This window comes from Anabaena sp. UHCC 0187 (assembly GCF_009712035.1).
In the GTDB taxonomy this organism is placed as follows: Bacteria; Cyanobacteriota; Cyanobacteriia; order Cyanobacteriales; family Nostocaceae; genus Dolichospermum.
In genome coordinates this window covers 1-42,832 of sequence record NZ_VILB01000024.1, presented here as the reverse complement: position 1 = coordinate 42,832, position 42,832 = coordinate 1, and the positions used below count along the sequence as shown (strand labels likewise).

Here is a 42,832-nt window from a genome sequence, read left to right as displayed (position 1 = left end):
CCTGCCTCCTGACTCCTGACTCCTGACTCCTGACTCCTGCCTCCTGACTCCTGACCCCCTAGATTCCTGAACTAATGCTAATGTCTGCCAGTTCTGATTTTCTTGCTCTATGTCGAGAGCAAATAGCCCTGCTAACCCAAGGGATGGGAGCGTGTTTTACGGTGGTTTATTTAACACAGGAATTGGTGGAAAAACCTACAGGTGAGGCGCGACTGATTCCGGTAATGGTGTATCCAGAAACAACAGCATTAACTGATGGCAATGAATATAGTGAACCAGAGGATAGCTATCCAGTCAGGCTTGCTAATGTTTTAACGTTACCAAATCAACAAATGAGGTTGTTAAAACCGACTTCAGTATCTTCTCATCAATCGGCGGAATCAGCAGCAAAAGGAAAACAAAATTTACACAATGGACAAGATGAATATTTACTTAGTCATAACCAAATTGTTTTACCCCTAATTTATGAGGGTGTAATGATGGGGTTATTGGTAACTGCAAGGGAAGACAGAGAATGGAATGAACGAGAGGAAAGGGAAATTGAACGCATTGCCAAAACTTTAGCGATCGCTTGCATTTTAGACCAACGCCAGGCTTGGTTGCAACACCAACTCCAGCAAGAACAAATTTTGCAAGAGAGACAACGGGATTTATTAGATAATCTTTTGCATCAATTTCGTAACCCCTTAACTGCTATCCGCACTTTTGGGAAACTACTATTTAAGAGAATGCAGCCGGTTGATCCTAATCGTGAAGTAGCAACCAGTATAGTCCGGGAGAGCGATCGCTTACAAGAATTATTACAACAATTTGATCAGGTGATTGATTTAAATACAGCAGATTTAGAACCTTTGCCCCTGCCAGAGTCCAAGGTAATTATTAACCAAAATGTGCAAAAAGCAGCTAAACCTGCGTTATTATTGCCGGGAATAGGAGAACAGTTAATTGATTGTTCCCTAGCAGATTTATTAGCACCTTTATTAATATCGGCTCAAGCAATTGCCCAAGAAAGAAATTTACAATTAATCACGGAAATTCCTCATAATTTACCTTTAGTTAGAGTAAATGAAAAAGCATTGCGAGAAGTGTTGAGTAATATTATAGATAATGCTTTGAAATATACTCCCGCAGGTGGAAAAATTTTAGTCCAATGTGGGCAACAAAAAGGAAATTTCCAAGGTATTGCTATTAGTGATACAGGTCCTGGTATTCCCTCAGAAGACTTAGAACATCTAGGAGAAAGACATTATCGGGGTGTCCAGGCAAAAACAGAAATTCCTGGAACTGGTTTAGGAATTACTATTGCTAAACAGTTAATAGCAGAAATGCAAGGAAATATAGAGGTTTTCAGTCCGGCAATTCACTCAATTATCACCTTACCGCATATTTCAGGAACTACTTTTATCATTTGGTTGCCGCTTGTTGATTAGGTGAATTTATCAGCAATCAAAATTATTTCAAAAGGTAAGCATTCAGCTATCAGTGGTCAGCAGTCAGCTAAAACAAGATTTTAGGGGTTTTGAAGTGGGGAGACTGATATCAGTAATTAAAATTAATAATCAGAATGCTTATCAATTCAATTCTTGCTGATAGCTGATAGCTGACGGCTGAATGCTTACTTCAAAAGAACTGGCAAATCTTGATTTATTGTTAATTGTAAATCGGTATTAGGTTCAATAACGATTAAATCAACGCTCTTTTTCCCCAAGAATAAACCAATTAAACCCCCAATACCTGCACCTCCTAAAACTTCTTCTGTGGCAATAGCTTTATCTCCCGTCACCGCAGCTATAGCTGCTGCTGCTGCTGCACCAAGAACAGTATCTTTGATAATTGCAGTTGTGCTAATTCCTTTTTTAATGGTTTCAGTTTTGGTAATCACATTAGAGGTAGCACTTATTTGATATTCCTGACCTGATGTTAAAACAAATTTTTGAGCTATAAACTGAGAACCACCTTGAGCCGGTTTGAGTTGACCCACAACTTGAGTACCAGCGGGAATGATAACTGTACCATTTTGGGTAATGATACTTTGTGATGTAATTAATGTTAAAGGAGCTATTTCATCTTTTGTTACCAGAATTTTCTCAGCTTTTTCATACTTAACAGGAACTATAGTTCCTTGAGGTATGGTCGCAGATGTTGATTGTGTAGGAGTAGTTTGCAAACCAACAATGTAAGATGAATTAATTGCTGTCGCTTGGTTAGAACTAACTAATGCTTGATAAATAAAAGCCGCTACTTGCGCTCTGGTCGCGTTAGTTGTGGGGTTGAGAAATTTAACATTAGGATAATTAACAACTAGGCGTTTTTCGACAGCAGCAGCTATGGGACTACGGGCATAGTCAGCAATATTAGCAGCGTCATTAAAATATTGGAGCGTGGTGCTGATATTTGCACTAGGAGAATAGTTTAAACCATTAGCCAGGGAAACTAAAACTTGTTGCCGGGGAATTGCTTGATTCGGTTCAAAACGATTCCCAGGATATCCAGATAAGAAACCAGTCACATAAGATTGTTGAATAGCATTATATGCCCAATAGTTAGTAGCTACATCATTAAACCTAATTGATTGTCGTTGTGCTGATTTACTGAAAGCTTTATTCAGCATAGCCGCAAATTGAGCGCGGGTTACGGCTTCTTCGGGACGGAAACTACCATCAGGAAACCCAGCAATAATATTGCGTTTTGATAATTCTTGAATAAATTGTGATGCCCAATAGTTAGATTGAACATCAGTAAAAGAGGTTTGAGCAAAGGCTGGATTAGCGATAATTAAAGGTGCAACAGCAGTAGATGTGATACTCACAGCCATGAATAATGCTGTTTTTGCCTGCCAATTCTTCAAGGTAAACATTTATTTTATCCCTCTAAATTTATTTCTTGTTGTTAATAATACAGACATTGATAAAAATAGATAGTTCCCATAATTTTCGATGTCACAATAAATAAATCAATTAACAATTTAAATAGGATTGCTATATAAGCTAACTTAGCATTTTCTGTTTAATTGCATATACCTCTAAAGATTGAGAATAGTTATTACATAAAAATAAAGCGATAGCTCACCATAATTTCGGGAACAATCGCTTTATTCAGATCATTAAATTCACAACTTCATTAAGTTAAATTTATTGACGAGTTATAACTAAATTTGAAGTGAGGGTAATAGCTAAATCCTGTGCTGGTCTAAGGACAAAAACATCTGATTTTTGTTTCCGCAATAATACACTAGCTAAAGCCCCGGCTGCTGCACCACCCACAGGTTCTAAAACTTCAATTTTCTTGTTACCTGTGATCAAAGAAATCACACTAGCTGCACCCGCACCAATCGCCGCATCAGTTAATATTTGTCCAGTGCCTGCTCCCTTGGTAATTGTTTCTGTTTGGGTGATGGTTTGGGAGTTAGCATAAATCTGTTGTCGTTGTCCAGAAGGATATACTAATTCTCTGGCTACAAAACGGACACCTTGATTAGTTTGAGTATTACTGTTGGTGGAATAACTGTTATTGAGGTTGACCGGTTGTAATTCACCGATAACTTGAGTGTTAGCCGGAATCAAAATATTTCTGTTGCTATCAGTAATATTATCAGATATTCTCAGGGTCAGGGGTAATGTTTCTCCAGGTTTGACAATAACTTTCTCCTTTTCGTAGGTGACAGGTAAAGTTACATTAGCGGGAATACTAATTGTCCGAGATTGATTAAGATTGTAGCCTTGGGCTAGAACAGGACTAAAGGATAGTAAGGGGGTAGCTGCACCAGTTGTAATGGCTATGGCCATGAGTGCAGCGGTGCTAGATTGCCAACGGATAGAACGACTCATCATGGGATTGCCAATAATATGTGATATGTGAGATGACGTGGATTAACTGGGATAGTTTCTTGGGAAATGTTGACTATTTTCTCAACAAAAATATCCCTGACTTCTTAAAGAAGTCGGGGATCTAATCTTCCTTTTTGTTCCCTGATATATGAAAAAAACGTCTTTGTATTGTAAATTTTTGTAAAGTTGATGTCTTTAAGACTAGAAACTTGCTAATTAGATAGCTAAACTAAAAACTAAGTGCATCTGTACTGTTAACTTTCAAAATTGTAAATGTGGCGCTATAGCCTGAATGATTCCAGTCCAACTTATCATCAAAAACTTTCTTAGTTACCGTGATGCAGCTTTAGATTTTAGCGGCTTGCATACGGCGTGTATTTGTGGTTCTAATGGTGCGGGAAAATCTTCCCTTTTAGAAGCTATCACTTGGGCAATTTGGGGTGAAAGCCGTGCAACTGTTGAAGATGATGTCATTCATTCTGGAGCTAAAGAAGTCCGAATTGATTTCACTTTCCAAAGTGGTCAGCAAACTTATCGAGTAATTCGCAACCGGGTCAGGGGTGGAACTAGCATTTTAGAATTTCAAATTGAAACTCCGGCTGGGTTTCGAGCTTTGACTGGTAAGGGGTTAAAAGCCACTCAGGATGTAATTCTAGAACATATTAAGCTAGATTATGATACTTTTATTAATTCGGCTTACTTGCGTCAAGGGAAAGCCGATGAATTTATGCTCAAACGTCCCGCTGAACGCAAGGAAATTTTAGCGGAGTTATTAAAACTAAATCAGTATGATGAGTTGGAAGAACGAGCCAAGGATAATTCTAAACTTTATAAAGGACGAGGAGAAGAGTTAGAACGTTCTTTGGAAAATATCAAAGTTCAACTTCAACAACGGGAAACAACGGAAAGCCAACGCGCTGAGTTAGAAGCACAACTGAATAATTTACAACAGGTACAAGCTTGTGAGAATATTCAATTACAAAGTTTACAAGTTATCCAACATCAACGGCAAAGTTGGGAACAACAATTAAATTTTGTGCGGCAACGATATGATAATCTTAGCCAAGATAGCGATCGCTTACAACAAGAACAATTATCTGTAAAATCCCAATTAACAGATTTAGAAAAGATTATCAATCAACAAACTGATATTCAAGCTGGTTATGCTCAATATCAAAATCTGCAATCCCAAGAAGAAATCTTTGCCGCTAAATTTGAACAACATACCCGCGCTACTAATTTAAAACAACAAAAACAACAACAGTTATATAAACAAACTCAAGATTTAGAACGTCAATTCCAACAAGCAGAAGCTCAATTAGCAGCTTTAGAACAGCAAGAACAAGAAATTGCCCAAACTCTGAGTAAATCTGGGGATATAGAAACAGCTTTATTACAATTAAATAACGCCCGTCAGCATTTGGCTAATTTAGATCAATTGCAAATGCAGGTAACACCATTATTACAACAAAGGGCAAGTTTGCAAACTCAATTAGATCGCGCTCATGCTAGTTTAGTAGCGCGATTGGAGCAAATGCAAGCTACAGAAAAACAACTGCAAAATCAACATCATCGCCAACCCCAATTACAACAAGCAGTAATAGAGATAGGGACGCAAATTGAAGAATTAGAAAAGAAGAAAGTTTATCTGCAAAGAGTCCAGGAAAAAGGACAGGAAAGACGACATTTTATTGAACGTTTGCAAGCTCATCAACGAGATTATGAAAGGTTGTTGGCAGAACTAGAACAAAAATTGCAAATGTTACAAAATCCCGATGCTAGTTGTCCTTTATGTGAACGTCCTTTAGATGAACATCATTGGAGTAAAGTTATCGAAAAAACCCAATTAGAATACGAAGATACCCAAGGACAATTTTGGGTAGTGCGCGAACAAATGGCGGTTTCAGATCGGGAAATTCAGGTACTTAGACAGGAATATCGGGAAATATCCCAAAAGTTATCAGGTTATGATTTATTGCGAGAAAAACGGGGACAATTAGCAGCACAGTTAGAAGCTACAAGTGATGTCCAACAACAGTTACTACAAATTATTTCTGAGAAAGAACATTTAGAACGTTCTTTAGAAACTGGTGATTATGCACCAGAAAAACAAATAGAAATTCAGCAATTAGATCAATATCTCCAACAACTTAATTATAGTGAACAAGACCACGTTCTTGCCCGTAGCGATGTGGATAAATTACGTTGGGCAGAAATTAAACAAGGACAAATTAAGGATGCCTTAAAACGCCAAGGACAATTAATAGCTAGAAAACCAGAATTGTCAGCTAATATTGCTCAATTGCAATTGCAAATACAACAGGGACAAACTGAATCTGATTGTGCGAAAGAAATTGCTAATTTAGAACAGCAAATTGCCGAAATTGCCTATAGTTCAGAACAGCATAATTATCTGCGTCAAGGTGTGCGACAAGGGCAAGGTTGGCAATTACGTCATCAACAATTATTGTCGGCACAAGAACAATATCCTCAATTAAACAATAAATGGCAAGATTTAGCAGATTCATTCCAAACAATATGCAAAGAAAGAGAAATATTAACTCAACAAATTGATAACATTGTTAAACAATTAGCTGATAGTGCCAACCCCACAGCCCAAATTAATACCTTAGAACAGCAATTAGCAAACCGCAGACGGGAACTAGATAATAAAATATCTCAGTTGGGGCAATTAAAACAAATGTCGCTGCAATTGGAAATCTTACAAAATCAGTATGAACAAGAAATCCAACAGTTACAAACTTGTAAACAACAACAGCGTGTTTATCAAGAATTAGCCCAAGCTTTTGGGAAAAATGGGATTCAAGCTTTAATGATTGAAAATATTTTACCTCAATTGGAAGCAGAAGCTAATCAATTACTTTCTCGATTGAGTGCGAATCAATTTCACGTCCAATTTATCACCCAAAAGGCAGGACGTAGCGGCAAATCCAGTAAGAAAAATGCTAAATTAATAGATACGTTAGATATTTTAATTGCTGATGCTAGGGGAACACGTTCCTATGAAACTTATTCAGGAGGAGAAGCTTTTAGAATTAACTTTGCTATTCGTTTAGCTTTAGCGAAATTATTAGCCCAAAGGGCAGGAGCATCATTACAATTATTAGTAGTAGATGAAGGTTTTGGGACTCAAGATGGGGAAGGATGCGATCGCTTAATTGCCGCAATTAATGCCATATCTTCTGATTTTGCCTGTATCCTCACTGTCACTCATATGCCCCACCTTAAAGAAGCTTTTCAAGCCCGAATTGAAGTTAGCAAAAATCAACAAGGTTCACAGTTACAGTTGTTAATGTAATTAATGGAGAATAGGAGACTCGAACCCCTGACCTCTGCGGTGCGATCGCAGCACTCTACCAACTGAGCTAATTCCCCTTATTCGTGCTTAAGTAAAAAACTTTAACACACACCATATCTTAACACTCAGGGACAACAGATTGCACATCTTTTTCTAAAAAAACTTCCTGTACTCGCTGCAAATCCAAATCAATTAGATAATCAATCGTCCAGTTAGCTTGACGATGTATTATCTGGAAAGGGTAAGTATTCGCTACTCCCACTACCTGCATTTGAGCGCGTTTGGCTGCTTGGATACCTACTGGAGTATTTTCAATCACTAAACACTCATGAGGTTGTAGATTCAATTCTGGATATACCTGATTTAAGCGATCAACCGCCAGCAAATAACCTTCCGGGTTAGGTTTATTGCTGCTGATATCATCCCCCGACACAATCACAGAGAAGTATTCAGCTAACTTAGCAGATGTCAATACCATTTCTATTTCTGGAGATAAAGCATCACTGACTAACGCCATTTTGAGATGACGGGAACGAATCTGAAAAATCACATCTTCAATTCCCGAATACAACGGCAATTTTTCCAGGTTCTCCAATTCCAGCACATAAGCTTGAGCTTTACGGGTGAGTAACTGAGTCATATAAGCTTCCGTCACCACCCTACCACGATTTTTCAGCAGGTTTTGCAGATAAGCGCGATGACTTATCCCTAAAAAGTCTTCACGTTCTTTTACCCGTTGAGGTTGAAGATTTTCCTGTACAAGAATCTCATCTATCAATTGGATATGGATTGATCCATCTTTAATAATGACACCATTAAAATCAAATAAAACTGCCTTTAAACTCATAGTCCAAACTGGAAACAATCCTCCAGATTATTATTATTGATTTCGGTATCTGGGGAAAGATCACCAGCGTAAATTACCGGAATACATTTAAGATTAACCCATTTTTGAAGATATCGGTTGACAAAGTGATAATTTATGTAGTATAAATGTAGTATACAAGAATTGTATCTAAAAATTTCGTGTAGAAACTCCCCATGAGTGGTGTTTCCACTAAAATCTCAAATCCCCAATTAAAATTATGCCCTACGAACAATTAGGAATTACCACACCCCACCCTGTTTTATCTTGGGCAAATCATTCATTAGGCTCAGATGAAACTAAAATGGCTAAGAATGTAGCCTCATTGCCATTTGTATTTAAGCACGTGGCTTTAATGCCCGATGTTCACTTAGGAAAAGGTGCATTAGTTGGTTCAGTTATTGCTACTAAAGATGCCATTATTCCTGCGGCTGTCGGGGTGGATCTTGGTTGCTTTGTCGGAGAAACATTGATTCCTTTAGTTGATGGAAAATCCTATCAAATAAAAGAATTAGCTGATAAAAAAGAAGAATTTATAGTTTATGCCTGTACACCAACAGGAAAAATTGTAGCTGCTAAAGCTACTGCAAAATTAACAAGAAAAAATGCGTCTCTTGTCAAAGTAATTTTAGATAACAATGAAGAGATTATCTGTACTCCAGATCATCAATTTATGCTTCGAGATGGCAATTATCAAGAAGCACAATTACTGCAAACTGGTACTTCCTTAATGCCTTTTTATTCCCAAGTTGATAAAGATGGTTATACCCTCATATCTCAACCATATTCTGGAAGATGGCAAAAGGCACATTGGATGATTGCTCGTTCTGGTTTATTAGGTGAAATTAATGAGTTGGATAACCGACCAGAAAATATTGAATTGATAGACCATCTCATTCATTATAATCACAAAGTTGTCGCAGTAATTCCCCTAAATTACACGGAAAATGTGTATTGCTTGACAGTACCGGAGTATCATAACTTTGCTCTCAAAGCTGGGGTATTTGTTCACAACTGCGGTATGAGTGCCATCAAAACGCAATTTACAGGTGAACAATTAGAAGGCAAATTAAAGAAAATTCGCCTCGATATTGAAGCCGCAATTCCCACAGGATTTAATGAAAATAAAGATGTAGAAAAAGCAGTAACCAACTGGCAAAAATGGCGCGATTTTTCTAACTTGCATCGTGGTGTGCAAGATTTAGAAGGTAAAGCGATGAAACAAATGGGTTCTCTCGGATCAGGGAATCATTTTATTGAGATATGTTTAGACACAGAAAATCAAGTTTGGTTAATGCTCCATTCTGGTTCACGAAATATTGGGAATAAACTCGCCCAATGCCATATTAATACTGCTAAAGAATTAGCGAAAATGGCCAATAACAAATTACCAGATCCAGATTTAGCTCACTTTGTCGTGGGGACACCAGAATTTAAAGCTTACTGGGAAGACTTACAATGGGCGCAAAATTATGCACTTTTTAACCGTGATGTGATGATGTCACGATTTAAAAAGATTGTCGAAAAACATCTCAATGGAGGGAAAGTTACCAAACCTTTATTAGAGGTAAATTGTCATCACAATTACGCCGAAAAAGAAGTTCATTTTGGCGAAAATGTGTATGTGACTCGAAAAGGTGCAGTTCGCGCTCAAACCGAAGATTATGGGATTATTCCTGGTTCAATGGGAGCAAAATCTTTCATTGTGAAAGGTAAAGGAAATGCCCATAGTTTTTGTTCTTGTTCCCACGGTGCAGGGCGTTTAATGTCAAGAAGTAAGGCGAAAAATGTTTATACTCTTGATGATTTAATCGAGCAAACCCAGGGTGTAGAATGTCGTAAAGATACGGGAGTTTTAGATGAAATTCCGGCGGCTTATAAACCCATTGAACAGGTAATGGCAAACCAATCTGATTTGGTGGAAATAGTCGCAACTCTGAAACAAGTTCTGTGTGTTAAAGGCTAAGGGAATGGGGAGATAAGGAACAATAATTCTAACTCCTTACCCCTTATTCTTTCTCAGGTCTCACACTTAAATATCTATCTTTGCGAATAGTATTGATCACAGTTTGGATGTAACTTTCTGCTGCACCCAAAGTTTTTAGTAAATGATTTCCTAACTCTAATGCTGCTTCAAATTCAGGTTGTACTACTTCTTTAGCACCCATTTGAGTTAAAAGATCAATTTCTTTATTACTATGTGAACGAGCAATTACATCTAAATTAGGGGCAATAGTCAAAGCATTTTTCAAAAGTAAGCGGGTACTGGCAGGATCTGGAAGAGCAATAGCTAAAGCTTTGGCAGTTTCTAAATGTGCTTTTTCTAATACTAATTCCGAATCTGCATCACCGAAAATGTAAGGAATTTGGCGCATTCTTAATCTTTGTACAGATGCTTCGCTATTTTCAATTACTAAAACTGGATATCCTTCCGTTTGTAAGATTTTGACAATTACTTGCCCAACTCTACCATAACCTGCTACCACTACATGACCAGTAATTATTTCTGGCATAGATATTGTTTTTGGTGCAGAAAAGCGTTGTAAGAACTTTGTGAGGAAGGGATTTTGATTCAGATAATCGGCAATTAAAGGTGCAATTTTGAGTGAGAAAGGTGTGAGGATGAGTGTAATTGCTGTTGTTCCTAATAATAAAGAATAGGTTTGTTGAGATAGCAGTTCTAATTTTAAACCAGCTAAGGCTAATACAAAAGAAAATTCACCAATTTGGTTAATTCCCAGACTGACTATAATAGCATTTTTGAGAGAATAGCCAAATTTTAAAACAATGCCTAAAATAATTGCTGCTTTACCCAACAAAACCAAAGCCACAAGTTCTAAAATTATGCCAAAATTGTTGATCAGAATAGCTGGATCAATTAGCATTCCAATTGATGCAAAAAACAGACTTGCAAATGTATCTCGCAAGGGTAAAATTTTGGCTAATGCTTGGTCAGAATAATCAATTTCAGATATCATTAAACCTGCGACAAATGCCCCCATAGCAATGGAAAGACCCAAATATGCAGTTATTAATGCTACTCCTAAACATAAGGCAATTACAGCTAATAGAAATAACTCATTACTTTCTGTGGCTGCAATATTACTTAAAACCCTGGGAACTATCCACAAACTTAATATAATTGCGACTACTACAAACAATGCAATTTTGGCTAAAGCAAAACCTAGTGCTACAACAATATTTTCTGGTTGTTGCAAAGCTGGAAGTATTGCTAACATCACACCCAAGGCTAAATCTTGAGTAATTAATATTGCCAGCATAATTTGCCCATGCACTGTATTAGTTTCACCCTTCTCTGTCAGTGTTTTTAATACTATTGCTGTGGAAGAAAGAGATAAAACTGCTCCTAAGAATATGCCTTGTGTAATTCCCGAAGCCCAACCAGTAATGACCGTAACTAAGGCTACGAGGATAATTGTTAATCCAATTTGTAGTAAACTGCCTTTGATGGCAATGTCCTTAACTCGTTTTAGTTCTGCTAAGGAAAATTCTACACCTAGCGCAAATAGCAAAAAGGCAACACCAATTTCTGCTAAAGACTTAATTTCAGCAACGTTGCCTAATAATTTGAAACCAAAAGGTCCAATAGCAAAGCCACTAACTAAATATCCAAGGATGACAGGTTGATGCAAACGGTGGGACAAAAATCCTCCTAGTGCTGTAGCGACTAAGACGATTGTTAAATCCAGAATTAAACTATGTTCTGTTGCCATGTTTTATTTTTGTTGATTTTGTGATCAATTTATGTCAATCACTTTTCAGAGTAACTTGAGTTGATCACAGTCAACATCTACACTACGATAGCTGAGTTAAAACAGCAGGTAATAGTTAAGCGACAGCGTAACCCAAGGCATTTGTTGGGTTTCCTTCGGTCAACCCAACCTACGCATAATCAACTCTAAAGCTAAAGTAGGGTAGACAATGCCACCTGATCCTAATTTTGTTATTTGATTGGTTGCACAGTATATTTTGAGGGGAAATCTGGTACTTCCCCAGCACTCACCATTGCCCGATACAATAAAGCACATACATCTGCTCTAGTGGCAACTTTTTTCGTATTGAGCAATTTTATATTGGGATAATTAGCAATTACACCATTTTCTGTGAGAGCAGCGATAAAATCACGATGTTCACTTCTAATACTAGCAGCATCGTTGTAAACTGAGAGGATTTTTGTTGCAGAACCAGTAAATTTATAGTTCAATCCTTTAGCTAAAGTTATTAAAACATCGAGACGATTCAGCTTTTGGGTAGGATTGAAGTTTTTACTGCCCAGGGTGGTGAAAAAGCCCATTTCATAAGTTTCCCGAATAGCATCATAAGCCCAATATTTACGAGGGACATCTTTAAAATTGATCGCTTCTCGAACTTTACTTTTGATAAAGACTTTTTGCAATAGGGCGGCCAATTCTGCACGAGTTACCGGTGCATTTGGACGAAAAGAACCATCGGGAAATCCGCCAATTACTTCCATTGCTGCCAATTCAGAAATATATTCTCTAGCCCAATAGTTTTTGGAGATATCAGAAAATGATACTTGGATATCCTTGGCTACGCCGATTGTCCGATATTCACTTAATAATTTGCCCAGTTCAAAACTGGAGTTTTGGCTAATTTGAGTTGATTTTACCAAACTACCAGGATTGGCTGTTAAGGCTTTTGCTAGATTAGAATTGGAGACGTTAACAGATTTACCAACTAAAGCAAAATCACCTTCACTAAAGGTAATAGGATAAGCACCTGTGGTGGCAACTTGGGAAAATCCTGCGGCTTGGTATTGGGTAATATTGATATTTTCAGAACTTTTGAGGAAAGTAACTTTTTGGTTATTGAGTTGGGTGAAGTAATCGTAATTAGTAGTATTATTATCAATAATGCTATCCTCGTTGACATCAACACCATAAAAGGTGCGAACTACTTGAGATTCTGTGGGATTAGCTGATAAAATCAGATTTACGGCAGTATTATCAGGTAAACAAGCAAATTCAGTGTAACCAATCAGACGATTTGTAGTATCATATAAACGCACAACAATGCGATCGCCTAATTTAAATCCTTTCACAAACTTAGCTTTTTGCTTAATCTGATATTTATAATCACCTAAAAACCTTTCTTGGCGATATTTATTCCCATATTTACTCTTAATAGAAATACGGGCGGTAACTGCTGAAATTGTCCCACCGGGTTGCCATATAGAAAGGGTGAATCCTGAGGTTTTTTCTGGTGAAAAATTACTAATAACGGGAATTTTAATGGCTTCACCGTCAATTTGCTGGGCAAAAAGTTGCGTTTGTGGGGTATTACTAAGTTTTGATTCAACTTGAGAAGATAGTCTTGATTCTGCTAATGCAGAAGGTATTGGCGATAATGCGACAACAGAGATAGTTGCAACAATTAGTTTACTCCAATAAGTTGAGTTAATCGGATTCATTGTATTTTATCTTACACTTAGCCAATGTACTAATGTTTACTATTATCAAAAATTTCTGATCATAGTTAAACTTACTGGTAACACAGGGCATTTTATATTACTTTTGTCAAAGAGGGAATAGGGGACAGGCCATAGGTGTTTACCCGTCACTTGATTTAGAATATTTATATAAATAAACGATAATTTAGGAATCTTCACAAATGACAACTACAACCCAGGATTTACAGCCATTAGAAAAACAGGATTGGATCTGGCGAGATTACAAAATCCAATATACGGTTATGGGTACAGGCCAACCATTGGTACTAATTCACGGCTTTGGTGCTTCCATTGGTCATTGGCGGAAAAATATCCCGGTTTTAGCTGCTGCTGGTTATCAGGTATTTGCTTTAGATTTGTTGGGGTTTGGTGGTTCTGATAAAGCAGCCATAAATTATAGCATGGAAGTGTGGGCAGAATTATTAAAAGATTTTCACAATGCACATATTCAAGCGCCAGCGATATTTATTGGTAATTCTATTGGCGCACTTTTAAGTTTAATTGTCTTAACAGAATATCCAGAAATTGCGGCTGGAGGTGTGTTAATTAACTCTGCTGGTGGTTTGAGTCACCGTCCCCATGAATTAAATCCAGTTTTGCGAGTTGTAATGGCAACTTTTAACAAGTTGGTTGCTAACCCCATTACAGGTAAATTCGTGTTTAACCGCATTCGCCAAAAATCGCAAATTCGCCGCACCTTGTATCAAGTATATAGCGATCGCAACGCTGTAACCGATGAACTTGTTGATTTACTTTATAACCCATCTTGTGATTCAGGAGCGCAACAAGTTTTTGCTTCTATTCTCACTGCACCGCCAGGCCCTAGTCCAGAGGAATTATTACCTAAGTTAGAATTCCCTTTATTAGTAATTTGGGGTGCGGAAGATCCCTGGACACCAATCACGGGAGCGAATATCTATGAAGCAGCGCGAGAAAATGGCCAAGATATTAAAGTTGTCCCTATTCCCCGTGCTGGCCATTGTCCCCATGATGAAGTTCCAGATATTGTGAATCATGAAATTATTGATTGGTTAGCCCACATTTCTCACAATAATTGAAAAAACAGCGATCAAAAATTGTGAACTTGCAGTTTGCGTTCAACAACTTATTCTGAAAAAGATAAGGACGAAGGGGAATTTGAAAATTAAACTCCATTATAAAAGACTAGGCTAAAAACCCTTGAGGTTAAGTTTTTCCGCCACGCTCCAAAACTTAACTGTCCTTTAGGCAAGGGATGAAAGGCAGCCAGAGGCTTTAGCCTCCACTGAAAGTTTTTTTGTTGACAAGATTATGCTTTGTAAACTAGCATAGCTTTGTGGTGTTTAGGTCGAAACCATGATAATTTACGAGTTCAAAGTCAAAGGAAAGGATAGGCAGTATCGAGCAATAGATGAGGCTATTCGTGCATCTCAATTCATTCAAAATAAATGTTTAAGATATTGGATGGATAATAAAGGTGCAACGAAATATGATCTCAATAAATATTGCGCTATTTTGGCATCTGAATTTTCTTTTGCGGATGAACTTAATTCAATGGCTAGACAATCTGCTGCGGAACGTTCTTGGAGTGCAATAGCTCGATTTTACGACAATTGCAAAAAGAAAATTAAAGGCAAAAAGGGATTTCCAAAATTCAAAAAGAATTGCCGCTCAGTTGAATACAAAGTTAGCGGCTGGAAATTATCCAAAACCAGAAAATCAATCATTTTCTCTGATAAGAAAGGTATAGGTACTCTAAAATTAAAAGGTACTTATGATCTTAATTTTTATGACATTAAACAAATTAAGCGAGTTCGTCTAGTCCGCCGGGCTGATGGATATTATGCTCAATTTGCAATTGATGTCAAAATTAGAATTGAATCTCAACCAACAAATCAAATAGTTGGATTAGATGTAGGTTTAAAGTATTTCATTGCTGACTCAAAAGGCAATGTAGAACCTGCTCCACAATTCTATAGAAAGTCAGAGAAGCAGTTAAGTCGAGCTAATCGTAAAAAATCCAAGAAGTTCAACAGAGACAAGAAAAAAGCTAAACAACCACAATCAAAGAACTATTTAAAAGCTAAAAATAGGTATGCCCGTAAACATTTAAGAGTAAGTAGGCAGCGAAAAGAATACTGCAAGAGATTAGCATATTCCGTGATCCAATCTAACGATTTGGTGGCTTATGAAGACTTAAATATTAAAGGCATGGTAAGAAACCGACATTTAGCCAAATCAATTTCTGATGCTGGCTGGGCAACTTTTCGGCAATGGCTAGAATATTTTGGACATAAATATGGGAAGATAACGGTTGCCGTCCCTCCCCATAATACTTCTCAAAATTGTTCTAATTGCGGCCAAAAAGTGAAAAAATCCCTATCAACCAGAACCCATAATTGTCATCATTGTGGGTTCGTAGAAGATAGAGATGTTAATGCCAGCATCAATATCCTAAAATTAGGATTAACTACGGTAGGGCATACCGGAAGCTACGCTACAGGAGATTTGCCCTCTTGGGCGATTGGTGCAAACCTGTCGTCTAACGGCGAGTCTGTGAATGTAGAATCCCCGCGTCTTTAGACCGGGGAGTGTCAATAACAAAATAGACTCACTTTTTGAATAAGTTGCATTAATAACATATAATTAGCTAACATACTGATATTCTTGATGAATTAACCCTAGGAATAGTTATAGCAACTGCCCAGGTGGTGAAGACATCAAGATTATTGATGAAACTCTTACTAAAACAGGGTTTTACTCCTAACTTCTGACTGCTGAATTTTACTACAATTCCAAATCTTTGCCTTTTGTACATTTTTCCATTATTCTTGGGCATAATCTCATAAATAACTATATTCTGCTCCTTGTTATTCCTACTCTAATTACTGTATTTTGATACTAAAATATCCATGAAAATATCTACAGGATCTAACTATAGCCAACCACCTACCAGCTACCCACCCTCAGTTCCTATTTGTATTTACCGAGAGTTAACAGCAGAGTTACAAGCAGTACAATCCAAGCTGGATGTAGTCACAAGTCATAATCAGAAATTAGCCCAAGAAAATCAACAACTGCGTCAAGAAATTACTAAGGTTATTCAGTCTTGCTTAGAACTACAAAAGTTAGTTGATACTTCATTACCTAGTTCAACTGCGCCACCTGCTGCTAACAATGAAGTAAAATATCAACCGCATCCGCCATCTCAACTCCGTAACAATAACGAGGTTACATATCCAAATAAGCCCACCGTTACCGCCGCACCTCCACAGCAACCGACTACTGCCCCCCGTCGAAAAGCAGTAATCAAAAATACACCTCCTCAAAAACACCGTCAGGAATCTACTGCACCGAGGATGGATGTGAATTTGCCAAAATCAGAAGCAGTATTTAAAGAAGAAGAGAAAGTACGTTATTATCCTCATCCGCAATCTGAGACAAAGGGATTAAATGGTTGGTGGTTGGTAATTACTATTGTGTTAATTATGGTAACTGGTTTTGCGGCTGGGTATTTAATTGTCCGTCCTTTATTGCAAAATCAGAGTCAACCAATGCGGGAAATTAAGAATTGAATCAGAAATTAGCCGATTTGTTTGCACTTCAGTCACACCATCGGTTTACAAATACAAAAAACTCTTAGCTACTACCTAATTGACGCTGCAATCGTTTGAAGAATTGATATATTTCCGGCAAACGGCTGTAAATCGCCGATACTTTAAGATATAGTTTGTGACCTACGGCTGGAGTCCCTGAGACAATCTCTCCAGGTGCGACACTACTGATAATACCAGCTTGGGCTGTGGCGATCGCCCCGTCACCCACTTTTGCCTGATTAGCAATTCCCACTTGTCCAGCTAAAATTACCCGATTTCCCACTGTTACACCCCCAGCCATGCCTACTTGACCTGCTATGGCACAACCAGTACCAATTTTACAGCCATGTCCTATCTGTACTAAATTGTCAATTTTGGTATTTTTGCCAATTCTAGTTTCTCCGACTGCGGGACGATCAATAGCACTGTTGCAGCCAATTTCTACCCCATCTTCTAAAACTGTGTAGCCTGATTGTTCCATTTTGAACCAAGCCGTGCGGGTAGGTACAAAACCAAAGCCTTCTGCACCGATGACAGCACCGCTATGAATGACGCAATCTGCACCGATTTGGCTACGTTCGTGAATGGTACAATTGGCGTGTAAGGTGATGCGATCGCCTATTTTCACTTCTGGATAAATGACAACATTGGGATGGATAATAGCATGATTGCCAATTTCCACGCCAGAGGAAATGACGACATGAGGACCAATATAAGCATCACTACCAATTTTAGCTGTGGGGTGAATAACTGCGGTAGGGTGAATTTCTGGAGTAGGACGGTATGGTTGGTAAAAAAGTGCGATCGCTTGGGCAAATAATAAGCGTGGTTCTGGGGTTGCTAACCAAGGAATACCCTTTTCTGTGGCTTGGATTTGTAATTTTTCATCCTGGGGTAAAATTAAAGCACTAGCACCGGTAGACTTAATTAAAGAAGCAAATTTAGAGCCTTCAATATAGCTGAGATTCCCTGTGGTAGCTTCATCTACGGCTGCAACTCCGGTAATTTCTGGGTTTTGTTCTGGGTTAGCAGTCAGACTATGAGCTTTAATAGTGTCGTTTAATTTACTAACAATTTCGCTGAATTGCATAATTTAATCTTCAGAATTTATCAAAAATGCTATGTCCAAAGTATCAGAATTTTGGCTTTTGTAAGCTGTCGCACTTGCAAATTGCATGATGATAATTGTGCTTCTTCAGTAATCATTTAGGATTCCTAAATATGGCTTACATCACGCTATCAGCAAGTCCTAATGACAATAGCTTAAGTCGCCATCATGAACTGCGTACACCAGGAGGAATGAAAATAACCAAAATGTGTAAGGAAAAGTAAAATTGCCCACAACCTTTTGCCTCTTGCCTGGTGATAACGATAATTTTTAACGCCAACCTACTTACAGCGTATCTTCACTTTAATCTCTGTTTAACGTCTAGGAGCGCTATCAAAAGCTCGTGCGATCGCATTCCAGGCTAATTTTCGGTTGCCGTTCACATCTAAAGGCAGAGGTCTTAATGAAAATGGTAACGGGAGAAGTTTACCAGAGGAGTTGTCTTCAGCTAACCAAGTATAGCGATCGCTTAGTCCCCAAGTCAAAACACCAATTACCGCTTTTTCCTGTAATACAGCCGAGAGATAGTCTTCATAAACTGCCGCTACGATCTGATCACGCTTGGTGGTATCTTCAGGTAAGTTCTTATCTAAGACATCTAGTTCTGTAATTAATATTTTCAGACCAAGTGATGCGACATTGCCCAGAAAAGATCTGAATTTTTGGGAATTAAATAAGGTAGAAGCTCCATTTAAGTGAGCTTGTATACCTAGAGCGTGTATAGGCGTACCTCTCCACTTTAAATCTTTTAGTAGTTTCAAAACAGCAACTCTCTTAGCTTCGTCATCTCTTGAATCGTAATCTAAACCATACTCGTTGTAGACCAACAAAGCGTGAGGATCAGCCTGTGCTGCCGTCCGAAAAGCAAACTCGATGTAATCTGGACCCATAAGTTGCAGCCAAGGCGTGTTACGCAAATTGTCAGCGCGTCCACTTTTGATATCAATTGCTTCGTTGACAACATCCCAGGAATGTACTTGCCTAGCATAACGCCCAACCACTGTTTTGATATGTTGCTGCAAAATTTTTGCAACATTGGCGCTATTTACTTCTTTCTGAAACCATGTCGGTAAGGATTCATGCCAAACTAAAGTATGCCCTCGCAACAACATACCGTTAGATTGGGTAAACTTAGCTAAACGATCTGCATAGGTAAAATTAAAACTAGATATATCGGGACGCAAACTTGTCCATTTCAGATCCCATTCTGGAACTAATGCACCGCATTCTTGAATAAAATTTGCTCTAAACTTTTTATCCTGGAATAGAGGATTAATTCTCACTGCTGCTCCATAAAATAACCCTTTAGCTGCTGCACGTTGTTTTAATGAAGCCTGACCAATTACTGTAAACTTTCTATTTGGATTGTCGAGTTTTTCGAGTTGTTTACTCAAACATTTAGCTTGACCTAATGCTAAAGTTCCTATTCCAGTTAAACCCCCTAGCCCTAATTGTAGAATTTGTCGTCGGTTGAGTAGTATTTTTCTTGTCATATTGAATCTTCTCCAGTTCAATTGGTAAAAAATTTCAGCCACAAAGCGTGCTGAGAGTGTCAACTTGTCGTATGATTTAAAATGCTGTAATAACTTATTTCTCTATAGGGTGGGAATAGTCAATTCAGCAAACTTCCATTCTCATTTTACCTGATTGTTGAATATATCATTCACTTTATCAGCCATTGACTGCCAAGAATACTGATTTTGAATTAATGAATATGCTGTATCTGCTAGAGGCTGATATTTTGGCAAGTTTGCAACGGCTTCTTTGACTGTGTTAGCGAATTCTTCAACAGCATAACCCGTAACCAAAAGATGTTCCTGGTGGCGAAATTCCTCTAAACCTCTAAGTCCTTCAGGTGTGGAGATAACTAATTTTTTTACGGCTAAAAAATCTAGTGATTTATTCCGCGCACCACCAGCAACCGCAGTTTCAGGAAATGGCAATAAGCAAATATCAGCGTGAGCTAAATGAGCAATAAAATCACTGCGACTTGGCAAAAAGCCAATAAAGGTAATATTGGCAGGTAAAGATGATTTTAAATCCTCTGCATTTCTGCCAATGACAACAAAATGAATATCTTCCACCTCATTTTGCAGATGTCTAGCGACTTCTATTGTCATATCAACTGACATATCATTACTAGGAAATTGATATGTTTTTGGAGCAATTACAACGGCAATTTTTGCAGGACGCAAATGCTGATAGGGATCTGGGGTAGAAACAAATGGAGCTTGCAATAAATCATCAGAAACTCCATTTCCCACACTATAAATTTTCTTAGGTTTAATGGGATACCATTTTGGAATCATCTGCACAGTTCCAGCACTAGCCGCAATGATAGAACAATTTGCAAATAACAGTGTTCCTTGAGCAATATAGGTTTTAATAAATTGCTTAAATTCCTGAAATTTATTAGTAGCAGTAGAAAGGCGTGTCCAGTATTCAAAAGCAGAAAGGGTATGAAAATCAAACACCAAATGACATTTTTTGTATCGGCTTAGGGTGACAGCAATTAAAGCTGCTAATCCTGGTAATGTCTCTTGAGCGTAGATAATATCTGGACTAAATTCAGTGATGTATTTTTGTACTGCCCGTACATAGGCCAACAAACTTCTAGAACCGACAGACGCAGATTTTGCGTAATCAACACTGGCACAATTTAATCCCAATTGACATAAATCAAAGTGTTTACCTAGATACTGTCCGAGATAAAAAGGTCTAGTGAATGCTCCGAAGGGTTGGTCAGAATCAAGAGTAGAGACAATTAGTAACCGCATAGTCAATAAATAATTGTTTGTTCAGTGAATTGTTTGTTCGGTGTGCAGTTAATTGGTTTTAAACTGCTTAATCAACATTTCTTGTAAGAATAGTTTGAGGATAAACCAAGGTTCAAGTAGATAGCGTTTCCAGAGCCTTCTCGGTTCACTCAATAAGCGGTATAGCCATTCAACTCCCAACCGCCCCATCCAACGGGGAGGAGTAGGTATTGCACCCGCTACATAGTCTATGCAAGCACCGCAAGGAAGAATCACGTTAGCAGAAATCTGTTCTAGGTTATCTAGAATCCAGTTTTCTTGTCGGGGCATACCCATACCTACCATCAATATGTGTGGTTGGTAAGCCTTGATTTTTGCCAAAACTTCCTGGTTTTCTTGGCTATCTGGACTAGGATCTATGTAGCCATGAGTGGTCATTATTTCTAACCCTGGAAACTTATTTCGGAGGATTGTAGCTCCTGTTTCGGCTACTCCTGGTTTCGAGCCTAAATAAAAAATGCGCCACCCTTGTTGACTGGCATCTGTGATAAGAGGCCATATCCAGTCTGCGTAGGTAATTCTGTGTTCACGTTGTAAAGGCAGTCCAAGACGTTGCCCTAATAGTACCAATGCCATACCATCTATATGTATGTAATCTGCTTTGGCATAAAAGTCCTGCATTTTGGGCTGGTGATGATATAGATATAGACTATGCAGATTATGATGGGCAATAATCCATTTTTGCTTCTGTTCGACAGTTGCCCCGATGAGCAAATTAAGTTTGGTAATAGTCAAAGCCTGGAAGTGAATACCTAAAAAATTGTAGAAAGATGGATTCATAAGGTGACTTAGTAAGTGGAAAACTCAGCAGATTGGCAAGATTAATCATCGCTAAAGGTAGCAGAAGCTTGTAAGTTTTTGTAGCCAATGATTGCTCTGATATAGGGTAGAAACCAATAAAGATACCAGAAAGGACCTGAATGTCTGCGGGTAAATATAGTCCATGCACGCACTGGAAAACTTTTGATTTGAGTTACTTTTTGCAGGCGTTTATGGATGGGAAGTTTGGTATCTGCCCAACTATCGCGGACTGAATTCTTGGAACAAGTACCTATATATCCTGGAGAAGTCCAGACAGTGCAGCCCAACTTTTTCGCTCTGAGTCCGTAGTCAAGATCACCGAAAGTATGAATGAAGGCAGGATCTAAATTGCCGACCTTTTGAGCGACTGAATTGGGAATAAGTACACAATTACCATACATTGTGTCGCACTGCTGTGGTTCTTCACCTGGGGGAACAAACTCGAATTTGTTTGAATACCAATGCTTTGAGCGCACTGCACCACCATAGGTTGCTGATCCTGTCATTGGATCTTGTGTCGAGCCGACAATGATAGTATCCTTATGACCCTGCTGTGCTAGGTTATTGTGAATTTGCAGTAATTTATTGATGGCATCAGGAGCGAGCATTGTATCGTCATTCAACCAGACATAGTATTCGTAATCCTGTTTAAGTGCCTCCCCAAATGCTAATCGCATTCCTCCTCCCCAAAAAAGGTTGCCATTTCCTAAGAGGATATTAACTTCAGGATATGCAGATTCGACACTATTTGATGTGCCATCAGAACTACCATCATCTACTAAATAAACGTCAATTTTTACATTGTGTTGGTAAAGTAATCGCAGACAAGCAAGTGTTGTTTCTTTTCTGTTATGGCAAGTCATAATTGCTGCTAACTTGGCGTTGTTCATTTACTTGATATCCTTCTTTGAATTTGAATAATTTTTGCTTATTTATTTTAGATATCTATGTTATTTGCCGATTGTTGCATAGCCTTCTATACCAAATGGAAGATGAGAATGCTATATAGACATAAAGAATCCAAAATATATTACTGGGTGAGAGAATTGTAATAACTTCTACTTGATTGAAAATAATTTTTATGAGAATAATTTGTAGCATCCAAAAGCTTTCTAAGGTTTTAGTGATTATGATGATTTTAATCACTCTATAACATAGGCTGATCAGACTAATCATAAAAAGTCCTAATCCTACAAAACCTAATTGCATGAATAGATCTAAAAGACCATTGTGAGCATGAAAATCACCTGTTTTCGCAAAAATTAACCCTCCCCAAGTATTGTTTAGTACATAAAGCGCATCATCAGACTGCCAAAATCCAGCATAACCATATCCAAACAAAGGGCGCTCTAAACCTTTTTCTAGACTTAAAGTCCATACTGGGGTTCGCCCATTAAATTCCATATCTTTACCTAGCAAATCTACTAGTATGAACTCCAGATTAGGTAAAATTATTGTTACCATACTAATACATAGTATAGCAAAAAAAATCAAAAGAATTGTCCGTAGTTTGGCAGACTGCGTGAAGATTTTGTAAACAGGTAATATTAAGAGAGCCGTTGTAAATAGTATCAAAGATGTTTTGCTCTGAGATAATAAAATCAACAGTAAGCTAGAACCAAGTCCCAGCCATGCCAGCCACTGATTATATTTTTTGTCTAAACTCTTAATCAGAAAAACTACTGATGATATTGCCATAACCCGACCTAGATATTGTTTGAATGCATAAATGCCCCTCCAAGTAACATCACCACGAAGAACCTCAGTAGCAATAGACGGCATAGTTATTCCCAGCGATAGGCTTGCAATTATTGATATACCCATGCTTGAAGACAGCAAGCGAATCATTTCTACAGGTGTGTAGCGGCTGGCTAAGTAAACAGCAAACAATGTGGTACGCAATAAGGATCTACTGTGGAGAGATGTGATATCAATTACTTGAGACCATAAATTTGATAATAAAGCAAGCATAACTAGAAGCAGCAAGGATACATCTCTAGTCAAAACATAAATAATCCGTTTACCTTGACTAATAACCAAAATTAGGACAATTAGATAGCTGAGGGCATTTAGAGCTTTTTCTACAGCACTCGGTATGTTAAGAGTATCAGCGTACAAAAGTAATAAAACAACGCTACTTGTTTCTAAACCTCTAAATAAACTCTGTAGGAACTTATTCGTCAAGTGATTAAGACTCCTAATTTATTTACTAATCAAGGTCTGAATTGGTTGCTGGTTGCTGGTGGACAAAATTTCATTCCAAAGAGATGCGTAGCGACGAGCTTGAATTTCTAGAGTATATTCGCGTTCTACTTTTTGACGACCTTGATAGGATAGTTTTTGACGGCGTTCTTCATCTTCTAGTATCCAAGCAATCCCTCGCGCCAAGTCTTCAACTTGATAAGGTTGGGCTAAGTAGCCGTTTTGCTGATGTTCGACAATATCTTTTAACCCGGTGACGTTAAAAGCAACAACTGGTGTACCACAGGCTAATGATTCAGAGGCAGTTTGTCCGAATGCTTCTTGAGTTGAGGGTACTACCATAACATCAGCAGCAGAGTAAACAAGTGCTAGGGAAATATCGTCATGGAATCTGCCTAAATAATGTGCTTTAAAACCTGTATCTATAGGCTTTTCTGGTTTATTTGCCCCAAATATTGCTAATTCTAGCTTGTCTTGCCAGCCAGATTGACTGAGGCTCTGTAAAGCTGGTTGTAGCAGATGCTGTCCCTTGCGCGATTCTGTCGGATTAATAGCCCCAAATAAGACAAGTTTTTTGTCTTGAGGTAAGTTCAGTATAGATCGGGCTATTTGTCGATCTATAGGTTTGAATTTTTGAGTATCCATACCGTGAGGAATAACTTCGATTCTTGAGTGCTGGAACAAAGAACTAGATTTAGCCAATTCTGCTAACCAAGTGGAGGGAGAAATAATCGTCAGGTTTTGATTTACCCAAGCTTTAGCTTTGCGCTGCCATATCCAACGAGATAGGTCGCTATTTTTACTGCTGCCTAGTTGTGGACAAGCACCGCAGGATTCTGTGTAGCGATCGCATTCTTGACTGTAATGACAGCCACCTGTAAATGCCCACATATCGTGCAGAGTCCAGACTAAAGGTGGCTGAAGTTTGGTAATTGTTTCTATACGTATATATCCAGCATTAATCCAATGTAAATTAATAATATTAGGGGCTATTTCGGCAACTTTACGAGTGATTCTATCTGGTAGCCACTGTGGAGAAAATGTAGTCTTCTGGCGGCGAGGATAGTTTTTTAGGGGCATAACATCGAGGGTAATTCTCGTACCAGCTAGACTACGAACAAAATGAGTCTTGGATGCTGCAACAGACAGATCATCAGTCAATTTTGTTTGTACCAACATTTGAGATTTTATGCCGATAGTCTGTAACCCTTGATGTAATCGATAGGTGGCACGAGCAGCACCACCTTCAATATCAGAAGAGCTTAAAATTAAAGGTTGAATGTCCATGTAGTGATATGGTGATAAAAAATTTAGGCTTTCAAGATTTTTTTCAGTTTATTTTTAATCCGTTTTGGCAAACTGTCAGGATTGTGGACATATTTTTGTGTAAACGCATCCGCCAGAGTATCACGAATTATAAATGGTGGATGTTGGATAGGAAAATTCATGGCTTGATTAGGAACATTAGCCCTGGGATCTTCCCTATTGAATGTGTTAGTTCCACCTTTACCAAAGCCGATATTAGAAATCATATTGACATTGGGTATAATGTTCAGTAGGCTTTCCATCCACAGTGAAAATGTAAATCTATAAGCCCAACTATCGTTTAATCCATTACAAGTATCGTTAAAAATGTTTGTCCAAACTTTAACTGCGTAATCATCCTCTAAGATATCATGCAGCCAATTATTATCTCGGACTAGAGGCCATTTTTTCATATCTACATCGTAATTTAGCCATACTCTTTTCCAAGTCGCCCATCCCCAACAGCGATTGTATAGAGAAAAATAATAACTATCGTTAGTGCGGCTATAACCTACTGGAGTATTATCTCCACAGATAGTCCCAATTCTCGTATCATATCTATAGTAATCTAGCATTTCCTGAGCAAACTGAAAAAATATTGGATGTGGTAAACAATCATCTTCTAAAATAATTGCTTCTCCTACTTGCTCAAATGCCCAATCCAAACCTGTGAAGACGCGATTTTTACATCCTAAATTCTGTTCTGAGTAATTTTTTAAAACTTCACATTCCCAGTCTACAGTCTCGATAATTGCCTGTGTTTTCGCGATTTTATCTGCTTCATCTGGTCTGTCTGGACGCGAACCATCACAAATTACTAATAGCTTGGGTGGCTTCGCTTGACGAATTGCTTCAAATACTTTTTTTGTGGTATCTGGACGATTAAATATAATGAAAATTACAGGGGTTTGAAATTTGAAATCTAGCATATTTTTTGACCAATAAATATGATGATAATGGAAACAATTGAAAATTAAGTAAATTTTAATTTGATTAATTTTATTAAAGGAATCAAGAGTAGTGATTTCGTTTGATAGATGAAAATTTTTCTAGTTGGTTTAAAGAATAAGTTACTAGCATAAGAAGCGAAGAATTGAGCAATTACTGTAGCTATTGCTGCTCCTAGACCATGATAAGTTTTAATGAAAAAATAATTCAAAACAACATTAATCACAGCGCCGATTGTAGTTGAAGCTAACGCAAATTTCATGAAGCCTTCGGTGGTTGTCCACAAGCTTCTCACTAAACCTGATGAGACAAATATACCCGTCCATATATGAGTTGTTAATATTAATCCTGCTTCTTCATAACCTGGTCCGTATAATAAAGCGACTATATCTTTAGAGATGAAACAGAGTGGTAACGCCACCGCATAGGATAATAATGACATTAATCCTAGCAGTTTTTCTAGGCGCTGATAATAAATTTTTTCACTAATTTTTTTACCTTCTAAGATAGCTGGAAATGCTGAATTAGCAATAGAAATAGGAATAAAATACCACAGTTCTGATATTTTAACGGCTGCGGAATAAATTCCTACTTCTTGGTCACCAATCATCTGTCCTAACATAATCTGGTCTAGTCGCATATAGATCATGATGACAATGCTAGAAAAAATTAGTGTCCAGCTATCTTTAAGTAATTTTTTGGCATAATTAAAGTTATAGCGCCAATTTCTAATAATATGACCCTGTAAGTGATATGCAAATACCAGTCCAACTGCTCCAAAACCAAGTTCAATTGACCAAATTCCAGCAAACATAATCAGAGGAGCTTGGATTTGAATTAGCACTATTTTACCAATACTACTCAAGGCAAATGCTGTCCCTCTAGCGAAAACTGTATATTTTGACTGCTGCTGAGATTGAAAGAAAAAATCAATAGTATCAAATGCTTGAAAAAGCGTGCCGATAGCTATAAGTCCTACTAATGAACGAATCGAAATATCTCCCGGACGGAGAAGACCAATTCCACAAATTGTCAATGTTAAAGTAACCAGACCACCAATAAATTTGAGAACAAATGCAGTACCAAGAACTTGATTTTTCTCCTGGGGATCGCGGATAATATTGCGAATTGAAATTTGCTCCAGCCCCAGGGTTGACAGTGGAGTCAGCATTGAGACAAAGGCGATCGCATAGTTATAGATCCCAAATTTTTCAGGACCTAAATAACGAGCTACCCAAAGTCCTACAAATAATCCTACACCCATTCGCAGCATTTTATCTGCCAATAACCAAGCGGTGTTACCAACGAATTTATATAAGTTAGGACTGAATTTTGATTTAATTTTAGATAGTTTTTTTAACATTGTAAATAAAATTAGTGATTGTGAATTTTTAATTTAGCGATATCATTTTTAGAATAATCAAGTTTGCCCACTTTATTCTTTTTCAGACATTTAATTTGAGCAAGGCTTTTTTTGATGCCATTCATAAGTTGCTATTTTTTTAAATTACTGAAAATCTCATTTATAAAATTCAAGTTTTGACTAGTCTTGCTATTTATTTGCTCATCTAGTAAATGTTGATTAATACCCTTAGACTGTATATCAACGGCAGCCGGAGTCAAATAGTAGGAGTATTTGTCTGATTTAGGTTTCACAATCGTCCCATTAATCACAAGACCTAAAATATTCGGTTTTGATTTATCTAAAGATTCTTTAACAGTAGTAGCACTAGTAATATCTATTATTCCTGGTCTGGCTACTAACAAAAGCCCATCTGTCATTTTGCCTAAAGTCAAAGCTTCCACACCTACTACTAGTGGAGGAGCATCTATAATGACAAAATCATAATTTTGAGAAAAATCTTCAATCAAGGAAACCATTCGTTTAGAATCAAGCAGAGATAAAGGATTAAAAGGGATATCTCCGCTAGTCAGTACATCTAAATTATCCATTCCTTGTTGCACAGCCGCCTCAAATTCTATTTGATTGACAATCAAATCACTCAAACCAACTGTATTAGTGATGTTCCATATCTGATGTTGCAATGGATGACGCATATTCGCATCTACTAACAAGACTTTACGACCTAACTGTGCGATCGCTACGGCTAAATTTGCCGAAACTGTAGATTTACCTTCTTTGGGAACGGTACTTGTGACTACAATCACTTTTAAGGCTGGCTCTGAACTAAGAAACTTGAGATTAGCCTGAAGGATACGATATATCTCTGCTACTTGCTGATGCTGTTTATCTAACACTGGTAACTCTGGAATAGGCCATTCCACATTTTTATCAAAAACAGGATTTTTCTTTTTTGTCAAAGCAGGAATACTCGCCAGTAAGGTATATTTAAATATTGCTTGAATTTCTTTGGGGGTTTTAATAAGCTGATCTTGGATTTCTAAAATAATCATTAAAGCGATACCGCAGATAAATCCTAATACAATTCCTAATGCTATATTGACAATTTTTTTAGAACTAGAAGGGCTATCAGGAACTATTGCTGGTTCTATAATACGAGCCTTACTGGTATTTTTATTTTCTGCAACTCGTGCTTCTTGTAAATTCTCTAAAAGAACTGCATAAGTAGACTGAGCAGCTTTTAATCTTCGTTCCAGTTCTCGCTGATCTTGCTCTAATTTCGGTAAACTGTCTAATTGTTTTTTATAACTAGCTCTTGATTTATATAAAGCATTTAATTCTTGAGTTATACCTAAGCTTTCTATTTGTGCCAGCATAAAATCATAAGTTATTTTTTGTTTGAGTTCTCCTATTTGCAAATTACTGATATCAACTGGCAGGTTACTACCAGTAACCTGGCTAATACGCTCTTGTAATATAGAATTGATTGCTGTTTTTTTGGCTTTCAAGCTAACAATTACTGGAGTTGAGTCTAAATATCGGCTTTGCTCTACAGCTAACTGTTCTTCTAATTGTTGCAGTTGTTTGAGGACTTGTTGTACTCCAGGAGATTCGGCGAGTGCTATCAAATTCATAGCTTGCTGAGGATCTAAGTCTAAGTTGTTTCTAAGTTCAACTGATCTAGCATTTGCACTTGCCAATTCAGACTGAGCTATACTGATTCTTTTATCTAAATCGGCCAGAACCTCTACTGCCTTTTTTCCTTCTTCTTCTAAAGAGATAATTCGGTTCTTTTCTTTAAAATGGCGCAGAGCTATTTCTGCTTTCTGAACAGTAATTTCACTCGTGGGAAGTTGTTTAGCAATAAACTCTCTAGCTAAAGTTGCTTCTGCCCTATTTGTCAGAATATTTTCTCTGATATAAAAGCTCATGAGATTGTTCACTAGTGCGGCTGCTTCCTTGGGATTGCTGCTTTTGTAAGAAATTGCTAGTATATCTGTTCCGGGAATATTTTTCAGTTTTAGCTGTTTTTTTAATACTCCAGGTTTAATAGAAACTCCAGCTTTGTCTTTGATTTTTATTGCATCAATAGTCTTCTGCAAAAGTGGGCTAGAAGTAATTACTTCTATTTCTGTACTTATAGGGTCTTTTTTATCTAGCTGCACGGGAACGTCTTGTGCATCTTTACCAACTCCTATAAGTGAAGAAGTTCGGTCTACTTTGAACAGTAGCTTACCTTCTACTTCATAACTTAACTTTTGAAAGTTACCCATCAATGTGAACAAGAAAACAACTAGGCTAAACAAGCCTATAGCTGGTGGTAAACGCCGCTTTAGAATCTGCCAGTAATGAGCAAAGTCTATTTCTTCTGTGTAATTGTTAGAATCCATTGTTTTAAATAAGTAGTTTTAGTATGCACCTTCTTTGTTCAAAACTACCTGCACTGTTTTGAACAGAATTTGAAAATCTAACAACAGAGACCAATTTTCAATATATCTCAGGTCAAGTTTCATGACTTGATCAAAATCCATAATATCTGAACGTCCAGAAACTTGCCACATTCCAGTTACACCTGGTAATACTTCTTGACGAATAAAATGACGTTCGGAAAATTTATCTACGTCTCTAGTAGGTAAAGGACGAGGACCAACTAAACTCATTTCTCCCAAGACAACATTAAATAGTTGAGGTAATTCGTCTAAGCTATAACGACGGAGAAATTTACCTATACGAGTAATGCGAGGATCATCTTTGATTTTGAAGATAATACCGTCTTTGACTTCATTTAAGGCTTCTAATTCTTTTTGTAGTTTATCTGCATCAGGTCTCATAGTTCTAAATTTCCAGACTTTAAAACCTTTCCCACTTAACCCTATACGAGTTTGTTTATAGAATACTGGACCGGGAGAATCTATTTTAATGGCTATAGCAATAGCTATGTATATGGGAAAAGTTAACAGCAGAAATACGGACGCAAAGCAAAAATCAAAAACCCGCTTCAACCAGAAATCTCTACCTGTCAAAACTGGAGAAACAAAACTTAAACAAGTCATCCCTCCAATGTTATGAAATACTGTGTCTCTATAAATTGGTTTCAATTCCATTGGCACAATATGTACCATAATTCCCGATGCTTGAAATAGCCAACATAAATACATCTGATCTTTGATCACATTCCAAGAAACTAAAACTTCGGTTACACCCAATTTATTAATTGCTTCTAAAGTTTCTAGCCTATTTATTTTATCTAAAGCATCAGAATTGCGACTACCGACTATGTTGTAACGGTTTTCCTTTTGAATAAAGCCGATAATTTGCTCTTTCTCATTTTCCGAAGAAATAATAAAAATAGCATTTTTTCCTAATACTTTTTTGCTGCGTAGATATTCAAGTAACAAATTAACTGCCAATCTACCAATGCAAATAAAAGATGTACTTGTCAACCAAAACCCGATTAATGTTGACCGGGAAACATCCTCAATTGGTTGATACAAAACACAAACTAGGAGAATGATACCATGGGCAAAAAACATGGTTTTAATAATATTCCCATAGTCATGACGCTTATTCCCTGGTTCATAGGTTCCTTGGACAGCTAACGCACCTATTTGGATCAAAATAGTGGCTAACATTGCGAAATAACGATTCTCTGTATACCAGAAAACCTGATATTGAGTTAATATCCAAGCAATAATTAAAACAGTAAAATCTACTAAAAGTAGTGTGATTAATCGCAGCCACCATCCTCCTTTCCTAACTTTAGAAAAAACAGGAGCGCGTAAATCTAGAGGGGCTTCACTTAATTGGTTATTAACTACGTTTTCTGATAACATGATTTCATACTTTGCTGATGAATGAGTGGTTTTAGGCAAAACACCTTTCTGCTTTGATTGCATATCTCTCAGGTAGTAGAGGAGAGGATGTTTTGAATGAATAATTCAGGTATACTATCTGACTCTATCTTTCTGCAAAAGGCAGGAAATAATCGCCATTTTTCCGTAATTTGTGAGAGGTTAGAGTCTATCAAACACTAGGATAAAACTATGCTGAGGTAGAGTTTATTACTACAAGCATAAGTATTATCTCTCTAAAGTAACATCTTGGGATTTTGATTTTACCTTCTTGTCAGTATCTTTAACAAAGATTTACGTAATCACTACAATATGGGTCAAAATGGGTCAAATTCTGATTAATTCTCACAAAAACAAGTATTTTTCTCGGCTAAGATTGCTTAATTATACAGTCATTACTGCAATATTCGCTGCATACATTTTTTTTATGAATCAAGCCTACTTGTGTAGGATTAATGCAAAAAAAAATATAAAATACTTGTATATTAATGATTAAAGTAAACTATCCATACTTACCTTAATGTATAGATTTAGAAGTGTCAACTAATTACTTTCAGCCATAGCCTGTCCAGCTAAATAGGCTGTTGTCCAAGCACTTTGGAAGTTAAAACCGCCAGTAATCCCATCAATATCTAGGATCTCACCGGCAAAATACAAACCAGGTACTAACTTACTTTCCATTGTTTTAAAGTTAACTTCCTTGAGGTTGACACCACCACAGGTAACAAATTCTTCTTTAAACACGCCTTTACCTGTAATTGCGTATTCTCCCTGAGAGATTTCTTGAGCTAACTGATTTAAGGTTTTGTTAGATATGTCTGCCCACCGATCTTCCGCAGTAATACTGATACGGGTAATAATGTATTGCCATAGACGATGGGGTAAGTCCACACCACGATGTAAGGCGATCGCTTTTTTCCCCCATTCCTGTTTAACAACTAAAAGCTTTTGTCTAACTTCTTCCTGTGATAAATCTGGCAACCAATTGATTAATAATTTATGTTGATAGCGGTTGTCATGGAGAATTCTCGCCCCCCAAGCCGAAAGTTTCAGAACTGCTGGACCACTTACACCCCAATGGGTAATTAATAAAGGACCAGTTTGTTGTAATGGGGTTTTACCTGAATCTGATAACCGTAAATTTACAGAATTAACGCTAATTCCTGCTAATTCTCGCAGTTGGGGATCAGGAATATTAAAAGTAAAGAGTGAAGGTACAGGGGGTTGGATGTGATGACCTAATTCTTTAGCGATTTTATAACCGGCTAACCCGCTACCTGTAGCTAAAAGTAAGCGGTCGCATTTTTTGGTTTCTCCCGATTTGAGGAGAATTTCAAAACCTGCGTCTTTTCGGGTAACAGCAGTTACAGGTGTACCAATGCAGATTTCTATTTTCGCAGCAAAAGTAGCCTTAATCAAACATTCAGCAATAGTTTCCGCCCGATCTGTAATTGGGAACATCCGCCCATCAACTTCAGTTTTCAAGTTGACTCCATGATCCGTAAACCAAGCAATGGTATCTAAAGGTTGAAACCGGGTAAATGCACCCAGCAAGGCTTTACCACCTCTGGGATAATTCTGGACTAAACTTTTTGGTTCAAAACAAGCATGAGTGACATTACAACGCCCCCCACCGGAAATGAGAACTTTCGCCAAGGGTTGACGACTGGCTTCGATTAAAGTCACTTGGGCTTGAGGATTAGCTTGGGCGCAAGCAATCGCCCCAAAAAATCCCGCCGCACCACCACCGATAACTACAATTTGCAAGGGTAACAAAATCAAAATTTTCCTAATATTTCAGATCCCCGACTTCTTTGAGAAGTCGGGGATCTATCTCCATATTACTCTGCGTATAACTCAAAGTCAGCTTTTTCTGCCCCGCAAGTGGGACAAACCCAATCATCTGGAATATCTTCAAAGGGTGTTCCTGGTGCGATGTCGCTATCTGGATCACCTATTTCTGGGTCATATATATAACCACAAACGCTGCATATATACTTTTGCATCTTTTTTACCGCTGATAAATTAATTGTCAGGTTTTTTGATGTAAGTATTAATTATGAAACTAAAAACGCCACCATTTCCTCTGAGCATAACTGAAAATTGCCAGTGCGATCGCTCCAAAGAACAGTAGAGTAATTACACCACCAGGAAGGAAGGTGATAATACCAAAGCCTCTCAGTAGAAACAAGGATGCACTCATACCCAAAAGAATGCCAAAACCCTGGATGAATTTGCCATTTAAAGAAGATTGACTCACAGTGTTTTCCTGTTAACTGCAATTGACGCTGGATGTAGAAATGTTGATCCTATGATGAAAAATGAACTTTAGACTAATTATCTGCAAAAAATCTATGAATTGGACTTTAAATTAGAATTGGGTAAGTTAAACTCGATGAGATTATCAAAGTTAATCAGTTAAAAAGTCACCAAAATCACTATATCTGGATTATATATGTCAAACTCAAATTTTAAAAGTATGGCTGCCGCCACGCTACCGCTATTAGATATACCCTGGAATCAAGATAAGCAAAGATTACTGATTCAAGGAGAAATATTGTTACAAACAAGATCACATACTCATTGGGGTGGTGCTGTTACCGCTTGGATGTATGTACCCTTGATTAGATCCCATGTCTGGCAACAAATTACAGATTATCCGCGCTGGGTACAGTATTTTCCTGATATCACTAAAAGCGAAATCATCTCTAAGGGTGATGTTAAACGTCTGTATCAAGCCGCACAAAAAGCCTTTTTGTTTTTCACGGCTCAAGTAGAAATTTATCTGAATGTGGTGGAAATCCTAGGGCAGCAAGTTCAGTTTCGCATGGAAACAGGTTCATTTGCAGATTTTCACGCCAGTTTAGAACTTAAAGATATGGGTAATGGCACTTTGTTAGCCTATACGGTACAAGCCACCCCAAATATCCCCATTCCCTCAATTTTTATTGAACAAGCCATGAACTTGGAATTACCAGCAAACTTGTGTAAAATGCGACAGGTGCTTTGTAATAATCAATAACAGCAATGTCACAGGCAACAACTATTTTGGATTTTTGGTTTGGTTATCCAGATGACCCAAATTATGGGAAAATTCAGCCATTTTGGTTTGAAAAACAGCCAGATTTTGATGCTAAAGTCCGCGACCTTTTTCTTGAAGATTACCAAAAAGCGGTAGCCGGATATTTACATGATTGGATGAATTCACCCGAAACTTGTCTAGCTTTAATTCTGCTGCTAGATCAATTTCCCCGAAATATGTTTCGTGATACTCCAGAAGCCTTTGCCACGGACTGGGAAGCAATCTCATTAGCGCAACACGCTACAAGCAAAGGTTATGATCGTCAACTATTGTCTGTGCAACGCTGGTTTATATACCTACCCTTTGAACACAGTGAAAACCCAGTTGATCAACGCAAGTGCATTAAGCTATTTCAACAACTTAGTCATGATCCCAATAGTGCAAAAGCGATTGAATCAGCTTTTCGACATAAAGACATAATTTCCCGATTTGGTCGCTTTCCCCATCGTAACGCCATTTTAGGACGCATTTCTACCCCAGAAGAAGAGGAATTTTTAGAAGCACCTGGTTCTTCAGTCTAGAACTTTTGTTGCCGAAACAAGCTCCTTAAATAAGAGTTTTACACCTTTGACCGCTACTCTCATCCTGACTAATTTAACTGGTTTGCCTGCTAACTTTTCAGCATCAACAAACACGCCCAAATCATTCAGGATGGGATTAGTCCGACGCTTGACAGGTTCAACACCACTGAATACCCACTGCCATAATGCCCGCCGGCACAGGGCAGAACCCCCAGAAACCTTAGATTTGGATATATCACCGCTTGATTCTTGGGACGGCGCGACTCCCAAAGCCTTCTGAAATTTTCTCAATGACAGGTGACGTTTGGTAGGATTACCAGATTTTCTCCCCTTCCTGATTTTGATAATTGGTTTGCCATCCTCGCCCAAGTAGTTTTCTAGTGGGTAAATTTGGGACAAAATTATAGATTGTAAGCGATTCCTACGGAGCGCTTCGCTATCGCCAAAATTGAATTTCTGGAAGGCTTCACGATAGCTGCTAAACCTTTCATCAGTAAGCAGTGTATCTAATTCATCCTCAATTAATTGCTCTTCTAGTTGTAAACTACAAATTCTCTGAGCGTGAAACTTAACTGAGTCTGTTAAACCTATTCCTGCTGTTTGGGCATAGAGCCGGTCATACTTTTTGCTTTCTCTCTCGCCAGCTAACCATCCCCACAGCAGCGGAACTTTTCCAGAATCACCACGAACTGATTTAACCAAAGCGACTTCTGGGAACTGCCAAGCCAAATCTTGGCGGGCCCGATTTATGATTGGTGATTGAATTCTGGAAAGGTGGTTAAGTCGCAAAACTAATTCTCTCATCCTGGAAATTAGGCGATCTGCTTGCAGCAGCGCTTCGCTATCGCGCACTTGAACAAACCGACTCAAATCACTTCCATAGTCAAACCCATAGCAGGCAATAGCTAGAGAGTCTGCATCATCATCTTTATCTGGTAAGCCAAGGTGATTTTCCCGGTAATTTCTTAACTGTTTGTGACCAACAAATCTAATTTCAACCCCAGCGCGGCTCAAATGCTCTACCCAAAATTTTGAGTAATTCATTCCCGTAGGTTCAAGAATTGCAATTTCTGGTTTTAGTAGCATCAACCCAGTTAACCCAGCGTGATCAGTTTGGAATTTATAAAACCGACATTCATAGTAAAATTCTCTTGGGTTGCTTGGTTTTTCAGTCAGTAGACAGCAGGAAACGCTGGACTTAGAAACATCTAACCCCACAATTCTAGTCATTCTGTTTTTATCTGTAGGTGGAATGATTGTGTTAATAACGCTTGTGAATCACCCAAAGGCCATAACAGCCTGATTCAGTCTCAAAGCAATTCCAATGTTTGCAGCACTGGAAAACACAATTTTTAAAAGCACAAATTAACCGAGCTTATGAAGAACCGAAAGCCAAAAGCTTAATTCATTTTCAAAGCCCTAAGCTAATCGTGCTTTTTTTTGCTGATTGGTTTGGACCCAATCCGCGACACTCCAGGATTGGAGTGTTTCGGCTGCTGGGTTAAACAGCCTCGTCAGGCGGGTTGCAAACTGTGGTAATAGATAATTTTGATGAACTTGCTTTCCAGTGACTAGCAATAACTGATGACACTCTATTATTAATTTCCTCTTGTGATAATTTTTGGAAAAATAGAACGGCATCAAGCCCGAATTCCATCGCTACTTGATCTTCCGGTACGCCTCTTTCTTTGGCTATATAGCTTATCAAGCTGTCCATCACCGCACCATTAGTTAAAAGTGATCGTTTGTTTATTAGTACGTAGTTATCGTTGTAAGGGAGAAGAACTTTTTGATCAGGTTTCATGCGCTTTTCTTTGGGTGTTCGTTGTAAGTTGCGGTAATAATTTCAATCTGTTCATCAATTTCTGATTGAGGCAATTTCTCAACTATTCGGATAGACTCCTTGGCGAATTTTGTCATTATGTAAGTCATTGACGTATTGGTTAGCCCAGAAATTAAATTAGCCATAGCTGCCACGCAATTATTACCAGCTATTAATCGACGTTTACTAACTAATACGTACTCATCGTCATAGGGGATTAAATACGGTTTCTCGATGATTATTTCATCCATTAAAAAATATCTCCATCAGTAGTTGAGTTGTTGCCATTGATTTTATCAAGTAGTTCTCGGTGTTCGGTTTTCAAACTACGCAATTCGTGACGCAGTGATGCAATTTCTGATAAAATTGGTTCGGTCTGGTCTTCTCTAATCTTCCATTCCGTTGATTCCATTAGCTCGGATATTTTAACCATCGGGTCGTCATGTTCCTCGACTTCGTAAGCAATCTCTAAATGCTTACTTTCATAATTACCTAAGTTTATAATTCGTTTGTAGGTGATGGTTTTAATCATTATCAAAAACTACCTCATAGAAAAATTTAGAATTTGCGCGAGACATCAAAGACCGATATTGTTCGGCATCAGTTCTACTGCGAAACCTAGCAACGCAGACATGGCAAAATGCTTCCTTTAAGCAGAATACAGCCCAAGGTTTGAGTAAATCTTGATATGTTTTCATAATCAGAATAAAGCCAGTTGATAATGGTTTATACCTGTACAATCGCATTCTTTAGATGCGGTACGAATTAATCTTCTAGTAGCTTTTAATTCTGCTTGAAAATTAAATTCTTTACCCTCTAGATTCTTGGTAAATAATGCCTTGTTGCAACTTGCGTCAAGGAAGCACTCACCAGGTGGGAAAGATAATTCCCAGCCGTCGATTATGGGTATGGAGAAATTAGGCTCACAATAACCATCAGCATTACCGCAGTAGTGAAAGCCTTGATTGATTAATTGTTGTGCAACATATAGCTGCTTTTTAGTTAACCAACATGGTAGATCCATGAGAATTGGTAATTGGTAATTGGTAATTGGTAATAGAGAATTTCCCCTATTACCAATTTAGTCATCAGGTCAGGAACACACTAAAAGCGAGTATTAATTACTCTTCACCAGCCAAATCATCCTCTTCTCGGTCATTGTTATAGCCAATGCCAATCACTAGGCTATCACCGCATTCTTTGACTTGTTCAGCGTTGAATTGAACACCTTGATAGTCTACAAAGATAGGCGTGTCATTATCAAAACCGTCAAGCTTTTCTCTTAGTTCTTGAACTGTTGTTATCCTCATGTTTTTGTTCGTTGTTTGTTGTTAGTTGTTATGTTGACTGGACATTAAACGAGAAAATATCACCGCGCTGTCAACTCGTGATCAGCAACTAAGTCTCCGGTGATTGCAGTTTGTCCACGCAAGGTCTAGGCGTGGGTTGTTGCTCCTGGTGGTAATCCCCGGTGTGGGGTGGGAGCGGGTGTTCAAAAGTGAACTGTCCACAGTTTTACCGATGCGGTAAAGGTGAGAGACTTTGAGCAACCAGCTAAGTGTTTACTATTTACCGAGTTAATGACTCGGCTGGTTTGTTGTTGTCTCACAAGTACCATAATGGCACGCCAAATTAAATATGTCAATTAGGTATGCCAAATTGGTACATCTTAGGTTATCATGATAAAAAGTAAAAACAAACAGGAGAGTGATTCACCATTGGACACCCTTCGGATTGAACGCACCACGCTCACTCAAGATGAATTCGCTATGAAATGTGGCATACCTCGTACCACATATTTACGGTGGATTTCTGGGAGGGCTGAAGCTAGACCCACTATTTCTCAACTCAAGAATTTATGTAGAGAGTTGAAGATTGAGAAGGTAACAGACTTGCCCGACAATTTCGGACCCCCAGTACATACAGAGACAGAAGACTAAATAACTTATTAAATCCCATCAACATCCTGACCACCTAACTGTTAGGTGGTGACAGATTCTTGCATTCAAAATTATGACAACAAAGCCAAAAAGCTGTATTCAACATCCTGATAAAACTCCCTTAGTTTTACTCAGGAGTGACTATCTAGAAATCACTGGTAATCATTGTGCTGCCAAGTTATTGGCAATATTTGAATTCTGGACTAACAAACTAAATGGAATGAGTAATACAGTCCGGGAATGGATTTATAAATCCTTGTCCTGTTTACAGAATGAATTAATGGGTGAACATGGGGTTCACGCCATTAGGAAAGGTATTTCTGTTCTGGAAGAGTTGGGATTTATTAGCAAGCGTCACAACCCACACATCAAGTATGACAGAACTTGGCAATATAAACTAGAGGTGGATAAAGTACAGAAAGCCTTGAATTCACTCATTTGTCAGGATGAGCAAATGGAAGATGAGATACCACCAAATCCAACTGTAGAAATTGAGCCTTCCAATGCTCAAAACAGCGCAAACAATAACATAGAGTTCAATATAGTTCCTCCAAAGTTAAAGACAAAGAAAGAAGCACCAAAGCCAGAACTTTTTGAAAAATCAGAAGAAGAGAAAGCAGAAAAATCAAACTTGATGACATCTGTAGCGAGGAAACTTGCCAGCGCATTTGAAATACGCTACCAAGATGCTGAACTAACCCTCAGAAGGTGGCAAACTGAATGGAATATGTCACCCATTGCTAGAGAGTGGATAGCCGAGAAATTTGCAATTATTGGTTTTGACCCACAAATTTTAAATGAATAACCCCTACAACTGCCAGAAGGAAATTTTCAAGAATTGGATCAAGAGACGGTTTATTTCTGAAATTGACTTTCAGAATATGCCCACCGATTTAGCTCTAGTTTGGTGTGATGCACTCAGAGAATTATCTCAGTCAGTAACTCATCAAATAGTTCCATTCCGTCGTCCTAGCACACGCCGTGCCAGTGGTAGATAATAGTTTAATACCAAGTGTTTACCATGAAAATTCGTTTATATGATGATGCCGGCTCTGTTACCAAATTGGATATACAGAGCTTGCACTACCCTATTGCTGTTTACTGTAAAGGCTTTTTTTATCTGCATTTATCGCATGGTAATTATTCACCATGTCCTTACTACCTGATTCCTCATGCACCAGTGGAGGAATCATGAGTACATTATTTAACCTTGCAGAATATGAACAAGTCCAACGCCCAGTAATAAAAGACCCGTACTGGGATGAGGTGATATTAGATTGTTCTGGAAAAGTTGAGTCTGATGGGCAAACGACACTTTTTTATGATCCGTCTGACGAACCGCCTGACCCAGACGACTTTGAAAATATCACCGACTTTGAACTTGCCTGGACCGATTGGGAGAAACTGCATCCAGATTTTAAACCAGCGATGAGTCCGGTTATTGATGTTCTGGAAGAGTCACCGGTTCAAGGGTGGCATTTTGAAGAGGGAAAAGTTTATTGGCATTCTTCCAGAAATTCTCAATTTAAAATCACTAAACTGTTTAATACAGTTTCTAAGGCGCAGGGATATTTTGCTGATGAAATCATTAAGGTGAAAGTATGCTTGTCAGAGTTGTCGCAGTTACTCCCATCTTCAGTACAGTCCACCTTAGGGGTAAACCCTATAGAATCGTCATCGGTTTCAATATTGAGCTTTCCAGAACAAGCAAATGATGTTCTGGAAAAGTCTAAAATTAACCAATGGATTGAAGCTTATTATGTTAGCCGTGGCGGTAATAAATATTGGTATTACCGCTACTGTTATTACCAATCTAAGATTAAACACATCCACATACCTGGTGGTAATACTACTTCTGATAAATGTTTGGAGATTAAAGAGCGAGTTGAAAGAGCGATCGCACTTGGTAAGTCGCCAAATGAAATTCAATTACTAATTAAGCCAGTAGCGGCGTGACCCAAAATAAAAAACTTCCCCGTCCAACGCGCATGGATGGGGAAGTTTCGGGAGAACAAAACTTTCATCTACCAAGTACAAATATACCACAACACTACTCAATTGTTAAAGCAGATTGGGTTAATTCTGTTTCTAGTATTTCCGCTTCTTTTGTCAGTACCAATAGCGTCTGTAATTCAGTAGCTAATTCTATCAGTGTGTATTTTTCTGGAAAAGTGGCCAGTTGAGCAAGTTTACTTTTTATAGGTTGGGGAATATTCATAACGTGGCGATTGCTCCTCTAATCTCGTTAACGCTAATGTCTATATATCCTTCTAAAGCTTTAAAATCACGGTGTCCGGTAATTTTCTTGATGGTCGCAGTCGCCACACCATTATTATGTAACTTAGTGATAAAACTTCGGCGCGTGGAATGAGTGCTGATACCTTTGGCAGTTAAACCAGCATTTTCCACAGCCTTCATGAAAATCGCGTAGACATTTCGCCAGGTCACACTTTTATCCCCTTCCCTATTCGGAAACATCCAGGGATTAGAACCAGGCTGGTAACTCCGCAAATTTTCAAACAAAACCGGGTGCACTGGTACTTGTCTAGTTTCACAACTTCCATCGGGTCGCTTTTTTCTGGTGGCAGCGCGAAAAGTGATCACGTCCCGTGGCGAGCTATCCAAATTGTACACATCAGATACCCGCAATTGCACCAAAGCCCCCCACCTTTCACCCGTGTACCAAGCTAGATCCAATAGTAATTTGTATTTAAGCGTTTTAATATTTCTTCTTAATTTTGAGTAATCATTTTCAGTTAAAGTTGCGGCTTTTCCGCATCTATCATTTTTCATAAAAAAGTTTTACCTTTAGCTATTCCGGTTTTACCTTGAAGGATGGTAAATCTGGAATACTTTCTTTATTACCCACTATCTATAATAACCTGTATTCCATATATGGCAATAGTTACAGCATATTATTTGATATTCCGTTTTTATGTAAAAGTGGAATATTTACAGACTTTTGCAGATGAACTAATAATTGATTATTCATTATTAACAATAATTAATTCATCATGGCAGAAAAATCATTAGTAGAAATTTTAGGTACAGGTGCAACACGCTTGGCTAGTGGGGCGGCTGCGCCAAGTGAAGGGCTTTTTATTCCCGATAGCTTGCTTATTAGCGCGGGACTGACAACTCCTACTACTGCAACGGCTGAAGGTCATATTGTTGCAATAGTGAAATTACTAAAAGATAATCTTAGCCAGACTGCTTACGATTTAGATAATGACAATAGCGTGTACCTTTCGGACGGATTCGCTAGCTTTACTACAAGAGGGACTACACAATATAGGATTGATCAAATAATTTTTAATCTGGCAAAAGTGGATTCAGAATCAACTTTAGATCCTACTAAATATTAATGCCCGTACATTGTCAAGCGGGTGATATTGCCCGCGTAACTTTCCCTGATGGAAGTATTCAAGATTTTACCGATACTCCTATTAGCGTCACTATCGAAAGCGATGATCTTACCTGCCAGGCAAGGTGGAATTTTGAATTTACTTATACGCACGTAGGAGATAGCCGCACGCAGAGAAAATCTCTGGGAACTTATTGGACTAAATACTATGGATATCGAATTATTCGCCCGATTACTTCCTCCGGATTTGGCTACGCGGTAGAAATCCTTAGTCACGGGGCAGCTTTGTGGACCTGCAGCCAAACAGCAATATGGGAGCGAATTATTACCGTAAGTGGAGGCTTTATTGAGAATCCGGTATTCACTAGTTTAGGGCTAAGTTATAAGGCTCCAGCGTACACATTAAAATATAAAATTTCGGTGTATTCTGCCACTGGTAATTTATTATTCTCAGGGACTTATAATTCAGCCATTTATACAGTCGAGTGTATACAAGGATGCCCCCCCAACACTTTAGACTGTGGAGATTGTTGCCTGGATTGTGCAAGTATTTTTAATGGCATTTCTGCTATTAGAAAAATTTTAGCGGGAATAAAATAATGAGTTCATGTTCTGAAATCTCTGCACAAATA

42 protein-coding genes and 1 tRNA gene are annotated in these 42,832 nt (G+C 38.1%); 14 read left to right on the top strand and 29 right to left on the bottom strand.

The window, feature by feature from the left end; all coding sequences use genetic code 11:
- Positions 1-74: 74 nt before the first annotated feature.
- A complete protein-coding gene (locus tag FJR11_RS20580) occupies positions 75-1,430 on the top strand; it encodes a sensor histidine kinase KdpD (RefSeq protein WP_168507095.1) in 1,356 nt (451 codons plus the stop codon).
- Between the two features lie 185 nt (positions 1,431-1,615).
- Here the strand turns inward: FJR11_RS20580 and FJR11_RS20575 are convergent, their stop codons facing one another.
- Together FJR11_RS20575 and FJR11_RS20570 are read right to left on the bottom strand one after the other, a co-directional pair.
- A complete protein-coding gene (locus FJR11_RS20575; RefSeq protein ID WP_168507093.1) occupies positions 1,616-2,857 on the bottom strand; it encodes an S-layer homology domain-containing protein in 1,242 nt (413 codons plus the stop codon).
- 274 nt (positions 2,858-3,131) lie between these two features.
- Positions 3,132-3,827 carry a conjugal transfer protein TrbI gene (locus tag FJR11_RS20570; RefSeq protein WP_168507103.1) on the bottom strand — a complete coding sequence of 232 codons (696 nt, stop codon included), beginning with the start codon at positions 3,825-3,827 and terminating at the stop codon, positions 3,132-3,134.
- A gap of 292 nt (positions 3,828-4,119) precedes the next feature.
- Between FJR11_RS20570 and sbcC the strand changes: the two genes are divergently transcribed.
- Positions 4,120-7,146 carry an exonuclease subunit SbcC gene (gene sbcC, locus FJR11_RS20565; protein WP_168507091.1) on the top strand — a complete coding sequence of 1,009 codons (3,027 nt, stop codon included), beginning with the start codon at positions 4,120-4,122 and terminating at the stop codon, positions 7,144-7,146.
- Between the two features lie 4 nt (positions 7,147-7,150).
- On the opposite strand, the gene FJR11_RS20560 is transcribed toward sbcC, so the two are convergent.
- Together FJR11_RS20560 and FJR11_RS20555 are read right to left on the bottom strand one after the other, a co-directional pair.
- Positions 7,151-7,223 (bottom strand) — tRNA-Ala (locus tag FJR11_RS20560).
- A 41-nt stretch (positions 7,224-7,264) separates the two neighbouring features.
- Positions 7,265-7,993 (bottom strand): HAD family phosphatase, encoded by a 729-nt coding sequence (locus tag FJR11_RS20555; protein ID WP_168507089.1) that lies wholly within the window; start codon positions 7,991-7,993, stop codon positions 7,265-7,267.
- A gap of 238 nt (positions 7,994-8,231) precedes the next feature.
- Between FJR11_RS20555 and FJR11_RS20550 the strand changes: the two genes are divergently transcribed.
- On the top strand, positions 8,232-9,977 hold the full coding sequence (locus tag FJR11_RS20550) for an RtcB family protein (protein WP_168507087.1): 1,746 nt from the start codon (positions 8,232-8,234) through the stop codon (positions 9,975-9,977).
- A gap of 43 nt (positions 9,978-10,020) precedes the next feature.
- On the opposite strand, the gene FJR11_RS20545 is transcribed toward FJR11_RS20550, so the two are convergent.
- Together FJR11_RS20545 and FJR11_RS20540 are read right to left on the bottom strand one after the other, a co-directional pair.
- Positions 10,021-11,745 (bottom strand): cation:proton antiporter, encoded by a 1,725-nt coding sequence (locus tag FJR11_RS20545; RefSeq protein WP_168507085.1) that lies wholly within the window; start codon positions 11,743-11,745, stop codon positions 10,021-10,023.
- Between the two features lie 230 nt (positions 11,746-11,975).
- Positions 11,976-13,463 carry an S-layer homology domain-containing protein gene (locus tag FJR11_RS20540; protein WP_168507083.1) on the bottom strand — a complete coding sequence of 496 codons (1,488 nt, stop codon included), beginning with the start codon at positions 13,461-13,463 and terminating at the stop codon, positions 11,976-11,978.
- A 200-nt stretch (positions 13,464-13,663) separates the two neighbouring features.
- Between FJR11_RS20540 and FJR11_RS20535 the strand changes: the two genes are divergently transcribed.
- The 3 genes from FJR11_RS20535 (at position 13,664) to FJR11_RS20525 (ending at position 17,056) form a co-directional block, all read left to right on the top strand.
- A complete protein-coding gene (locus FJR11_RS20535; RefSeq protein ID WP_168507081.1) occupies positions 13,664-14,560 on the top strand; it encodes an alpha/beta fold hydrolase in 897 nt (298 codons plus the stop codon).
- A 277-nt stretch (positions 14,561-14,837) separates the two neighbouring features.
- A complete protein-coding gene (locus FJR11_RS20530; RefSeq protein ID WP_168507080.1) occupies positions 14,838-16,064 on the top strand; it encodes an RNA-guided endonuclease TnpB family protein in 1,227 nt (408 codons plus the stop codon).
- Between the two features lie 329 nt (positions 16,065-16,393).
- Positions 16,394-17,056, top strand: a complete 663-nt coding sequence (locus FJR11_RS20525) for a hypothetical protein (RefSeq protein ID WP_168507078.1) — start codon at positions 16,394-16,396, stop codon at positions 17,054-17,056.
- Positions 17,057-17,120: 64 nt separating this feature from the next.
- Here the strand turns inward: FJR11_RS20525 and lpxD are convergent, their stop codons facing one another.
- The 14 genes from lpxD to FJR11_RS20455 all read right to left on the bottom strand — a co-directional run bounded on the left by lpxD (position 17,121) and on the right by FJR11_RS20455 (position 33,731).
- A complete protein-coding gene (gene lpxD, locus FJR11_RS20520) occupies positions 17,121-18,167 on the bottom strand; it encodes a UDP-3-O-(3-hydroxymyristoyl)glucosamine N-acyltransferase (RefSeq protein ID WP_168507076.1) in 1,047 nt (348 codons plus the stop codon).
- 332 nt (positions 18,168-18,499) lie between these two features.
- The gene (locus FJR11_RS20515) at positions 18,500-19,678 is read right to left on the bottom strand and encodes an endo-1,4-beta-xylanase (RefSeq protein WP_168507074.1); all 1,179 of its coding nucleotides are present in this window, start codon (positions 19,676-19,678) and stop codon (positions 18,500-18,502) included.
- Between the two features lie 141 nt (positions 19,679-19,819).
- The gene (locus tag FJR11_RS20510) at positions 19,820-20,962 is read right to left on the bottom strand and encodes a glycosyltransferase family 4 protein (RefSeq protein WP_371417599.1); all 1,143 of its coding nucleotides are present in this window, start codon (positions 20,960-20,962) and stop codon (positions 19,820-19,822) included.
- A 48-nt stretch (positions 20,963-21,010) separates the two neighbouring features.
- Complete coding sequence (locus FJR11_RS20505) at positions 21,011-21,781, bottom strand: WecB/TagA/CpsF family glycosyltransferase (protein WP_168507070.1); 771 nt, start codon at positions 21,779-21,781, stop codon at positions 21,011-21,013.
- A 41-nt stretch (positions 21,782-21,822) separates the two neighbouring features.
- Entirely contained in the window at positions 21,823-22,692 is an 870-nt protein-coding gene (locus FJR11_RS20500) for a glycosyltransferase family 2 protein (protein WP_168507068.1), read from the bottom strand.
- Positions 22,693-22,747: 55 nt separating this feature from the next.
- Positions 22,748-23,986 carry an O-antigen ligase gene (locus tag FJR11_RS20495; RefSeq protein ID WP_168507067.1) on the bottom strand — a complete coding sequence of 413 codons (1,239 nt, stop codon included), beginning with the start codon at positions 23,984-23,986 and terminating at the stop codon, positions 22,748-22,750.
- Positions 23,987-24,004: 18 nt separating this feature from the next.
- On the bottom strand, positions 24,005-25,285 hold the full coding sequence (locus FJR11_RS20490) for a glycosyltransferase family 4 protein (protein ID WP_168507101.1): 1,281 nt from the start codon (positions 25,283-25,285) through the stop codon (positions 24,005-24,007).
- 29 nt (positions 25,286-25,314) lie between these two features.
- On the bottom strand, positions 25,315-26,238 hold the full coding sequence (locus FJR11_RS20485) for a glycosyltransferase family 2 protein (protein WP_168507065.1): 924 nt from the start codon (positions 26,236-26,238) through the stop codon (positions 25,315-25,317).
- A gap of 44 nt (positions 26,239-26,282) precedes the next feature.
- Entirely contained in the window at positions 26,283-27,620 is a 1,338-nt protein-coding gene (locus FJR11_RS20480; RefSeq protein ID WP_168507063.1) for a flippase, read from the bottom strand.
- Positions 27,621-27,751: 131 nt separating this feature from the next.
- The gene (locus tag FJR11_RS20475) at positions 27,752-30,010 is read right to left on the bottom strand and encodes a polysaccharide biosynthesis tyrosine autokinase (RefSeq protein ID WP_168507061.1); all 2,259 of its coding nucleotides are present in this window, start codon (positions 30,008-30,010) and stop codon (positions 27,752-27,754) included.
- Positions 30,011-30,028: 18 nt separating this feature from the next.
- Positions 30,029-31,453 carry a sugar transferase gene (locus tag FJR11_RS20470; protein ID WP_168507099.1) on the bottom strand — a complete coding sequence of 475 codons (1,425 nt, stop codon included), beginning with the start codon at positions 31,451-31,453 and terminating at the stop codon, positions 30,029-30,031.
- A gap of 561 nt (positions 31,454-32,014) precedes the next feature.
- Complete coding sequence (locus FJR11_RS20465; protein WP_168507097.1) at positions 32,015-33,247, bottom strand: NAD(P)/FAD-dependent oxidoreductase; 1,233 nt, start codon at positions 33,245-33,247, stop codon at positions 32,015-32,017.
- Between the two features lie 65 nt (positions 33,248-33,312).
- Positions 33,313-33,477: a rubredoxin gene (gene rd / locus FJR11_RS20460; protein ID WP_168507059.1), complete on the bottom strand. Its 165-nt coding sequence runs from the start codon at positions 33,475-33,477 to the stop codon at positions 33,313-33,315.
- 59 nt (positions 33,478-33,536) lie between these two features.
- Positions 33,537-33,731, bottom strand: a complete 195-nt coding sequence (locus FJR11_RS20455; protein WP_168507057.1) for a hypothetical protein — start codon at positions 33,729-33,731, stop codon at positions 33,537-33,539.
- A gap of 195 nt (positions 33,732-33,926) precedes the next feature.
- Between FJR11_RS20455 and FJR11_RS20450 the strand changes: the two genes are divergently transcribed.
- Entirely contained in the window at positions 33,927-34,493 is a 567-nt protein-coding gene (locus FJR11_RS20450; RefSeq protein ID WP_168507055.1) for an SRPBCC family protein, read from the top strand.
- A gap of 5 nt (positions 34,494-34,498) precedes the next feature.
- On the top strand, positions 34,499-35,074 hold the full coding sequence (locus tag FJR11_RS20445) for a DUF924 family protein (protein WP_168507054.1): 576 nt from the start codon (positions 34,499-34,501) through the stop codon (positions 35,072-35,074).
- Here FJR11_RS20445 and FJR11_RS20440 read toward each other — a convergent pair.
- From FJR11_RS20440 to FJR11_RS20410, 7 genes are all read right to left on the bottom strand, one after another.
- The gene (locus tag FJR11_RS20440) at positions 35,066-36,304 is read right to left on the bottom strand and encodes an IS110 family transposase (protein WP_168507052.1); all 1,239 of its coding nucleotides are present in this window, start codon (positions 36,302-36,304) and stop codon (positions 35,066-35,068) included. The genes FJR11_RS20445 and FJR11_RS20440 overlap by 9 nt on opposite strands.
- 271 nt (positions 36,305-36,575) lie before the next feature.
- Positions 36,576-36,878, bottom strand: a complete 303-nt coding sequence (locus FJR11_RS20435; RefSeq protein ID WP_168502847.1) for a hypothetical protein — start codon at positions 36,876-36,878, stop codon at positions 36,576-36,578.
- A complete protein-coding gene (locus tag FJR11_RS20430) occupies positions 36,875-37,147 on the bottom strand; it encodes a hypothetical protein (RefSeq protein ID WP_168507050.1) in 273 nt (90 codons plus the stop codon). Before FJR11_RS20430 ends, FJR11_RS20435 begins: the two co-directional genes overlap by 4 nt.
- Positions 37,147-37,308, bottom strand: coding sequence for a hypothetical protein (locus tag FJR11_RS20425; RefSeq protein ID WP_168507048.1), 162 nt, complete (start codon positions 37,306-37,308; stop codon positions 37,147-37,149). Before FJR11_RS20425 ends, FJR11_RS20430 begins: the two co-directional genes overlap by 1 nt.
- Before the next feature lie 112 nt (positions 37,309-37,420).
- Positions 37,421-37,594 (bottom strand): hypothetical protein, encoded by a 174-nt coding sequence (locus tag FJR11_RS20420; RefSeq protein WP_168507046.1) that lies wholly within the window; start codon positions 37,592-37,594, stop codon positions 37,421-37,423.
- Between the two features lie 2 nt (positions 37,595-37,596).
- Positions 37,597-37,920 (bottom strand): hypothetical protein, encoded by a 324-nt coding sequence (locus tag FJR11_RS20415; protein ID WP_168507044.1) that lies wholly within the window; start codon positions 37,918-37,920, stop codon positions 37,597-37,599.
- 97 nt (positions 37,921-38,017) lie between these two features.
- Positions 38,018-38,206 (bottom strand): hypothetical protein, encoded by a 189-nt coding sequence (locus FJR11_RS20410; RefSeq protein WP_168502852.1) that lies wholly within the window; start codon positions 38,204-38,206, stop codon positions 38,018-38,020.
- Positions 38,207-38,575: 369 nt separating this feature from the next.
- Here FJR11_RS20410 and FJR11_RS20405 point away from each other — a divergent pair, with 369 nt between their 5' ends.
- The 4 genes from FJR11_RS20405 to FJR11_RS20395 all read left to right on the top strand — a co-directional run bounded on the left by FJR11_RS20405 (position 38,576) and on the right by FJR11_RS20395 (position 40,792).
- Positions 38,576-38,836, top strand: coding sequence for a helix-turn-helix transcriptional regulator (locus FJR11_RS20405; RefSeq protein ID WP_168507042.1), 261 nt, complete (start codon positions 38,576-38,578; stop codon positions 38,834-38,836).
- Positions 38,837-38,909: 73 nt separating this feature from the next.
- Positions 38,910-39,641: a hypothetical protein gene (locus FJR11_RS20400; RefSeq protein WP_217358253.1), complete on the top strand. Its 732-nt coding sequence runs from the start codon at positions 38,910-38,912 to the stop codon at positions 39,639-39,641.
- Positions 39,634-39,834, top strand: coding sequence for a hypothetical protein (locus FJR11_RS23430; RefSeq protein ID WP_217358252.1), 201 nt, complete (start codon positions 39,634-39,636; stop codon positions 39,832-39,834). The genes FJR11_RS20400 and FJR11_RS23430 overlap by 8 nt, the downstream gene beginning before the upstream one ends.
- Before the next feature lie 193 nt (positions 39,835-40,027).
- Positions 40,028-40,792 carry a hypothetical protein gene (locus FJR11_RS20395; protein ID WP_217358251.1) on the top strand — a complete coding sequence of 255 codons (765 nt, stop codon included), beginning with the start codon at positions 40,028-40,030 and terminating at the stop codon, positions 40,790-40,792.
- Positions 40,793-40,886: 94 nt separating this feature from the next.
- Here the strand turns inward: FJR11_RS20395 and FJR11_RS20390 are convergent, their stop codons facing one another.
- Positions 40,887-41,054: a hypothetical protein gene (locus FJR11_RS20390; protein WP_168507036.1), complete on the bottom strand. Its 168-nt coding sequence runs from the start codon at positions 41,052-41,054 to the stop codon at positions 40,887-40,889.
- Complete coding sequence (locus tag FJR11_RS20385) at positions 41,051-41,629, bottom strand: tyrosine-type recombinase/integrase (RefSeq protein ID WP_168507034.1); 579 nt, start codon at positions 41,627-41,629, stop codon at positions 41,051-41,053. Before FJR11_RS20385 ends, FJR11_RS20390 begins: the two co-directional genes overlap by 4 nt.
- 221 nt (positions 41,630-41,850) lie before the next feature.
- Between FJR11_RS20385 and FJR11_RS20380 the strand changes: the two genes are divergently transcribed.
- Positions 41,851-42,201: a hypothetical protein gene (locus FJR11_RS20380; protein WP_168507032.1), complete on the top strand. Its 351-nt coding sequence runs from the start codon at positions 41,851-41,853 to the stop codon at positions 42,199-42,201.
- On the top strand, positions 42,201-42,800 hold the full coding sequence (locus FJR11_RS20375) for a hypothetical protein (protein WP_168507030.1): 600 nt from the start codon (positions 42,201-42,203) through the stop codon (positions 42,798-42,800). The genes FJR11_RS20380 and FJR11_RS20375 overlap by 1 nt, the downstream gene beginning before the upstream one ends.
- Positions 42,801-42,832: the final 32 nt, after the last annotated feature.

What these genes read in the sequence shown, in the direction of transcription:
- FJR11_RS20580 (WP_168507095.1), top strand. Translation starts at nt 75, where the DNA reads ATGCTAATGTCTGCCAGTTCTGATTTTCTTGCTCTATGTCGAGAGCAA.
- FJR11_RS20575 (WP_168507093.1), bottom strand. Translation starts at nt 2,857, where the DNA reads ATGTTTACCTTGAAGAATTGGCAGGCAAAAACAGCATTATTCATGGCT.
- FJR11_RS20570 (WP_168507103.1), bottom strand. Translation starts at nt 3,827, where the DNA reads ATGAGTCGTTCTATCCGTTGGCAATCTAGCACCGCTGCACTCATGGCC.
- sbcC (WP_168507091.1), top strand. Translation starts at nt 4,120, where the DNA reads ATGATTCCAGTCCAACTTATCATCAAAAACTTTCTTAGTTACCGTGAT.
- FJR11_RS20555 (WP_168507089.1), bottom strand. Translation starts at nt 7,993, where the DNA reads ATGAGTTTAAAGGCAGTTTTATTTGATTTTAATGGTGTCATTATTAAA.
- FJR11_RS20550 (WP_168507087.1), top strand. Translation starts at nt 8,232, where the DNA reads ATGCCCTACGAACAATTAGGAATTACCACACCCCACCCTGTTTTATCT.
- FJR11_RS20545 (WP_168507085.1), bottom strand. Translation starts at nt 11,745, where the DNA reads ATGGCAACAGAACATAGTTTAATTCTGGATTTAACAATCGTCTTAGTC.
- FJR11_RS20540 (WP_168507083.1), bottom strand. Translation starts at nt 13,463, where the DNA reads ATGAATCCGATTAACTCAACTTATTGGAGTAAACTAATTGTTGCAACT.
- FJR11_RS20535 (WP_168507081.1), top strand. Translation starts at nt 13,664, where the DNA reads ATGACAACTACAACCCAGGATTTACAGCCATTAGAAAAACAGGATTGG.
- FJR11_RS20530 (WP_168507080.1), top strand. Translation starts at nt 14,838, where the DNA reads ATGATAATTTACGAGTTCAAAGTCAAAGGAAAGGATAGGCAGTATCGA.
- FJR11_RS20525 (WP_168507078.1), top strand. Translation starts at nt 16,394, where the DNA reads ATGAAAATATCTACAGGATCTAACTATAGCCAACCACCTACCAGCTAC.
- lpxD (WP_168507076.1), bottom strand. Translation starts at nt 18,167, where the DNA reads ATGCAATTCAGCGAAATTGTTAGTAAATTAAACGACACTATTAAAGCT.
- FJR11_RS20515 (WP_168507074.1), bottom strand. Translation starts at nt 19,678, where the DNA reads ATGACAAGAAAAATACTACTCAACCGACGACAAATTCTACAATTAGGG.
- FJR11_RS20510 (WP_371417599.1), bottom strand. Translation starts at nt 20,962, where the DNA reads ATGCGGTTACTAATTGTCTCTACTCTTGATTCTGACCAACCCTTCGGA.
- FJR11_RS20505 (WP_168507070.1), bottom strand. Translation starts at nt 21,781, where the DNA reads ATGAATCCATCTTTCTACAATTTTTTAGGTATTCACTTCCAGGCTTTG.
- FJR11_RS20500 (WP_168507068.1), bottom strand. Translation starts at nt 22,692, where the DNA reads ATGAACAACGCCAAGTTAGCAGCAATTATGACTTGCCATAACAGAAAA.
- FJR11_RS20485 (WP_168507065.1), bottom strand. Translation starts at nt 26,238, where the DNA reads ATGCTAGATTTCAAATTTCAAACCCCTGTAATTTTCATTATATTTAAT.
- FJR11_RS20480 (WP_168507063.1), bottom strand. Translation starts at nt 27,620, where the DNA reads ATGTTAAAAAAACTATCTAAAATTAAATCAAAATTCAGTCCTAACTTA.
- FJR11_RS20475 (WP_168507061.1), bottom strand. Translation starts at nt 30,010, where the DNA reads ATGGATTCTAACAATTACACAGAAGAAATAGACTTTGCTCATTACTGG.
- FJR11_RS20470 (WP_168507099.1), bottom strand. Translation starts at nt 31,453, where the DNA reads ATGTTATCAGAAAACGTAGTTAATAACCAATTAAGTGAAGCCCCTCTA.
- rd (WP_168507059.1), bottom strand. Translation starts at nt 33,477, where the DNA reads ATGCAAAAGTATATATGCAGCGTTTGTGGTTATATATATGACCCAGAA.
- FJR11_RS20450 (WP_168507055.1), top strand. Translation starts at nt 33,927, where the DNA reads ATGTCAAACTCAAATTTTAAAAGTATGGCTGCCGCCACGCTACCGCTA.
- FJR11_RS20445 (WP_168507054.1), top strand. Translation starts at nt 34,499, where the DNA reads ATGTCACAGGCAACAACTATTTTGGATTTTTGGTTTGGTTATCCAGAT.
- FJR11_RS20440 (WP_168507052.1), bottom strand. Translation starts at nt 36,304, where the DNA reads ATGACTAGAATTGTGGGGTTAGATGTTTCTAAGTCCAGCGTTTCCTGC.
- FJR11_RS20435 (WP_168502847.1), bottom strand. Translation starts at nt 36,878, where the DNA reads ATGAAACCTGATCAAAAAGTTCTTCTCCCTTACAACGATAACTACGTA.
- FJR11_RS20430 (WP_168507050.1), bottom strand. Translation starts at nt 37,147, where the DNA reads ATGGATGAAATAATCATCGAGAAACCGTATTTAATCCCCTATGACGAT.
- FJR11_RS20425 (WP_168507048.1), bottom strand. Translation starts at nt 37,308, where the DNA reads ATGGAATCAACGGAATGGAAGATTAGAGAAGACCAGACCGAACCAATT.
- FJR11_RS20420 (WP_168507046.1), bottom strand. Translation starts at nt 37,594, where the DNA reads ATGAAAACATATCAAGATTTACTCAAACCTTGGGCTGTATTCTGCTTA.
- FJR11_RS20415 (WP_168507044.1), bottom strand. Translation starts at nt 37,920, where the DNA reads ATGGATCTACCATGTTGGTTAACTAAAAAGCAGCTATATGTTGCACAA.
- FJR11_RS20410 (WP_168502852.1), bottom strand. Translation starts at nt 38,206, where the DNA reads ATGAGGATAACAACAGTTCAAGAACTAAGAGAAAAGCTTGACGGTTTT.
- FJR11_RS20405 (WP_168507042.1), top strand. Translation starts at nt 38,576, where the DNA reads ATGATAAAAAGTAAAAACAAACAGGAGAGTGATTCACCATTGGACACC.
- FJR11_RS20400 (WP_217358253.1), top strand. Translation starts at nt 38,910, where the DNA reads ATGACAACAAAGCCAAAAAGCTGTATTCAACATCCTGATAAAACTCCC.
- FJR11_RS23430 (WP_217358252.1), top strand. Translation starts at nt 39,634, where the DNA reads ATGAATAACCCCTACAACTGCCAGAAGGAAATTTTCAAGAATTGGATC.
- FJR11_RS20395 (WP_217358251.1), top strand. Translation starts at nt 40,028, where the DNA reads ATGAGTACATTATTTAACCTTGCAGAATATGAACAAGTCCAACGCCCA.
- FJR11_RS20390 (WP_168507036.1), bottom strand. Translation starts at nt 41,054, where the DNA reads ATGAATATTCCCCAACCTATAAAAAGTAAACTTGCTCAACTGGCCACT.
- FJR11_RS20385 (WP_168507034.1), bottom strand. Translation starts at nt 41,629, where the DNA reads ATGAAAAATGATAGATGCGGAAAAGCCGCAACTTTAACTGAAAATGAT.
- FJR11_RS20380 (WP_168507032.1), top strand. Translation starts at nt 41,851, where the DNA reads ATGGCAGAAAAATCATTAGTAGAAATTTTAGGTACAGGTGCAACACGC.
- FJR11_RS20375 (WP_168507030.1), top strand. Translation starts at nt 42,201, where the DNA reads ATGCCCGTACATTGTCAAGCGGGTGATATTGCCCGCGTAACTTTCCCT.